Raw genomic sequence first — 57,671 nt, forward strand, 5'->3', positions numbered from 1 at the left:
GGCTACGCGAAGATCACCCGCGAGAACGAGAACCGTATAGAACTCGGCGAATGGATCGAAAACTCTGGCACTGTGCCCGATGGCCGTTTGGTCGCTGTTGTGCTCCTCCCGACCGGGATGCCGCACGAGTATCCCAAGTCGGTCTCCGGGCTTCTCGACGAGTTGATTGCCCGGGGTGTCCCGATCCAGGTCATCCGGCTGATGATTCAGCTGGGCGTGCTCAGAGGCGAAAGCGGTCAGCCGCTCATCTTCATTCTGGGCGCCGCCATGCGTGGGATCGCTGGCGGCCAGCGTCTTCAACATTTGGCTGCATGGCGGATCGATGTGCAGCGTGTCGATGAAATGCGCGCGGCTATTAGGGCCTCTACCGACGATAATCCCAGTGACGTCACCGAATTCTATGAGTGGGCTGCGAAGGCAACAATTGAATGGTGCGGTGTTCTTGAGGACCGACCTGAAATCGTCACCAGACGAGACGCCGAAAGCGCTTCAGCCTGGTGGGCGGGCCGTCATGTCGTTCTTCTCGGATGCGGGGCGATTGGCAGCGCGGTCGCCATGCTGCTTGCTCGGGCCGGCGTGGCCAAACTGCAGCTCTACGACAAGGACGTCGTCAAGCCGGGTGTTCTGGTCAGGCAGCTGTTCGACCGATATCAGATCGGCGCCAATAAAGCGAAGGCAACGGCCCAGAACGTCCGTTATGCCAACTATGGCGTCGAGGCGCTCTCGTCACCCGCAGATATCGTGATATTGCTTGAAGTCCCGGAGCGCCGCGCGGACATCCTGGCCGCTGACGTGATCATCAACGCGACCGCTTCGACAATGGTCGGGACTTCGCTGGAGAAGCAGTTCAGGACCTGGCCAAAGATCCATCCGCCGATCATCTCAATGGCTCTGGGCCACAAGGCGGACCAGGGTCTGATGACGATGGCTGTGCAAGCGGTGCCGGGCATCACGCTGGACCTCGACCGACGCGCCAAGATAGCGCTGTCGAATCTTGCCAAGGGAAAGCACGTGCTCGACGAGTTCTGGCCGGTGAGCCCCGACCGGACCCGTCTGTTTCAGCCCGAGCCAGGCTGTTCCAGTCCGACGTTCCGCGGCTCTGCCGCTGACGTGATGGCGCTCACCGCTCTGATGACGAACGTCGCGAGCAGATGGCTGGCAAATCCCTCGCATGTGGCTGCGCGAGCCCGGTCCTTCGACCTGACAGGTCAGCGTACCGGCGCGCTCAACGAGTTTGAGTTCGAGTGGCCTATGGACATTGTTCTCGTCGATGGCCGGAACGGTTACCAGATTCGTGTCACGCAGGCCGCGCTTGCAGGAATGCGAGCATGGATGCGCAGGTCAGAGCGGGTTAACGGCCGACGCGTGGAGACCGGTGGAATCCTGTTTGGCCACGCGGACGAATTCCTGAAAATCCTCTGGGTCGATGAAATCAGCGGGCCGCCGCCGGACAGCCTTCAATCTCCCACCGCATTTGTCTGCGGCACCGCGGGCGTTTCTGAAATGAACGCCGAAAAGACCAAGAGGACACGAAAATCCGTCGCATTCGTCGGCATGTGGCACACGCACCCGGGAGGAATCCCCCTCCCCAGCGACACCGACTACAGCGCGATGGCAAATCTTCTCACGAGCGAGGAATTCCAGGCCAAGCGCTTCTTGATGATCATCGTCGGGGCAGACTCATCGCGGCCCCTTATTTCGGGAACGGTCTTTGAGCGAGCCGATTACCAACAGTAGTCCGCTGCCGAAGCGGCCGTTTATCGGACTCGCCATGTCCGGCGGCGGCGCACGGGCAATCGCGTTCCATCTCGGCTGTTTGCGGGCGCTCCATGACAGAGGTCTGCTGGACGAGGTGAAGGTTCTCTCCACGGTGTCGGGAGGCAGCGTGATCGGCGCCTGTTACGCCTACAGTGCTGATGATTTCGTGACCTTCGACCGGAAGCTCACCGGGCTGCTCCGGAGCGGCATCCAGCGGAAAATCCTGGGAAAGCTGCTGACCAGTACGCAATGGGCGAAGATCCTCTTCACGCTGGTCGTAAGCGGACTGCCAACCGCTCTTCTTTGGTGCCTTTCAACAATGCTGGCCGTGTTGCGAACCCTCACCGGCATTCCTACGCGGCGCATCGAGTATAGCCTTGCGGTCCTGTGGCAATCGCTACCGGTCTGGGGCAGCCTGACGACGGCGTTCGAGCTAGCCTTAACCGAGCTCTTTGGGTCCAAGACCGTCCGCGACGTCGCGCGCCCAGGTTTGAGCGTCGTCATCAATGCCTGTGACCTGAAGACAGGAACCGCATTCCGTTTTGGCTCGCAACGGTCGGGAGGTTGGCGTTACGGGAAGATTGTTGGACCGGCTCCAACCGTCGCAAAGGCCGTGGCGGCATCGGCCGCCTTCCCCATCATCCTGCCGCCGCTTATCGAGTCTTTCCAGTTCAGCAAAGCCGGCAGCACTCAAACCCAGACAGTCGTCCTGACCGATGGCGGCGTGTTCGACAATCTGGGAGTTTCCGTCCTGGAGCCTGGACGAGACGGCGATATCACCGACACATATCCGGTGACGCACATTATCAGTCTCAATGCCGGACCGGGCCAGCTCGACGGAGGCGATCATCCCTTCTGGTGGATCGGCCGCGTTGCAAAATCCTTTGAAGCGGTGCATCGCAAATCGCAAGACCACGTTTACTCCCGGCTTCATCGTCACGTGGAAACAGGCGAGCTGGACGGTTTTGGAATGGTCTACCTTGGTCAGCAGGATCACCGACTTCCGTACCGTCCGCCCGACCTGGTCACTCGCGACGAAGTCCGCGAGTATCCAACAGACTTCGCGCCCATCTCAGCAAAAGACCTTGCGTTGTTGAGCAGAAGAGGCGAACAGCTCACGCACATCATCATCGATCGATATCTGCCGCAGCTGTAGATGGCGAGCTCCATCCTGGTGTTGTTCTTGTTTGCCCTGGCTCGACACGAGCCCGGTGCGTTCGGCGCGCTTCCGGCCGGGTCTTTCACCCCTTTTTCTCGGTAGTCGGAAGATGTGGCGCGACCCGGGTGCGTTCGGACCCCTCAAGGAATAATCTACAGCTGCGTTCTTTGGACGAGCGTTCCGCAGTCCTTGTTGCAAGACTGGAACGCTTGCGTTCGTGGCCAGCGGGCGATAGCCGGTGCCGACGGCCAGGCATCGAAGCTGCGGCCACTACAATGTCAAGGTAGGCCGAGACACCAATTCTCGTGTGAAATCAAAACGAAGAGGCCGGTAGAAGTGCGAATCTGAGCGTGAACGGAGCTGGAACAGAGCGGATTTGCTGTTGACGTGCTGTTGACCGGTCGGCGAGTCAACTCTGGCCGTTCTGATTGTTGCTTTGAGGTAATCACCACGCGAGTTTGTGGGTTTGCCCTCCGTCGTCGCCGGCCGCGTCAACGCGCCGTCATTCTGGAACACCTGACCGCCGCTGATGTGATCGGCGTGCGCGTGAGACGACGTACTGCACCGGCACGTTGAAGCGGCGCTTGATTTCGTCCTTCAACCAGGTCGCGGTGCAGGTCATCGCCAGATCGATGACCAGTGCGCCCTCGTTGGCCACCAGCACAAGGCCGCTATGCACGGCGAGCCCCACGCCTGTGGTGTGGCGATAGAGATTGCCCTTGATTTGCTCCAGCCCGCGCGGGTTGTCCGGGCAATCCGCGCCGGTGAAATCCGGCAACAGCGGCCGGTTGGCGTACTGCGCGCGATCGAGCGCAATGCCGTCATCAGCGGCGAACGCGTTGGCGTGCCACATCGCGCCCGCCGCGATGACCAGCGCGGCGACGATAGAATTGGAGACGCTCATGATGTCCTCCGTAAGGGCAGAACAATGCAGGCTCTGTCGGCTCAGATCTTGTAGAAGCCTCCGCCGGTCGCGACAAAGCCGCCGCTCACGCGCAACGAGTCGATCGCGCCGTGTTGCTCAATCGGAGCGACACCGGCGCCGTTGGTCTTCACGCCACCCGTGATTTCAATTTCGCGGGCCGATCCGCCGGGCTTGATGCTCAGTGCGATGGCAGAGAGGCTGATAACGACGCCCTTGACCAGCGACGGGCCGGTGCCGCCGAACGTCTCGATGCCGCGATGCACGACAAGTTTGCCGATCGGCTGGCCGATCTGGATGCCAACGGCGCCGTCCGCATGCGTGATGACACGATCGAACTCCGCAAGGTTCACCGTGCCGGTATAAACATTGAAGCCGCGCGCGCCCTGGCCGAAGGTCTCTATCGGCGCGTTGACCTTCAGTTCATGCACGATGCCGAAATTCACGAAGCCGATGCCGCTCGGGCCATGCGAGGTGATCTTCGCCTCGGCGGTCCAGCGATCGACCACGCCCCAGTTGTCGAGCACCATGTTGTTGACGCCATAGGTCACGACCGGACCGCGATTGCGCACGACATCGACGTAAGCGCCGTAGACCGTGAAGACACCGCCGGTGATCTGGTCCGCCGTGCCGGGCGCGATGCCGCCGTCGCTGTAGACCGCATTGGTCTCCAGCCGCCGCACGTTGAGCCGGCCGGCCTTGTCGCCGCCGCCGCTGACGAAGATGCCGCTGCCGCGAACCGGCGCGCCGTCGCGGCCAGCTGACAGGCCGACGAGGTCGGCGCTGACAATTACGCCGGTGTCCTGCTGCATGTTCCACAGCGTGAAGGCGCCGTTGATGACATGGACGCCGTAACCGTGCGGGCGTTCTTTCTCGCCGCGGGCGTCGGCGGCGATGATGTCGAGGCCGTTGACGTCGACATGCCGCGCACCTTGTCGCGCGCCAAGATCTGAACGCAGCCGGTCGTCGTGACGCTGCGCAATTCGATCCGCCCAAGGCTCTCGACCGAAGTGTCGTTAAAGATCGCGCGCTTGTTCACGGTGGCGTCGAGCCGGATGTTGTGGAGCCTGTTGTCGGATGACAATTGCAGCCCGTCGGTCCCGGCCGCGAAGGTAATGGCCGCGGCGTCACCGTCGCCGCGCAATGACTGGCCAGGCGCAAGCCGGATCGATGGCGCATTGGTCAAGCCGCCGCGGAGCACGACGTGATGGGCCGCCTTGTCCTTGGTCGCCGCAATCAGCTCATCCACCGTGGTAACGGTTTTCTCTTGGCTATTCATGTTGTCGCCCTCCCTTGCATTGCTATCTTACTTGAAATTGTATCGACGCGTGTGTGCCATCGCAAAAAATGGCTTGTTCTTCGACTCTCCGCACCGGCACAGCGTAGCGCGGTTACGTATCTCGTATTCAAAGCCATCCGCCGAAACGACAGCTATTCCGCCGCGTAACCAGAGCGGCCCGCTGCAGCCTTCCGGGGATCTTCGACAAGCCCTATTGAAACGGGCAGATGGGGCTCCAGGGCCCTTCGGGTTGCTTTGTCCCAGGCCACCAGTCGACCGGCCGGACAATTTCCCGCCTGCCGGATAAACATAGCCCGTACATGTGGATCATCGGTGTGCCCGACTTGATTCCACACCTTGCCGTGCGGGTCGCAAAAGCGCCCGAAGGCGCAGAGCTGCTCGGCATCCATGAGCGCCATGGTGGGGCCATCAAAAACCTTCGCCTGATCGACGTAAGGCTCACGGCTGGCGGTTTCCGTGCCATCAAAACCGACCTTGGCATGCGTGCCATCGCAGAAGGGCTTTTTCTTCGACTAACCGCATCGGCATAGCGAGTATTTCTCCTGCGCCCGGATCGGTTCGCCCTGTTTCCAGAGTTCAGAACCAGCATCGCGATCGGTGACGATCGTCTGGGTAGCGAGCGGCACATTGCCGGTGACGACGTACGGGCCATCTTTCGAAATGACCAGGCGAGCCTCAGCCTTTGCCCGGACATAAGCGCCTCATATTGAAATATTACGAAACAACTGCAGAAGATCGACAGGGATCAGCCGAGCGGCTGCCGCTTTGGAAGTTTTCGTCCTCCCTTGTTTGGGCAATACCGGCTGAACAAAAGGATGCGATCCGCTGATTTCCAAGGGGTGCTCGATTTTCGACTTTTACAACAGTATCCGGGCTAAAGCGGACATCGTTCTGGATCGCGACCAAGTCCGGAAGTGACCCCAACTGCGACATTGACCGCGCGTTGCGGATCGATACCATGATAGAAGAATATTTTGCGCCTCCGAAGCACGTTGAGAAAATAAATCTATCGCTCCGAAGTGAAATAATAATACGGTACTATCGTCTCGCTGAGTGAAACGCCCTATTTGACTGAGCAAGAGAAAGCCAAACCGCGGGTTACCATTCAGGCAATTCTCGGATGGCTATTTCGACGACTGATCCGGTTCAATCGACAAAGGATGGGAGTGTGATATGAAGATCAAAACGTTGGTGCTAGCGTTTGCCGTGGCCCTGTCGGGCTTGGGCCTGACAACTCAGGCGATGTCGCAGAGCCAGCAGCAGGTCATGAGTGACTGCGCCAAGGAATGGGATGCCTTAAAAGCGGCAAACAAGACGGGTGGAAAGAGCTATCAGGATTTCAACAAGGATTGTTTAAGCAAGGGTAAGGCTGCCGAAAAGCCTGCCGCAGTCACGACGCCTGCAACGGCGGCACCAGCCGCGGCCACTGCCTCGAAGACTCCTGCGCCTGCGGCGGCCACCAAGAAAGTGAACTTGAACACAGCCACCGCGGCGGATCTGGACGGTCTTCCCCAGATCGGCGTAGCACGTTCAAAGGCTATCATCGAAGCTCGCGCGAAAGGACCATTCAAGAACTGGGATGATTTTGTGGCGCGAAAAGTGGTTCCTTCGAACGCTGAAGCGGCAATCAAGGATCTCGTTAGCTTTTGAACCTAATTCAGATCGATTCCATGGAATTGGAGATGCATAATGGGAATCTTCGATAGTCTCGGCAGTGCCGTAAAAGGACTTGCTGGTGCAGCAGAGGCGACGGCTCTTCCAGGTCTGTTGTCTGCGGCTCTCGCGCATACGAGCTTGGGAAATATGCAGGGTCTGCTGGATAAGCTTCAGCAGACCGGGCTTGGACCGCAAGTATCGTCGTGGCTCGGGGAGGGCAGCAATTTGCCGATCACGGTTGACCAGCTTAAGGCGGCATTGGGTAACGAGCAAATCCAACAGCTAGCCGCGCATTTTGGTTTGCCGCTGGACAAGGTTTTGGAGACCGTTGCCGAAAATCTTCCAACCATCGTGGACAGGTTGAGCCCGAACGGCAAATTGGAGGCAGCTTAGGTTATCGCTGTCGAGCCTCCGACGAATTGTGACCTCAGCGGCCCCTCACGCTGAGGTCATTTTTTGGTGGTACCGGTCTTCTCTATTATTTTTTCAGCAAGTCGCGAATTTCCGCGAGCAACTTTTCAGTCACTGTTGGTGCAGGAGGTACGAAGGTACGGCGGGTTGGGTTTCCTCCTTCTTCTTCAATCTGTCGATGTCCTGAATCACGATAAACAGAACGAACGCGATAATCAGAAAGTTCAACGTCGCTGTAATGAAACTGCCGTAAGCGAGGACTGCACCAGCTTTCTTCGCGTCAACGAGCGGCAACCCAGTTTTAACTGCGGCGCGGAGCGGCGGTAGTAGTTAGAAAAATCTAGAACTCCATGATAGCGCCGATCACGGTCGTTGTGATGTCACCTACAACAGATGATACAATCGCACCGAAGTGCAGCGCCGATTATGACACGCCGACCGCAAGATCGACGACATTGCCGCGCAACGCAACTTTTTTGAATTCTTCAAGCATCTGTCCCCCTTCTAAGTTTGCGCATTGCCCAGAAAAATCATGGTGGTTAGGACGAATCGAGCCATCTCGTTCAATCCAAACTTTTTTATGTTGTCTATTGCAGGACCCTCACGGTGGTCAGGTTGGGTTCGCGCGTGGCATGTTTACACAAAGGTCGGGTTTTTCTCTTGGTTCAATATTTTAGCGATCCGGCGCAGATAACGATCGCAACGATGGCAGAACGTTGGCCCGCTGCACCACCAAACGCCGACAATCAAGACGCGATCGCATGTCGATCACTGCGGGCAAGCGCATCGAGAGCGGCGAGGACGGCACCGAGATGCGAGCGTGTGCGTGCAGCGACATCGGGCAGATAGTCCCAAGGCGACGCCTCCCGCATATAAGAAAGTTGCGCGAGTTCCATCTGAATCGCATGCACGCCGTTCTTCGGATGTCCGTAATGGCGCGTTGTCCACCCGCCACGGAACCTGCCGTTGACGATGCTCGTGAAGCCGTCTGCCCTCACGCAAACGTCGCGAACCGCAGCTTCGATCACGGGATGGCAAGACGTCGTGTTGTTGGTGCCTATATTGAAGTCGGGCAGTAACCCATCGAACAGGAAAGGGATGCGACTGCGGATCGAGTGGCAATCGTAGAGAATAGCGACGCCGTGGCGCGCCTTTACCCGCGCGATTTCGGCGGCCAGCGCCGCATGGTAAGGCGCATGGTATTTCAATCTGCGGCGCTCTATCTCTTCCGGGCCCGGCTCCACACCCGCCCGATAAATCGGACGGCCGTCAAAATCGGTAAGCGGACAAAGCCCAGTCGTATTCTGACCTGGGTAAAGGCTCGCACCCGAGGGATCGCGGTTTGCGTCGATCACGTAGCGATGGAATGTAGCCCGCACGATAGTTACGCCGGGAAGGAGGCCCTCGTAGAGGCGCGGCACGTGCCAGTCCGTATCTGTGATCCCAAGACCGGTTTTGTTAAGATGGCGCGCGACCTCGTCTTCGATGAACGTGCCGGGATGCGGCATGCCAAGGATAATTGGACCATCGCCTTGATGAACCTCAACGGGTGTCACGACACAGCCTCCATTGCTTCATGAATGACGCCTTCTTGCGACGCGTGCCCGATGCAGGGCGGATACCTTGGCGGCTGCATCCAAAATCTCAAAAATGTCTACGCACTGCGTGCGCCATTCTCGTTTGCCGGTTCTCGTGTTCGGACACAGCAATTCGGCTGTAAGCCTAGATCCGCGCTCTCAGTTTCGTCATTGTCGTTCGGTAGCGCCCGACGATGTCCTCGCGACGAATATGGCGGCCGCCCTTCACCAGATGCCGGCCTGCCGACCAAACGTCACAGATCATTCTGTCATCACCCGCAAAGACGAAGCTGTCCAACACTTCGTCGCCGGTCTTGCCTGCCAGGTCCAGCGCCTCGCCATCCAGCGCCAAAAGATCACCAAGCGCGCCAGGACGTATGGCGCCTGACCGGCGTCCGGCAGCTTTGGCACCTCCACCAACGGCCCTCTCGAACAACGCACGACCGGTCGAGTACTCAGCCGTTCCCAACATTGCCCGTCCGCGATCACGCAACCGTTGTGAGTATTCAAGCGTTCGCAACTCCTCCGACAAAGCGATGCGGACATTTGAATCGGAGCCGATACCGAAGTGACCGCCTGCGCCTAGATAATTCACGCCATCGAAAATGCCGTCGCCGAGGTTCGACTCCGTGATAGGACAAAGGCCAACTACCGCGCCGCTCGCGGCGAGGCGTTGGGTTTCGTCCGGAAGGAGCTGGGTGCAATGAATGAGGCACCAGCGCTCGTCGACGGCGTGATTGGTCAGCAGCCACTCTGCAGGTCGAGCGCCTAGATACGCCCTGACCTCTTCGACCTCAGCAACCTGTTCGGCAAGGTGAATGTGAAGTGGGGAGTCTGGCGCAAGCGACGCGGCAAACGCGAGATCCTCTGGTCCCACTGCCCTGAGGGAGTGGGGTGCTACGCCGATCCGGCAATCCGCAGGTAGTTCGGCAAGGGAGGATCGCGCCCCGTCGAGCAATTTGACGAACTGCTCCGGCGAGCAACCAAAGCGGATCTGCCCGGCTCCTAGCGGTCGGCGATCACAACCTCCATAGCGGTAAAGTACTGGCAACAACGTCAAACCGATGCCGGTCTCGGCAGCCGCCGCCGCAATTCTGCAGGACAGCTCGGCGAGATTGGCGTAGGGCGTGCCACCCGGCTGGTGATGAATGTAGTGGAATTCGGCCACCGCGGCATATCCCGCCTCCAGCATTTCCATCTGGACGCAGCCTGTGATGGCTTCGATGTCGTCTGGCGTTAGATGATCCAGGAACCGATACATCAGCTTTCGCCATGTCCAGAACGTGTCGCGCGGGTCTGGTCCGCGCCGTTCGGTCATCCCTGCCGCCGCCCGCTGGAACGCATGGCTGTGCAAATTCACTGGCGCCGGCAGCAGAATCGCTATTCGTTGGCCTTCGGGCGGAGAGTCAGGCACGACGGCGTCTATCGTGCCACTTGTGCCGATCTCGACACGCACGCCCGTCCGCCAGCCGTCGGCCAACAACGCCTGCCGAGCCCAAAGAACAGTCATCTACCCGGCCTTTCTATTCGGACGGACGTCTCGCGCGCGTCCGGAGTCTCGATCTGTCATAGCTGCAAGCGTGGGTGCCGAGGCGAGCCGGCGTTGACGACCTCGGTACATGGATTGTATCCCAAGGCATACGAGAGATCGGCAGGACGATCGATCGCCCAGAGTGCGAAATCGGCGCGCTTGCCGACGGTGAGCGTTCCGATCTCCCTGGCAAGGCCAAGCGCGGCGGCGGCGTTGCGCGTAGCCCCGGCCAACGCCTCCTTGGGGGTGAGCCGGAACAGCGTGCATGCCATGTTCATGGCTGCCAGAAGCGATGGCATCGGCGACGTGCCGGGGTTGCAGTCGGTCGAGACGGCCATTCGTACCCCGGCGTCTCGCATGGCCTTGATGGGCGGTATGCGCGTCTCGCGTAGAAAATAAAACGCGCCCGGCAACAACACCGCAACTGTGCCCGCCTCAGCCATGGCGCGCACGCCGGCTACCGAAAGCCATTCGAGATGATCGGCCGACAGACCGCCGTAACGCGCCACCAGCGCCGCCCCGCCCTGGTCCGAAAGCTGCTCGGCGTGTAGCTTGACGGGCAGGCCCAGCGCTGTCGCTGCATCGAACACGCGTGCGGTCTCAGCCGGAGAGAAGGCGATCGTCTCGCAGAACGCATCGACGGCATCGACCAGTCCGTCCCGCGCCAGCGCCGGCAACATCTCGTTGCACACCAGGGTGACGTAGTCCTGTGCGCGGCCGTCGTATTCCGCCGGCACCGCGTGTGCGCCAAGGAAAGTCGAGCGCACCCGTACCGGCAACGACTCGCCGAGTGAACGCGCGGCGCGGAGCATGCGTGCTTCGGCTCCGAGCTCAAGGCCATAGCCAGACTTGATCTCGATCGTCGTGACGCCTTCCGCGAGCAGGCTTGTCACGCGCGGCAGACTGGCGATCCGCAACTCGTCCTCGTCAGCGGCGCGCGTAGCGCGCACGGTCGACAGTATCCCGCCGCCACGCCGGGCGATCTCCTCGTAAGGCACTCCGTTGAGCCGCGCCTCGAACTCGTCGCTGCGATTGCCCGCATAAACGATATGCGTGTGGCAATCGATGAGGCCTGGTGTCAGCCAATGGCCGCACCCGTCGTGCTCGACCGCCGCACGCTGCCGGACCGGCAGCGTCGCCCGCGCCCCGAACCAGGCGATCCGGCCATCGCGAACCGCAATGGCGCCGTCTCGGATCTCGCCGTAGCCAGTTCCTTCCATCGTCGCGAGATTGACGTTGACCCACAGCGCATCCCAGTCCGATGCCGCTCCTTGCCTTTCGATCTCATCCATGGAGCAGACTCCCGGCATTGAGTTTAACAACCAGCAGCTGGGCCGGTGTCGCGTCTTGGCATTGGACGCTTACCGCCACCGAGCCGCTTCGGCTCGTATCGGGTCCCAGCGTCACCAGCGCCTCACCTGCCGACAGCGGCACACGCGCCGCAGCCGGTTTATTGTCATCCCGGCAATCGACCCGGCCGGAGATGCAGAACAATACGACAATATCGGACGCAACCAACGCCTTGCCCGACACGCTCATCTTACGAAGCGTGTGCGAAAACCGCCCTCTCCGCGTCATGACGTTGAAGTCGACGACCGGCTCTCCTTCAAGCAAGTCAGCATCCACCGACACGTCGCCGGCGAACCGGTACGGCTCGCTGTCTGGGCCGAGCACCACCTCCCGCACCTCGCCGGGCTGTCGTGTCACGAGCCGCAAGCCGCGTCCGGAAAGCACGACCAGCGTACGGTCGATGCCTGCGAAGGCCGAGAACGGTCCCGGCGCAGCGACGCGCGCGGTACTGATCCTCCAGTCGAACGTGCCGACCGTCGCACCGGGCGGGCCAATGGCGATCTCGGCCGTTTCGCCGCCGCCGTTCTTCCATGCCATGCGCCGGAAGGAGAATGGTTCAAGCTTGTGCATCGCTGCAAGATCCAGCCGCTGTCGCAACATATGTTAACGGGAACACGTCAATCCTCATCGCTTCACTTCAACATTGGCATGCGGAGACCGCGTTCCTTGGCGCACCTGATCGCGAGTTCATAGCCGGCATCGGCATGACGCATGACGCCCGAACCGCAATCGTTGAACAGAACGCGTTCCAGGCGTCTTGCAGCGGCGTCAGTCCCGTCGGCGACGATGACCACGCCCGAGTGTTGCGAATAACCCATGCCGACACCACCTCCGTGATGCAGCGAGACCCAGGTAGCCCCGCCGGCCGTATTCAACAGAGCGTTGAGCAGCGGCCAGTCCGAGACTGCGTCTGTGCCGTCCTTCATCGCTTCCGTCTCGCGATTCGGGCTGGCCACCGATCCGGTGTCGAGATGGTCGCGGCCGATAACGATGGGCGCCTTGAGCTCGCCGGTCCGAACCATCTCGTTGAAAGCCAGCCCCGCGCGATGTCTTTCACCGAGCCCGAGCCAACAGATGCGGGCCGGCAACCCTTGGAACGCGATCCGCTCGCGCGCCATATCAAGCCAGCGATGTACGTGCGTGTTATCGGGAAACAGCTGCTTGACCTTGCGATCGGTCTTGTAGATGTCCTCGGGATCGCCGGACAGCGCCACCCAACGGAAGGGGCCCTTGCCCTCGCAAAACAGCGGGCGGATATAGGCCGGCACGAAGCCAGGGAAATCGAACGCGTTCCTGACGCCATGTTCGAGGGCCACCTGTCGGATGTTGTTACCGTAGTCGACAACCGGGATCCCCATCTTGAGAAAGTCAAGCATGGCCTGGACGTGAATCGCGCACGACTTGGCCGCTTCCGCCGTCAGCCGCGGATGCTCGTCGGGAAGACGCTGCGCGCTTTTCCACTGCTCGACCGTCCAGCCGATCGGGAGATACCCGTTGATGAGATCATGCGCGGATGTCTGGTCGGTGACGAGATCCGGGCGCGGGCCACCGGTGCGGGCACGCCGCGCAAGTTCGGAGAATACCTCGGCCGCATTGCCCAGCAGGCCGATCGATACAGCCTCCTTGCGCTCGCAGTGATGCTTGACCAACGCGAGGGCGTCGTCGAGGTCCTTCGCCTGTTTGTCGAGGTACCTCGTGCGAATGCGAAAATCGAGACTCGATTGCTGACATTCGACGGTGAGCGAGCAAGCACCAGCCAGCGTTGCTGCAAGCGGCTGTGCGCCGCCCATGCCCCCGAGGCCCGCGGTGAGAATCCATCGCCCAGCGAGGCTGCCTCCGAAATGCTGACGTCCAGCCTCGGCGAAGGTCTCGTAAGTGCCCTGAACAATGCCCTGACTACCGATGTAGATCCAGCTACCGGCCGTCATTTGGCCGTACATGAAGAGGCCCTTGCGATCGAGCTCTCTATGGGAAAGACTTGGTACGGTGAAACGCGACAGTCGTCCACCGCTTCTCCAAACTCTCCAAACTGTTTCCATTCCGGCCGACGAGCAGGGCATCTCCGCGGGCACTGAATTTGTCGTGTTTGACGTCGAGGGTGCCGGTCGGGCATCTCAATATGCTACGATATGTGGTTCCCGGAAACGACCCGGTAGACGGCGGCGATGGCCGCGGAGGTGATCCTGCACCCGACGATGACGGACACAATCGATGGGGTGCCGAGCTGTCAATCGCAAGGGTCTCCGCAGCATGAACCGGTGGTACTTCTTCGGCATGACGGTTGTGGCGAGCCGAGGCGCACCTGTTCTCCGGCCCGAGCGAGCCGGACCCGCAGGCTTCGTACCACTACCCCATCAGTCACAAGTCCATGGAGGTTCCCATGGCTCGCAGGCAACGGCGCAATCACGAAACCTCGCTCAATCGAGGACACAGCGTCTGGGAACTGCGAGGCGATAGTTGGATATCTCTCGCGGACGACCTGAGCCGGATGAGCGAGTTGCCGCGTGACGGCGCCGAGTTCGCCGAGCGCAAGGAACGGGTCCACAAAACCCTTTCGATCCTGCGGCCGATTGAAAGCTATTGGGCCTTCCCCGGCAGGAAGCTTTTCGAGGAGGTCGTGCAGTGGTTCGAGACGGGAGATCTGCACCGCACGCACACGGCGGTGCGTCACATCAACAGGATGCTTGCCAATCGCTCCTACCGTCACCAGTCGCTGTCCCTCAATTCCGACTCGGAAGGCCCGTCGGCGATCGAGACAGATGAGGAAGCACAGGCCCAGATCAGCAAGCCCTATTTCGAGGTCCTGATTGTCGACGAGATGTCGGACGAGGAAGAGGAGGCCCTACGACGGCGGGTGCAGCGCAAGCAGCGACCGGACGACGCCTTCATCTTCGACATCGTCATCGTGCCCAGCTTCGAGGACGCGCTGATCGCGACGCTGTTTAACTTCAATCTGCAGGCCTGCGTCATCCGCCACGGCTTTCCGTTCCGTTCCGAATACGAGCTCGACCTCTTGTGGAAGTTCCTCGATGATCTTGACGAGCATATCGAGCGCAAACCGGAATCGGAGCGCGGGCCGCTTCTCGGCCGCAAGATATCCGAGCTTCGTCCCGAGCTCGATCTCTATCTCGTCACCGACCTCAAGGCCGAGGAGGTCGCGGTCAAGGTCGGCGGCGTGTTCCGGCGCGTGTTTTTCCGCGAGGAGGACCACACCGAGCTCTATATGTCGATCATGCGCGGGGTCCAACAACGCTATCGTACTCCGTTCTTCTCGGCGTTGAAGGAATACTCCAAACAGCCGACTGGTGTCTTCCACGCTCTGCCGATCGCGCGCGCGAAATCGATCCTCAACTCCAACTGGATTCAGGACGTCGCCCAGTTCTACGGAACGAACCTTTTCATGGCCGAGACATCGGCTACCGCAGGCGGGCTCGATTCGCTGCTCGAACCCGTCGGCCCGCTAAAAAGCGCCCAGGAAGCGGCGGCACGCGCCTTTGGCGCCAAGCGGACGTACTTCGTCACCAACGGCACCTCGACCGCCAACAAAGTGGTCGTCCAGGCGCTGGTGAAGCCTGGCGATATCGTGCTGATCGACCGCAACTGCCACAAATCCCACCATTACGGGATGGTGCTCAGCGGGGCCCAGGTTGCCTATCTCGACTCATATCCGCTCGACAGCTGCTCGATGTATGGTGCCGTGCCGATTACCGAGCTCAAGCGCGTCTTGCTCGCCTATCGTCGCGCCGGTTATCTGGCGCGCGTGAAGATGGTGCTCCTGACGAACTGCACCTTCGACGGCATCGTTTACGATGTCGAGAGGGTGATGGAAGAGTGCTTGGCCATTAAGCCCGACTTGATCTTCCTCTGGGACGAAGCCTGGTTCGCATTCGCCCGGTTCCATCCCACCTATCGCCGGCGCACCGCGATGGCTGCGGCGTCCCGACTGTTCGAGCGGTTCACGGATCCCGCCTACGCGAGGAAATACGCCGATTTCGCGAAGGACCTGGATATTGAGCAGTGCGACGATGACACGAAGTTGCTCGAGAGCAGACTGCTCCCCGATCCGGCCAGGGCGCATGTGCGCGTCTATGCTACTCATTCGACCCACAAGACGCTGACCGCTCTGCGCCAGGGCTCGATGATCCACGTCTGGGACCAAGATTTCCGAGACAAGACGGAAGAGGCCTTCCACGAGGCCTACATGACCCATACCTCGACCTCGCCAAACTATCAAATCCTCGCCTCGCTCGATTTCGGCCGCAGACAGGTGGAGCTCGAAGGTTACGAACTGGTTCAGCGGCAGATTGAACTCGCCATGACATTGCGCGAGCAGATCGCGACCCACCCTCTCCTCAAAAAGCACTTCCATTTCCAGAACGTGGACGAACTCGTCCCGGCGGCTTATCGCGCTTCCGGAATCGAGAGCAACTACGAGCCGGCAACAGGCTGGGCCAATATGGAGACCGCGTGGCGGACTGACGAGTTCGCGCTCGACCCTACCCGTCTGACGCTCTTCATCGGCAAGACCGGCATCGACGGAGACACCTTCAAGAACAAGTACTTGATGGACAAGTACGGTATTCAGATCAACAAGACGTCGCGAAACACCGTGCTTTTCATCACCAATATCGGCACTACCAGATCGTCCGTCGCCTATCTCATCGAAGCTCTGGTGCAAATTGCTAGGGAGATCGAAAGCAGTATAGCCGATCTCAGTGCGATCGAGCGGAAAATCCACGAGAAGCGCGTGCGCTCGCTGACGGAAGATCTTCCGCCGCTCCCTGACTTCTCGCATTTCCATCCCGCGTTCCGCCAGAGCGCCGCCGGCAACTTCGCCGCAACACCCGACGGCAACATCCGCAGGGCGTTCTTCCTCTCCTATGACGAAGAGAATTGCGAATATCTAACCCTCGCCGAAGTGCGGCGAGCCCTCGCCGCAGGACGGGAACTCGTCTCGGCGCTCTTCGTCATCCCGTACCCTCCGGGCTTTCCGATCCTCGTTCCGGGACAGGCGATTAGCGCGGACATCCTGACGTTTGTGGAAGCTCTCGACGTCCGCGAAATCCACGGATACCGACCCGAGATCGGCCTCCGGATATTCGCTGAGAAAGTGCTGCTGGCCGTCATCCAGCCCGGCGCCCCCGAAAACGTGAACGAGCAGCCCGCCATCCAAGTCGACGCCTAACTCAAGCCCACATGTCACATCCAAGGGGGACACATGGACATCATCAGAAACATCTCGGATCTTCGGCTGTTCTTCCACCGGAATGAGCGACCGATCTATTTCATCAGCGCCACCAACTTTAACCTTCTCGGCATCGATCACTGGGTCAACAGGTTCCAATACATAAATTACATCGACTGCTTCGACGGCCGCCACCCGAACGTATTCGTCCCGTCGGAGACGCCGCACCCGGAGTTTGAATCAATTGAGGACATCAACAACTACCTCCTCCAGCACAAAGAGGTCACCGACCTGATCAACCGGCGCGGCGGCAAGCCGGTGGCCACGTTCCTGATGTTCGACGAGAAGACCGAAGAATTGGCCCAGGAACTGGGCCTCGAGGTCTGGTTCCCGTCGGCGAAACTGCGTCAGCGCTGCGACAACAAGATGGAGACCGTCCGCATCGGCAACAAGGCGGGCGTGCCCTCGGTGCCGAATGCTCTCGAGAAGGTGTCCAGCTGGCAGAACCTGATGAAGATCGCCAATCGGGCGGGTCTCGGCCACGACCTGGTCATCCAAACCGCCTTCGGCGATTCGGGACATACAACGTTCTTCATCGCCAACGAGGACGACTTCAACAAGCACAAGGACGAGATCGTCGGCGAAGCCGAAGTCAAGATCATGAAGCGGATCAACTGCCGGGGCGCGACACTCGAGGCCTGCGCCACGCAGTCGGGAACGCTGGTCGGACCGCTGCTGACCGAGGTCGTCGGCGCCCGCGAACTCACGCCCTACAAGGGCGGCTGGTGCGGGAACGAGGTGTTCCTGGGAGCCTTCCCTGACGGCGTGCGTGAGAAGGCTCGCGACATGGCGTTCCGTTTCGGTACCCAGCTCCTGGAGGAAGGATATCGGGGCTATTTCGACCTCGACTTTCTCATCGATCAGGACACGGGCGAGGTCTATCTGGGCGAGCTCAACCCACGTATCTGCGGCGCGAGCTCGATGACCAACCATGCGGCCTTCGCCTATGCGGACGCCCCGCTCTTCCTCTTCCATCTCCTTGAATTTTCGGGCGTTCCCTTCGAACTGAACGTTGCGGAGCTGAACGAGCGCTGGGCTAGGCCGGAATTCATCGATTCGTGGTCGCAGGTCGTCCTCAAATACACGGCGACCAATGTCGACCATGTGACCCACGCGCCGCCTTCCGGCATGTACCGCATCAATGAGGATGGCTCGGCGGTCTCGTATCATCGCTTCGACACCAACCGACGTGCGATCGATTCCGAGCGCGAGGGCTTCTTCCTGCGGATCACCGGCGCCGGGGATTATCGCTACGAGGGCGCGGATCTCGGTATCCTAATCCTGCGCGGGCGAGCGATGGACGACCAGTTTCGCCTCAATGAAAGAGTCCATAACTGGATCCGCGGCATCAGGCAGTACTACGGCGCTGCGCCTCTGGTCGCAGCTCAAATTGAAACGGCCCCGCAGGCGGGCTCCTTCAAGATCCTTTGAGCGATTGTTAGCCGTGCAGTGCACATTCTCAGCGATCGTCGAAGACCACGCTGGCCCGAAGTGGCAAGGGCTCTTCAAGCACCATTGGAGCGGTTACCGCAGCTGGTTTCTCAGAAGCGCGGTCACCGAGCGTCCGAGCTATCTCGCCTGCCGGCGAGCGGTCGCTCAGCACATGCCCGAATGGCTGCCCGTCTGGGAAGCCTTGAGTGAATTGGCAGGCGGCGGCGACATCGAGGCCCGCTTCCTGTCCATGTGGAGTCCGCCGGCCTATATCGCTGGCTGTACGCAGACTATATGGGCGAGGAACGGTGTTTCCTCACTTGTTCGCAACTACGATTATCCTCCGAGCCTCTTGGAGGGAGCATGGCTCGCCACGCGCTGGACCGGACAGCGCGTCGTCGCGCTGAGCGATTGCCTTTGCGGGGTTCTCGACGGGATGAACGAATCCGGCCTCGCCGTCTCGCTTAGTTTCGGAGGGCGGCAGAACACGGGACCGGGCTTCGGAATTCCGGTCGTCTTGCGTTACATCCTCGAGGTCTGTCGCACGACGAAGGAAGCGGCAGCCGTGCTCGCGCGCGTCCCGATCCATATGACCTACAGCGTCACGCTACTCGATCGTCAGGGAGGGTCTGTGATGGTTTTCGTCGCTCCCGACCGGGAGGCGGAGATTCTGCCGGCGCGGCCGGTCGCCAACCATCAGCACTCAATCGAATGGCCCGAGCACGCCAAGGCCACCCGCTCCCAAGAGCGGGAACGACAACTCTGCAAAGTCATGAGCGAGGCGAAGTCGATGGAAGATCTGCTTCAGTCCATGTTGCGTCCGCCGCTATACCAGACGGCCTACCAGCGCGGCTTCGGTACGCTCTACACGGCCGTCTACACGCCGATGGAAGATGCGGTCCAACTCATCTGGCCGTCATACCGCTGGCGCCAGACGATCGACGATTTTCAGGAGGGCTCCCACACGGTCTCGTTTGCCGCCCGCCCTCCCGAAGCCGGCGTGCGGCGCGCGGTGGTCCCCAAATGAAACCGGAGCATCGAACGTGAATGCCGTCGTTCAACCGAGGAAAAATCGATCACAGTTAACGTCCTTGTTGAAATGACGGGTTTTGTGACGCTTGCTCCGTTTACCTTCGTACGTATTCGGATCAAGTTACGATGGACGTGTCGGCCTCTATGCGAGCGTCGCCGCCCAGTTGTTCATTACGTCTGGCCGCGTGTATTCTTTCGCTCCTGCTTGGTGGAGGCGGCATGGTTGATATCGTTTCCCTTTGCGCCCCATCCGTTGTTGCTGCCGGACTCCGGGTACTCCGTTCGCCGGCTGTTCAATGCGGCCTGTCGCGTTGCCGATGTCGAACCCAATATTCTGCTCGAGATCCCGCCGCACGCATTGCTTGGCGCTCGCAGAGGCCGGGCAAGGGGGTGGCCATCATTCCGTCCGTACTGCGGACCGATCTGCACAGGCTGAAAATCGTTCGCGTCGTGCACCGGCGAAAAACCCTGCGGGACCGCCATGTCATCCAATGGGACAAGCGGCGTCCTATGCCCAGCTATGCTCAAGACTTTTGCGCGTCGCTCGCCGCCTATATGCGTGAGGCGTCCTTCGTCGCGGTAGCGGGCCAACCATCCCGTCTGCTTAGAGCCGATTGTCAAGGGCAACAGCATGGTTTTGAGCGTTGTACGACGTCGTCGGGTGCCTGTGTTCTCTGGGTGCTCATGCGGCACTTGATGGGGTCAGCTGGGTGCGGAGCGGCTCGGTTGAAATCGCAGTCGGTCGAAGGATCGGCCGCGCTACAGAATCGGCGCCATCATCCACTCCCTCCGTCGGGCGCCGCTCCCGCCTGGGAGCTCGTTTCGGCCTCCTGTCTAGTAGTATCTGCGGCAGCGCCAGCCGGAAAGGCCGGTTCTGGCCCGCGGGCGACCAACGGGACGTCGAGGCTACGACAGGACATCAGCGCTTCGCGGCGGGTCATGGCGTCGCGAGTACGATGTGCAGGTATTTTGGCCCGTGCGCACCCAGCACCAGGCTGCCCTCGATGTCGGTGGTGCCGCTGGCGCCGGTGATGATGTTCACGTTGCGCGGCGCCCTCTCGCCGGCGGCTGCTGCGGCGTAGTCTTCGAGGTGGGCGACGATCGTCCTTGCGTGCAGCAGCACCAAGTGGTGCAAGGGCAGAAAGTTGGCCAGGATCGGCGTCTCGGCACCCGAGTGAAAGACCAGCGACCCGGTTTCTGCGATGCCCCAGCACGCGACGCCCACCACCACCGCTTCGTCAGACGCGACCGACGGGTGCAGTTCGAAGCCGGTCCAGTCCAGCGCCCTCAACTCCGCGGCGGGCTGCAGTGCGATGGCCGGCCGCAGGCCGCAGGCGTCGAGGTAGCGGCGCACGGCGCCGGGCAGATCGACCGCGCTGCCGATCCGGTCGACGGTAGCGGCCACCTTCGGTGTCGTGGCCCGCGCGGCGAAGACCGCAGGCAGATCGGCCGATGCGAGGATCGGCCGTATCGAGGGCAGGTCAGCCAGCAGCGCCGCGGCGTCGCGCCCCACCTGGGCGGCATCGACACTGCGCGTGCCCAACCCGGCACGCACGGCTTCCAGGATGTTGTCGCGAACGCTCATGGCCGCCCCCGCGCGCCGTCGCGCATCATCGCCATGAAGGTGCGCTTCGCCGGCGCCGGGAAGTCGCGGTACGCCGTCCAGGCGCCGATGCCCGGCATGCCGCGGATCCAGCCACCGCGCTTGAACAGCCGCATCGCCCGCACCGCGATGGAAGCGCCCAGGTGGTACAGCCACGGCCGCGACGCGACGAAGGTGAAGACGCCGAGCCCGAAGCGCATCGTGGCCGGCTCCAGTCCTTCGCGCCACGAGCGGTCGCGCCAGCCGCGCAGCAGTGTCGGCAGCGGAATGTCCACCGGGCACACCTCCTGGCACTTGCCGTTCAGCGTGCAGGCGTGCACGGGCTCGCGCGAACTCTCCAGGCCGTCGAAGACCGGTGTCAGCACCGCGCCCATCGGGCCCGGGTAGGTCCCACCGTAAGCGTGGCCGCCGAGTTGGCGGAACACGACGCAGTGGTTCATGCAGGCGCCGCAACGGATGCAGCGCAGCATGTCTTTGAGGCCCTCCTTCAGCATGCGCGTGCGGCCGTTGTCGACGAGCACGATGTGGAACTCCTCGGGCCCGTCACGGTCGCCCGGCTGCTTCGGGCCGCAGTGGAAGGTGGTGTATTGCGTGATGTCGGCGCCGGTGGCCGAGCGCACCAGCAGCCGCAGCATCGCGAATGCGTGCGCCATCGTCGGCACCAGCTTTTCGATGCCGGCGGTGACGATGTGCACGCGCGGCGGCGTCGTCGATAATTCGGCGTTGCCTTCGTTGGTGACGGTGCAGGTGGAGCCGGTGTCGGCGACGAGGAAGTTCGCGCCCGAGATAGAGACGTCGGCCGACAGGAACTTGTCGCGCAGCTCGCGCCGAGCGCTGTCGACCATCGCCTCGATGGTCTCGTCGGTGTGCGGCGCGCGATGCAGCTTCTTGAACATCTCGGACACCTGCTCGCGCGTGCGGTGCATCGCCGGCCAGACGATGTGGGAGGGCGTGTCGCCACCAAGCTGGACGATGTGCTCTGCGAGGTCGGTTTCGATGCGCTCGATGCCGGCTTCATCGAGCGCATGCGGCAGCCCGATCTCCTCGCCGAGCATCGACTTCACGCGCGTTACCCGTCGGGCCCCGGCCTGGCGGCACAGCTCGACGACGATGCGCGAGGCATCGCCGGCGGTCGCCGCCCAGTGCACGGTGGCTCCTGACGCGATGGCGTTGCGTTCGAACTCGACCAGGTAGTGGTCCATGTGATCGATGACGTGGCTCTTGATGCGCTTGCCGCGCTCGCGCGCCGCTTCGAACTGCGGGAAGTCGACCAGCGCCGCCGCACGCTTGCGTTCGGCGGTGCCGGTGGTGCGACCGATGGCGACCTTCAGCGTCGGGTCGGCGAGCGCGGCGTCAACGCGGGCCTTGAACGTCATGGGGGCTGTAGGCATCGGATCACCTCTCCTCGCCGATGGCGGGCAACTCGGTCATTCCGGCCAGCACCTCGATGGCGTGGAACACACGCACCTTCGACCCGTTGCGGCTCAGCTTGCCGGCCATGTTCATCAGGCAGCCGAGGTCACCGCCGAGCAAAAGCTGCGCGCCGGTGTGTTCGATGGCCGCCGCCTTCTCGCTGACCACCGCGTTGGAGATTGCAGAGTACTTGACGCAGAACGTGCCGCCGAAGCCGCAGCAGACATCGTTGCCTTCCAGTGGCCTCATTTCGAGACCGCCGACCGCGCCGAGCAACGCGCGCGGCTGGTCGTGCACACCCAGTTCACGCAGGCCGGAGCAGCTGTCGTGATAGGTCGCCGTGGCCGGCAACGTCACGCCAGTCGGCCGGTAGTGCATCACATCGACGAGAAAGCTCATCAGCTCGAAGGTGCGCGCGCCGAGCCGGTGCGCGCGCTCGGCCCAGGCCGGATCGTCGGCCAGGGCCTCGGGGTAGTGTGCACGCGTCATCCCGACGCAGGAGCCCGAAGGCGCGACCACGTAGTCGTAGGGCTCGAAGAGTTCGATGAAGCGGCGCGCGAGTGCGGCGGCGTCCTTCGTGTCTCCGCTGTTGAACGCCGGCTGCCCACAACAGGTCTGCTGCATGGGTACCTCGACCTTGCAACCGGCGTCCTGCAGCAACTTCAGCGCCGCGAATCCCACGCTCGGCCGCATCGCGTCCGCCAGGCAGGTGACGAACAGTGCCACACGAGGCATCGATGACGGGGCCGACGAAATCAGGGTATTGCTCATGGGCACATTTCCGTTCGAGCTATGCTGATCCACCGCTTCGACCATCTCCTGGACGATCTTCGTCGCCTTCCGGAAGGCGACGGGTGTACGACAGTCGTTGGCACCGCGGATGACCGCCACATCGGCCGGGCCGGTTTCGCCGTCGAAGTCCTCCGGCGCTGCAGCGTCAGCGCGGCATCGTCGCCTTGACGCAACGCGCTGCCGCGCCGGATGATCCACGGATCGGTCCGGGGGCGGCGACCGCGTGCGTGCGAGCGCTCTCGGCTTTGTCGTGTCAAAGTACCCTCCGGCTCAGCCCATCAGGGCCGCCAACACCTCGTCGAGCATCTTCTTCGCATCGCCGAAGAGCATGCGGTTGTTCTCTTTGTAGAACAGCGGGTTGTCGATGCCCGCGTAGCCTGAAGCCATGCTGCGCTTCATCACGATGGAGGTCTTGGCCTTCCACACCTCGAGCACAGGCATGCCGGCGATGGGGCTTGCGGGATCTTCCGCGGCCGGGTTCACGATGTCGTTGGCACCGATGACCATGGAGACGTCGGTGCTCGGAAAGTCCTCGTTGATCTCGTCCATCTCCAGCACGATGTCGTATGGCACCTTGGCCTCGGCCAGCAGCACGTTCATGTGGCCTGGCATGCGGCCGGCCACCGGGTGGATGCCGAAGCGCACGTTGACGCCCTTCCCGCGCAGGATGTTGGTGATCTCGCAGACCATGTGCTGGGCCTGCGCCACCGCCATGCCGTAGCCGGGCACGATGATCACGTTCTTCGCCTCGCGCAGCAACTCGGCGGTTTCCACCGCGCTCACCGGCGACACCTCACCTTCCGGCTGGGCCGCACCCGAACCCGCGCCCTTGGCCGCCGGCGCGCCGCCGCCGAAACCGCCGGCGATGACGCTGATGAAGTTGCGGTTCATCGCCCGGCACATGATGTACGACAGGATGGCGCCGGAGGAGCCGACCAGCGCGCCGACGACGATCAGCAGGTCGTTGCTGAGCATGAAGCCGGTGGCCGCCGCGGCCCAGCCCGAGTAGCTGTTGAGCATCGACACCACCACCGGCATGTCGGCGCCGCCGATGGCCATCACCATGTGAATGCCGAACAGCAGGGCGATCACGGTCATCACCAGCAGCGGCGTCATGCCGGCCTGGATGTCGTGCGCCTGCAGGAAGGCGCGGCCGAACCAGATCACCACCAGCAGGCCGGCCAGGTTGAGCAGGTGCCGTCCGGGCAGCAGCAGCGGCTTGCCGCCGATGTTGCCCGAGAGCTTGCCGAACGCGATGAGCGAACCCGAGAACGTGACGGCGCCGATGAGGATGCCGACGTAGATCTCCACCTCGTGGATGGCCTTCTCGGCCTCGGTCGGGAACACCGTGGAGGTGTCCACGTAGCTGGCGAAGCCCACCAGGCAGGCGGCCAGGCCCACCAGGCTGTGCATCAGCGCCACCAACTCGGGCATCTGCGTCATCTGTACCTTCTTCGCCGCGAAGAGGCCGATGGCCGCGCCGACGACGAGAGCGCCGATGATCCAGGCAATGCCGGCCGGCGTGACACGCGGGCCGAACACGGTGGCCAGCACCGCGACGGTCATGCCGATGATGCCGAAGAGGTTGCCGCGGCGTGCGGTCTCGGGGCTCGCGAGACCGCCCAGGCTGAGGATGAAGAGGATGGTGGCGCCCATATAGGAGACGGTGGCCAGGCTTGCGGTCATTGTCGCCTCCCGATCACTTGCGGAACATCGCCAGCATGCGACGCGTGACCGCGAAGCCGCCGAACATGTTCACGGCCGTGAGCGCCAGCGCGAACACGGCCAGGCCCAGGATCAGCGCATTCGGCCGGTCCATCGCACCGCTGGCGAGCGGCGGCGCAACCTGCACCAGCGCGCCGATGGCGATGATCGACGAGATGGCGTTGGTCACGCTCATCAGCGGCGTGTGCAGCGAAGGCGTGACGTTCCAGACCACCATGTAGCCGACGAAGCAGGCCAGTACGAACACGGTGAAGTGCGAGAGGAAGCTGGCCGGCGCGTACAGTCCCACCAGCCCGAAGGCCAGAGCGCCGATACCGAACACCGTGGCCAGCGACTTGCCCGACATCGGCTCGCCGGCGCCATGGCCATGTCCCTTGGGTACGGCGGCCGGCGCCGCAGCCGACTTGGGCTTGGGCGCCACAGCCGGGAGTTTGGGCAGCGGTGGCGGCCAGGTGATGTTGCCCTCCTTGATGACGGTCAGGCCGCGGATGGCGTCGTCGTCCATGTTGACGTCGATGACGCCGTCCTTGGTCTTGCACAGGTCCTCGGTCAGGCGCAGCAGGTTGGTCGAATACAGCGTCGACGACTGCCTGGCCATCCGGCTGACCAGATCGGTGTAGCCGATGATCGTCACGCCGTGCCGCACCACGGCCTCGCCGGGAACCGTCAGCTCGCAGTTGCCGCCCTGCTCGGCGGCCATGTCGACGATGACGCTGCCCGGCTTCATGCTCCGCACCATCTCGGCGGTGATGAGTCTCGGCGCCGGCTTGCCGGGAATCAGCGCGGTGGTGATGATGATGTCGGCGTCCTTCGCCTGCTTGGCGTACATCGCGCGCTGGGCCTGCTGGAAGCCCTCGCTCATCACCTTGGCGTAGCCGCCGCCACCGGAGCCTTCTTCCTCGTAGTCGACTTTGACGAACTCGCCGCCCAGCGACACCACCTGGTCGGCGACCTCGGCGCGCGTGTCGTTGGCGCGCACGATCGCGCTCAGGCTAGACGCTGTCCCGATCGCCGCCAGACCAGCTACGCCGACACCGGCGATGAACACCTTGGCCGGCGGGATCTTGCCGGCGGCGGTGACCTGGCCGTTGAACACGCGGCCGAAGGCGCTGGCCGCCTCGATCACTGCGCGGTAGCCGCTGACACCGGCCATCGAGGTGAGTGCGTCCATCTTCTGCGCGCGCGAGAGTTGCCGCGGCAGGGAGTCGATGGCCAGCACCGTCGCCTTCCTCGCCGTGAGCGCCTCCATCAGCTCGGGGTTCTGTGCCGGCCAGACGAAGCCGATCAGCATCGCACCCTCGCGCAGCAAGGCCGCTTCGTCGAGCGTGGGCGGGCGCACCTTGAAGACGATGTCGGACTTCGCCCACAACTCGGCGGCCGTGGGCACCACCTCGGCACCAGCGGTACGGTAGGTGTCGTCGGGAAAGTTCGACGCGTCGCCCGCGCCGCTCTGCACCGCCACTCGGAAGCCGAGCTTGACGAGCTTTTCCACCACGTCGGGCACGGTGGCGACGCGCTTTTCGCCGGCCGCCGTTTCCTTCGGTACTCCCACAACCAAACCCATGAACTCGACTCCTCGGGTGTCTCAGTGGAGCGTGAGCCTCAGTAGACGAGCTTGGTGAACGGCCGCACGTAGGCCATCAGCGTCACGAGGCCGCCGACGAGCACGGCCAACGCGATGGAGTGGAAGAACACGTAGCGCAGGATGTCGCCCTCGTGGTTGAACCAACGCGTGGCGGTGCTCGCGACGACGATCGACTGCGCATCGATCATCTTGCCCATCACGCCGCCGGAGCTGTTGGCAGCCGCCATCAGCACCGGGTCGAGGCCGAGCTGCTGCGCGGTGATCTTCTGCAGGCCTCCGAACAGCACGTTCGACGCGGTATCGGAACCGGTGATTGCCACCCCCAGCCAGCCCAGAAGCGTGCCGAACATCGGATAGAGCGGCCCGGTCAGCGCGAACGCCAGGCCGAGCGTCGCGTCGAGTCCGGAGTAACGCGTCAGGTAGCCGAGCGCCAGCATCAACACGATGGTCAGCAGCGAATAGCGCACGCGGTAGATCGTGCGCAAGTAGATGCGAACCAGATCGGGTAGCGAGTACTTCATCAACAGGCCGGCAATGACGGCAGCCAGCAGGATGCCCGAGCCGGTGGCCGACAGATAGTTGAAGTTGTAGATCGCCGCCTCCTTGTGCGGCGTGGACACGACCGGCGGCACCTTCTCGATCACGTTGTGCAGACCGTCGAAGGGGATCTTCATCACCGAGATGCCGTCTAGCGCCGTCTTGAAGGCAGGGATGCCCCAGACGAAGACGAACACCGACAGGATCGCCCACGGCATCCAGGCCAGCAAGACGGCGCGCCTGTCCTGCTTGGCGAAGATCGCGGCGCCGGCGTCGGCTTCGTGGCCGTGCGGCTTCTCGCTTTGGAGGTCGACCTCGCCCGAGTCCGCCTCGTGCCCTTTCAGCGTGGTCGAGGTCCAGATATTCCTCGGCTTCCAGAGCTTGAGGAACAGAACCAGAGAAACCAGCGACACGATGGCGGCGACGACATCGACCAGCCACGGGCCGTGGAAATTCGAGACCAGGAACTGCGTGACGGCGAACGACAAGCCCGTCACGAGGATCGCCGGCCAGATCTCCAGCATGGCCTTCCATCCGGCAAAGGCCCAGATCAGCCAGAACGGCACCAGCAGCGAGAAGAACGGGAGCTGGCGGCCGATCATTCCGGACAGTTGCAGCAGGTCCAGCCCGGTCACGGCGGACAAGGCGATGACCGGCGTGCCCAGGGCGCCGTACGCCACCGGCGCGGTATTGGCGATCAGAGACAGGCCGGAGGCCGCCAGCGGCTTGAACCCCAAGCCGATCAGCATCGCGGCGGTGACGGCCACCGGCGTGCCGAAACCCGCTGCGCCCTCGAAGAATGCACCCAACGCGAACGCGATCAACAGCAGTTGCAGTCGCCGGTCGTCGGTGATGTTCATCATGCTGTCCTGCAGCGCTTTGAACGAGCCGTTCTCCTCGGTCAGCTGGTGCAGGAAGATGATGTTCAGCACGATCCAGCCGATCGGCAGCAGCCCGAACGCCATGCCGTAACCGGCGGCCAGCCCGGCCACCCGCGCGGGCATTCCGAACACGAAGATCGAGATCAGCAACGCCGAAATCAGGCCCAATGCCGCAGCGTAGTGCGCCCTCATGTGCCAGAAGCCCAGCAGGGCCATCATGACGATCACGGGGATCGACGCGACCAGGCACGACAGGACGATGTTGTTGAAGGGGTCGTAGTTTTGCTGCCAGATCATCCGCGTCTCCTCAGTCGTGGTTGTCGAACAATCGCATCGCCGTCACGCCGATCCGGGCCTGGCGGCCCAAATCGTCAATGGATCAGCGCTCTGCCAGAGGCACTTCGACTGGCGTTGTTGAATCGGTCATCCATTCTTTTCTCCGGGCGCTGCGGACACGTTGGCGAGACCCTCGCTGATTTCGCGCCACCGGTCGCTCGGTGACACGCGCGGTGCCGCTTTGGACTTCTGCGATGGTTGGTCCGGTTGGTAAGACCGGCTTGACCACTCAATTTTTAACGTTTGTCACTGCCTTGTCAATCCGGATCCGCTGTCACTGGAACGCAAGCCGCCGCGCGTGGCTGCTCCGCTGGGTGAGCCTCCGCTCATGCAGCTGCGCACGCCTTCCCGCGCGCCCCCGTTCGCAGGCGTTTGCACGCGCGCAGTCGCCTCTCGTCCGGCTCACGCGTACTTCAACTCCCCTATCTTGCCCCGAAACACCCGATACGAAAAAACCGTGTAGCCCGTGATCGCCGGCACCGAGATGCACACGCCGATCAGGATCACCTTCAGCGCTGCCGGGCTGCTGGCGGCCTGCCAGATCGTCATCCGGTCGATCACGACGAACGGGTAGATGCTGTAGGCCAGGCCGAGGAAGCTGAGCACGAACACCACGATCAGCAGCGCGAGCGGCAGCCAGCAGAGCGGCCCGCGCACCACGCTGGAGGCGAGCACGCTGCGCAGCGCGAGCAGCGTCACCCCGGTCATCAGCGGGATCGCCATCAGCGCGATGATCTCGGGCAGCGCGAACCAGCGCCCGCGCACGGTTTCGCTGATCCAGGGCGTGGCCATCGAGATCAGCACCAGCCCGCCGACCATTGGCGCCCAGGCGATCCGGGCCCAGCCGATCGCCCGTTCCTGCAGCTCGCCTTCGGTCTTCATGATCAGCCAGGCCGCGCCCATCAGCACATAGGCCATCGGCAGCGCGATCGCGATCGCGGCGGCGAAAACCGGGTAGTTCCAGCCGCTGCCGAAGCCGCTGACATAGCGACCCAGCATCCAGCCCTGCGACACCGACGCGAGCAGCGAGCCGGTGAAGAACAGGCGATCCCAGGTCTGCTTGTGCGTGTCCTTGGCTTTGACGCGAAAGTCGAACGCGACGCCGCGCAAGGTCAGGCCGATCAGCATCAGCGCGACCGGCAGGTAGAGCTCGCCCAAGACCAGGCCGTGGGCCTTCGGGAACGCGACCAGCAGGATGCCCACGCCGAGCACCAGCCAGGTCTCGTTGGCGTCCCAGAACGGGCCGATCGAGGCGACCATCACGTCCTTCTCGGCGTCGGTGGCCCGGTGCATCAGCATGCCCACGCCGAGGTCGTAGCCGTCGCTGATCCCGTAGACCAACATCGAGAGGCCCATCAGCGCCATGAAGATAATGGGTAGCGCGGTGTCGAAGCTCATGAAATTCATGCGACACCTCCGGCAGTCACGACCGGCGTCGCCGTCTGCTCCCTAGCCTCGGCGGCCAGCACCTCCTCGGGCTTCTCGGCCATGTACTTCAGCACGGTCACATAGGCGATGATCAACGCGAGGTAGAGCAGGATGTACAGCGCCAGGGTCAGCCCGATCATCGACGCCGGCACCTTCGACACCACATCGGCGGTGCGCAGCAAGCCGTAGACGATGAACGGCTGGCGACCGATTTCGGTCACGTACCAGCCCGCAACCGTCGCGACCCAGCCCGAGAACGTCATGCCCGCGAACAGCCACAGCAGCGCGCGCGGCAGCGCGTCGGAGCGCCACTGCGCGCGCCGATACAGCCACCAGCCGAGCCAGCTGGTCGCCAGCATCAGCACGCCGATGCCGACCATCGCGCGAAACGCGAAGAACAGCGGCAGCGGCGGCGGGTGTGAGTCGCGAAACTCGCTCATGCCCTTGATCTCGCCGTCCGGCTCGTGGGTGAGGATCAGGCTCGCGAGCTTCGGAATCTTGATCTCGAAGTGGTTGCTGCGCGTTTCCTGGTCGGGGACCGCGAATAGCAGCAGCGGCGCGCCGCGCTCGGTCTCCCACACACCTTCCATCGCGGCGATCTTCGCCGGCTGGTGTTCGAGCGTGTTCAGGCCGTGCTGGTCGCCGACAAAGATCTGCACCGGAATCACGAACGCGGCGAGCGTCAGCCCGACGCGCAGCACGCGCGGCGCCGAACGCTGGCCGACGCCGCGCAGCAGCTGCCAGGCCGACAGCCCCGCAATCAGGAACGCGCAGGTCAGTACCGAGGCCAGCACCATGTGCGTCAAGCGGAACGGGAACGATGGGTTGAAGATCACCTCGACCCAGCTCTTCACGTGGTAGACGCCGTCGACGATCTCGTAGCCGGCGGGCGTCTGCATCCACGAGTTCAGCGCCAGGATCCAGAACGCGCTCAGCGTGGTGCCGAACGCCACGAGCGCGGTCGCCATCAGATGCACGCGTTCGCTGACCCTGCCGTGACCAAACAGCATGATGCCGAGGAAGCCGGCTTCGAGAAAGAATGCCGTCAGCACCTCGAAACCCAGCAGCGGCCCGGCGACATTGCCGACACGCTCCATGAAGCCCGGCCAGTTGGTGCCGAACTGAAAGCTCATCGTGATGCCGCTGACCACGCCGAGCGCGAAGCTCAGCGCGAACACCTTGGTCCAGAAGCGGTAGGCGTCAAGCCAGCCGTGCGCCAGCGCCTTGTCGGGACCGTGGCGTGCCTTCAGCCAGCGCAGGCGGAAGAACAGCAGCAACCAGCCCAGGCCGATGCTGATGGTAGGAAACAGGATGTGGAACGTGATGTTGGCCGCGAACTGCATGCGAGCCAGTAGCAGGGCGTCCATCCTCAGCCTCCTCGTCCTCAGCGTTTGCTTGATCGGGCCGCGGCCTCCTTCGCCGGCGCCGCGGCGCCGGGTTCGAGGCCCTCGGACAGGCCGATCAGCACGCCGCGGGCCAACGCGGTGTGGTGCTCGATCCAGGCGTCGACGCTACGCTGCGCCAGGGCGCGGCCTTCACGCGACGCGGCTTGGGCGCGGCTGGTGAGCTGCTCTAGCGCGGCTATGGCGCTGGCGCCGGTGGCACTGCCCTTGGCCTTGAACCCCTCGAGCACCGAAGCCCACGGTGCCTGCACTGCCTGCACCGCGTCGACAACGGCCCTGTTGACGCTGCTGAACAGGACGTCCTCCATCTTCTCGATGTCGGCGAGGGCCTTCTTCACCTGGGTCTGGCGCAGCTCTGCACCCTGGTCGACGAACTGCTGCAAGGCGCGGCGGTTGGCTTCGACGGCCTTCACCAGCGCGGCATCCATGCCCTCCACAGCGCGCGTCAACAGCGCCTCGACATCGGTGCGGCCGAGACCGCTCTTCGCGGCCCCGGCGGACGCCGCGTGCGTCGCTGACTTCAGCACCTCTCGGATGCTCTTGAGCGTGAGTTCGCGGCCCTGCAGCGCCTGCAGCGTGGCTTGCTGCACGGTCTTGCGCAGCGCCTCACCCTGCTTGGCGGTGGCTTGCGAGAACTGCTGCACCAGGGCGTCGTGGTCGATTCCGTTCCTGCTCATTGCGTCTCCTGTGGGTCAATTGGACTTGGACGGTCACTGCATGTGCTGACCGCCGTTGATCGCGATGTTTGCGCCCGTCAGGAAGGCGGCTTCTTCGGAGGCGAGATAGATGATCAGGCCGGCCACTTCTTCCGGCTTGCCAAGGCGGCCGACCGGGATGTGGGGCAGGATCTTGGAGTCCAGCACTTCTTTCGGGATGGCAGTGACCATCTTTGTGCCGATGTAACCCGGCGAGATCGTGTTGACGGTCACACCCTTCTTCGCCACCTCGAGCGCCAGCGCCTTGGTGAAGCCGTGCACACCGGCCTTGGCCGCCGAGTAGTTGGTCTGGCCGAAAGCACCCTTGCTGCCGTTCACCGACGAGACGTTGATGACGCGGCCCCAGCCGCGGTCGGCCATGCCGTCGGCGACCTGCTTGGTCATGTTGAACAGGCTGTCGAGGTTGGTGCGCATCACCGCGTCCCAGTTGACCTTGTCCATCTTCTTGAAGGTCATGTCGCGGGTAATGCCGGCGTTGTTGACGAGAACATCGATCGGGCCGAGCCGGGCCTGCGCCTCGGCGACGGCCTTGCTGCACGAGTCGTAGTCGGCCACGTCGCAGGCCACGGCCAGCACGTCGTAGCCGCGGGTCTTCATGTTGGCGACCCATTCGCCGTGCTTGGTGTTGCCGGGCGAGTAGGTTACGACGACCTTGTAGCCGGCGTCTGCCATCTTGGTCGAGATCGTCTCGCCCAGGCCACCCATGCCGCCGGTGACCAGGACCACGCGTTGTTGAGCCATGTTCATCTCCTTCGTCTGAAGTTGGTTGCTTACCGTTCCACCGTCAACGCCACACCCATGCCGCCGCCGATGCACAGCGAGGCGATGCCCTTCTTCGCATTGCGGCGCTGCATCTCGTGCAGCAGAGTCACCAGGATGCGCGCGCCCGAGGCACCGATCGGGTGCCCGATGGCGATGGCGCCGCCGTTGACGTTGATCTTGCTGGTGTCCCAGCCCATCTCGTTGTTGACCGCGCAGGCCTGCGCCGCGAAGGCTTCGTTGATCTCCAACAGGTCCAGGTCTTGCGGCTTCCAGCCGGCGCGTTCCAGCGCCTTCTGCGACGCGGGCACCGGGCCCATGCCCATGATCGACGGATCGAGCCCCGCGGTGGCGTAGCTGGCGATGCGCGCCAGCGGTGTCAGGCCGAGCTGCGCGGCCTTCTTGGCGCTCATCACCACCACGGCGGCCGCCCCGTCGTTCAGGCCCGAGGCGTTGCCGGCGGTCACGCTGCCGGCCTTGTCGAACGCCGGGCGCAGCCCGGCCAGCGCGTCGGCGCTGGTCTTCTTGTTGATGAACTCGTCGTTGGCAAACAGGATCGGGTCGCCCTTCTTCTGGGCAATGCTGAAGGGCACGATCTCGTCCTTGAACTTGCCGGCTTCCTGCGCGGCGGCGGCCTTCTGCTGCGATCCGAGCGCGAGCGCGTCCTGCTTGTCGCGGCTGATCTGGTACTTCTCGGCCACGTTCTCGGCCGTGATGCCCATGTGGTACTTGTTGTAAACGTCGAGCAGGCCGTCGACGATCATCGAGTCGACGAGCTTCCACTCGCCCATGCGCTGGCCGTCGCGCGAGCCGGGCAGCACGTGGGGCGCTAGGCTCATGCTCTCCTGGCCGCCGGCGATGACGATCTCGGAGTCGCCGTCGCGCACCGCCTGGGCCGCGAGCATGACCGCCTTCAGCCCGGAGCCGCAAACGGCGTTGATGGTGAGCGCCGGCACGGTCTGCGGTAGGCCGCTCTTGATGACGGTCTGGCGCGCCGGGTTCTGGCCGGCCCCGGCGGTGAGCACCTGGCCGAAGATGAGCTCGCCGATTTGCTCGCCGGAGAGCCGGGCGCGTTTGAGCAGCTCGACCACTACCGCCGCCCCCAAGTCGGGCGCCGGGGTCTTGGCGAGAGTGCCTCCGAACTTGCCCACCGCGGTGCGGGTGGCGGCGACGATGACGATGTCTTCCATGACGTTCTCCTTGGATGCGAGGGACAGATGTTCGGGACTCACGCGGCCTTGGCCTTGACGTAGCGTCCCGGGGCGGGTTCGATGACCGGGAACTCGCGGTTACCGGCGCTCTCGGGGGCAGCAACGAGCGCGCCGGCATGCTTCTCGAGCCAGCCGGCCCACAGCGGCCACCAGCTTCCCGGTTCGCTGCGCGCATGTTCGAGCCAGGCGTCGGCGTCGGGCGCGATCGCGCCGACCCAGTAGTTGCGCTTCTTCCTCGCCGGCGGGTTGATCACGCCGGCGATGTGGCCGCTGGCGCCGAGCACGAACGTGATTTCGCCGCCGAGCAGCTCGGTGCTCTTGTAGGCGGTCTGCCAGGGCACGATGTGGTCCTCGCGCGACGAGAACAGGAACGCCGGCACCTCGACCACTCCCAGGTCGACCGGCACGCCGCATTGCACCGTCGCGCCCGGCTTGCGCAGCTTGTTCTCGAGGTAGGTGTTGCGCAGGTACCAGCAGAACATCGGCCCGGGAAGGTTGGTGTCGTCACCGTTCCAGAACAGCAGGTCGAACGCCGGCGGCGCCTTGCCCTTCAGGTAGCCCGACACGACATACGGCCAGATCAGGTCGTTGGCGCGCAGCGCAGCGAACACTTGCGCCAGCTCGGTGCCTTTGAGCAGCCCGTCCTGGCCGATCGTTGCTTCACGCGCCACGGTGGACTGTTCGTCGACGAGCAGCCCGATCTCGCCGGCGTCCGAGAAGTCGAGCATCGTCGTCAGCAGGGTCAGGCTCGCGACCTTGTCGTCGCCGCGCGCCGTCATCACCGCGAGCGCGCTGGCGAGCAGTGTGCCGCCGACGCAGAAGCCCAGCGTGTTGACCCGGTCGGCGCGGCTGATCGCGAGCGCCACGTCCACCGCCTGCATCACGCCCTGCTCGAGGTAGTCGTCCCAGGTCAGCTGGCCCTGCTCGGGCCCGGCGTTGCGCCACGACACCAGGAACACCGTGTGGCCCTGCGCCACCGCATGGCCGACGAAGGAGTTGTCGGGCTGCAGGTCGAGGATGTAGAACTTGTTGATGCACGGCGGCACGATCAGCAGCGGGCGCTCGTGCACCTTGGTCGTGCTCGGCGTGTACTGGACGAGCTGGATCAGCTCGTTTTCGAACACCACGCTGCCCGGGCTGGTGGCGACGTTGCGGCCGACCTCGAAAGCCTTGTCGTCGGTCATCGACACCCGGCCCTTGGCGAAGTCCTGCATGAACAGGCGCGTGCCCTCGACCAGGCTGGCGCCTCCGCTGTCGAGCGCCGCCTGCAAGGCCTCGGGGTTGGTCGCGAGGCAGTTGGCCGGGCTCAGCGCATCGACCACCTGGCGCAGCACGAAGCTCCATTGGGCCTTGCTGCGTTCGTCGAGCGGCGCGGCGTCGAGCGCCTTGCGCAGCATTTCCGACTGGTTCAGGTAGGCCTTGGCGATGCCGTCGAAGCGCGGATCCTGGCGCCAGGGGTCGGCGGCGAACCGGCGGTCGACCGCCCGCGTCGCAGCGCCGGCGGTCGCCGCGGCCGTCCACCTCGACGTCATCTGCTGCAGCGCCTGGTGCTGCCATTGCGTGAAGGCGGTCGCGGCCTGCATCCAGGGCCCGAGGGCGTTGGCCGGATCGGCCGCCGCCCGCGCGGCGGGCGGCGCGAGCGCCTTCAGCAAGTCCTGTTGCGTCGCCATCAGATCGGCGAGCCAGCGGGTCGGGTCGGGTGTGGGGGTTGGCATGGTGAACCCTCCTCAATGCAGTTTCACGTGCGGTTCAGTGCGGCGCACGATGAGCCGGGCCAGCGTGTCGAGCGCGACCTTGGCGACGCCGTGCAGCGCCAGTTCGTGCATCTTGTAGAGCGACAGGTACATGCCGCGCGCGAACAGGCCCTCGACCATCAGTCCGCCCAACATGTTGCCGACCGTGCTGTGCTCGCCCAGCGAGACCAGCGAGCCGAAGTCGCGATAGCGATAGCCGGCGAGCGGCTTGCCAGCGAGCCGGCGCTTGATCTGGCCGAAGATGTGCGTGGCCTGCTGATGCGCCGCCTGTGCGCGCGGCGGGACCAAGCCGCCCTCGCCCTGATTGGCCTCGGGCCAGTGGCAGGCGGCGCAGTCGCCGATGGCGAACACGCTGTCGTCACGCGTGGTCTGCAGCGTCGGTCGCACGACGAGCTGGTTGATGTGGTTGGTCTCGAGCCCCGCAATGTCCTTCAGGAAGTCGGGCGCCTTGACGCCGGCCGCCCACACCACCAGCTCGGCTGCGATCACGCGGCCATCGCCCAGCCGCACCCCGTCGCGCAGCACCTCGGCGACCTTGGCCTTCGTATAAACCTCGACGCCGAGCTTGCGCAGCAGCGCTTCCGTTGCCTGCGACAGGCGCGGCGGCAGCGCGGGCAGCACGCGGTCCGCCGCCTCGATGACTCGCACCTTGATGTCCTTGTCGGGGTCAACGCGGTCGAGCCCGAACGCGACGACCTCGCGCGCCGTGCGGTGCAGCTCGGCAGCCAGCTCGACGCCGGTGGCGCCGGCGCCAATGATCGCGACCTTGAGCTGCTCGGGCCGCAGCGGCGTCGCCTGCGCATGGGCGCGGATGCAGGCGTTGACCATGCGCGCGTGGAAGCGCCGCGCATCAGCCAGCGACTCGAGTTTCATCGAATACTCGCCGACGCCGGGCGTGCCGAAGTCGTTGCTCTGGCTGCCCACGGCGATGACGAGGGTGTCGTAGCCAAAGGCGCGCTGCGGCGTGACCTCTCGACCGTCGTCGTCGAGCGACGGCGCGACGTGCACCTCGCGACGTGTGCGATCGAGCCCGATCATCTCGCCGATCCGGTAGCGGAAGCGGTGCCAGTGCGACTGCGCGAGGTAATCGACCTCGTGCGCCGAGAGGTCCATGCTGCCGGCCGCGATCTCGTGCAGCTTGGGTTTCCAGACATGCGTTCGATTGCAGTCGATCAGCGTGACGTCGGCGCTGCCCTTGCGTCCGAGCCGATCGCCGAGCTTCGTCGCGAGTTCGAGCCCGCCCGCGCCGCCGCCGACGATGACCACGCGGTGTCTCGCGGCACCATTGGTTTTCATCGACGCTTGTGAATGTGCGCCATGCCTCGAACCCGACCCCTGTATCCGCTCGGACCGCTGGTGCTCGCTGCGAGGCGTGGACGCTTGCGCGCACCAAGGTCGGCCTGGTGATCCGACGTGCAGGACAGCGAGACGATCGAACCGCTCGGCTACTGCATCCGCCGCGCAGGTCAACGTGCTGATCTTCATCGTCTTCATCGCCTTCATCGTCGTCACCATCGGCGGGCTCGGCATCAACAACAGCGCATGCCGCCGCCCGGCTTGCTGTAGCGCCGGTCGATGGCGAAGCGGAAGAACGCCTCCTCGCTCATCACAGGCACATCGGGATGGGCCGCCTTGCAGTGGGCGAGATACGCCTCGTAGTCCGGTGCACCGAGCACTCCCTTGAGCGCGTGCCCGATGCACGCCATCCTGTGGGCGAGCGCCTTCACGCGGCCCGGGCGCTTGCCGCCGGCGCCAGGCGCGAAGGGGTCGTCGTCGCCGGTTGGCCGGTCAGTGAGCAACGGCATAAGACACTCCGAGCGGGGCTTCGCGGTACTCCGTTTCCGCCGAGGTCGGCGCCGGTTGGCGCCATCCGCGCAACGCCATCCTGACGGTGAAGTAGGCCATGGCGACCACCAGGAGGGCGAACAAGATCGTGAGGCCCCCGCACAGGTAGTTGTTGAACGCGACCCGCTGCATGTCGGCGATGGTCTTCGCGGGAGCGATCAGGGTGCCGGCCGCCGCCGCCTCGCTGTACCTGTTGGCGAGTGCGAGGAAACCGATTTTCGGATCGCTCGAGAGCACCTTCTGCCACGCCGCCGAAAGCGTGCACACCAGCAGCCACGCCGTCGGCACGAGGGCGACCCAGGTGTACTTCTCGCGCTTCATCTTGATGAGCACCACGGTGACCAGCAGCAGTGCGATGCCGGCGAGCATCTGGTTGCCGATGCCGAACAGCGGCCAGATCGTGTTCACGCCGCCCAGCGGATCGATCGTGCCCTGGTACACGAAGTAGCCCCATCCGAACACGCACAGGATGGTGGCGACGATATTGGCTGGAATCGACTCGATGCGGCCGAGCGGCGCGTACACGTGGCCGAGCAGATCCTGGATCATGAAGCGCCCGGCACGCGTGCCCGCGTCGACCGCGGTGAGGATGAAAAGCGCCTCGAACAGGATCGCGAAGTGGTACCACAGCGCCTCCGTCGCCTTGCCGCCGAACACCTGCGCCATGATCTGCGCGATGCCGACCGCCAACGTCGGCGCGCCGCCCGCGCGATGCAGGATGGTGTGCTCGCCGACGTCCTTCGCGGTCTGGGTGATGAGCTCGGGCGTAATGGTCCAGCCCCATTCACTAATGACCCTGGCCGCCGTATCGACCGTCGGCCCGATCACCGCTGCCGGCACGTTCATCGCGAAGTAGATGCCCGGGTCGAGCACGCTCGCGGCGACGAGCGCCATGATGGCGACGAAGGACTCGGTCAGCATTCCGCCGTAGCCGATGAAGCGGGCCTGGCCCTCGCGCTCGATCATCTTCGGTGTCGTGCCGGAGGAGATCAGGGCGTGGAAGCCCGACACGGCACCGCAGGCGATGGTGATGAACAGGAACGGGAACAGCGAACCCGACACCACCGGCCCGGTACCGTCGATGAAGCGCGTCGTCGCCGGCATCCTCAGCTCTGGCTGCACGACGTAGATGCCGATGGCGAGCGCTGCGATGACTCCGATCTTCAGGAAGGTGGACAGGTAGTCGCGCGGCGCGAGCAGCAGCCACACCGGCAGCATGGAGGCGATCGCGCCGTACGCGATCACAGCCCAGGCGAGCTGCGGCGCGGAGTAGGTGAACAGCGGCCCCAGGGTCGCGCTCTCCGACACGTACTGGCCATACCAGATGGTGAGCAGCAGCACGATGACGCCGAAGGCGGACGCCTCCAGAATCTTGCCCGGACGGATGAACCGCATGTAGATTCCCATCGCCATGGCGAGCGGAATCGTCACCGCGACGGTGAACGAGCCCCACGGGCTCTCGCCGAGGGCCTTCACGACGATCAGTCCGAGCGCCGCCAGGATGATGATCATGATGGCGAGCGTGCCGACCGACGCGATGGCCCCGGCGACGGGCCCCATCTCCATCTTGACCATCTCGCCGAGCGAGCGACCGTCGCGCCGAATCGAGCAGAACAGGACCAGAAAGTCCTGCACCGCGCCCGCCAGCACGACACCGGCCAGCAACCAGATCGTTCCGGGCAGGTAGCCCCACTGCGCGGCGAGCACCGGGCCCACCAGTGGGCCGGCGCCCGCGATGGCCGCGAAGTGGTGCCCATAGAGCACGTACTTGTTGGTGGCGACGAAGTCGACCCCGTCGTGATGCCGCACCGCCGGCGTCATGCGCGTGTCGTCGAGCTGCAGCACCTTCTCGGCGATGAACTTGCTGTAGAACCGGTAGGCGATGAAAAACACGCACAACGCGGCCGTCACCAGCCAGGCGGCGCTGACCGATTCGCCGCGGTTGAGCGCGATGGCCGCAAACGAGAATGCGCCGAGGATGGCGAGCGCCGGCCAAATGAGAATCTGAAGCATCTTGTTCATGCTGGTCTCCAGGGGAACATCAGGGCGCTGCGCTGCACGTCAGCGGGCGGCGGCGCGTGTGCTCGCGCCGCGATGGCTGGCACCAGCCCCAGCGCAGCCAGAAACGCGGCCGGCTGATCGGCGTGGACCCAATGGCCTGCGCCATCAATCTCGACGGTCCGGGCCTGGGGAAACTGCTCGACAAATGCCGCGCTGTCGGCCGGCGTCACGTAGTCGGACAGCGATCCGGTGATCAGCGTCGCCGGCCCGTCGAATCGGCGTGCTGCCAACTCGGGCGGAAAGGCAGACAGCTCGGGGATCGCGGCGCCGATGGCCGGCAGGTTGAGTTGCCAATCAAAATGATCGTTCGTGACCACAAGGTTTTGCATCAGGAATCCGACGGTGGCGGCGTCGGGAATCCTCTCGATCATCTGGCGCACGACATCGGCGCGGTCGGCTGCCGCCCGAGGGTTGAGGCTCAGCATGGCCTGGACATAGGGCGTCAGGCGGTCCGCGTACAATACCGGCGCGATATCGACCACGATGAGGCGCCCGACCGACTCGGGGCTTTCGAGCGCCAGGGTCATCGCTGTTTTGCCGCCCATGCTGTGCCCGATGACGACCGGACGATCGAGTCTCTCACTGCGGATCAGTGCACGCACATCGGCCGCCATCTCGGAGTAGGTCATCGAATCGATCCACGGTGATCGGCCGTGGTTGCGCAGGTCAGCGCAAATGACCCGGTGTTCGGCCGACAGCGCACGGGCTATGCCGCGCCAGTTGCGGCTCGAACCGAAAAGCCCGTGCAGAACGACGACGGGCGGTCCGTCGCCCAAGGATTCGAACGCGAGTTGCAGCGGCATCGCTTTACCTGCTACTTCTTCTTCTGCGGCGGCAGATCGGTGCACACGCCTTCGAACAGTTCGGCCGCCATGCCGATCGATTCGCCGAGCGTCGGGTGCGGGTGGATGGTCTTGCCGATGTCGGTCGGCTCGCAGCCCATCTCGACGGCTAGGCAGACCTCGCTGATCAGGTCGCCTGCATGCGTACCGACGATTCCGCCGCCGATCACGCGATGTGTGGCCTCATCGAAGATCAACTTGGTAAAACCTTCGTCGCGACCGTTGGCGATGGCGCGGCCCGACGCGGCCCAGGGGAACACCGCCTTGCCAATCTTGATGCCCTCGGCCTTGCACTGCTCCTCGGTCTTGCCGGCCCAGGCGACCTCTGGATCGGTATAGGCCACCGACGGAATCTGCCGCGCGTCGAAGAACGCCGCCTCGCCGTGCGCGGCTTCGGCCGCCACATGCGCCTCGTGCACCGCCTTGTGCGCCAGCATCGGCTCGCCGACGATGTCGCCGATCGCGTAGATGTGCGGCACGTTGGTCCGCATCTGCTTGTCGACGTTGATGAAGCCGCGGTCGGTCACCGCCACGCCGGCCTTCTCGGCGCCGATCTTCCTGCCGTTGGAGCTGCGCCCCACGGCCACCAGCACGAGGTCGTAGAGCTGTGGCTCCTTCGGCGCCCTGTCGCCCTCGAACGCGACCTCGATGCCGGCCTTGGTCGCCTTGGCGCTCACGGCCTTGGTCTTCAGCATCACCTTGTCGAAGCGGTGGGTGTTCATCTTGTCCCACACCTTGACGAGGTCGCGGTCGGCGCCCTGCATCAGGCCGTCGAGCATCTCGACCACGTCGATGCGCGTGCCGAGCGTCGAATACACCGTGGCCATCTCCAGTCCGATGATGCCGCCGCCGACCACCAGCATGCGCTTGGGGATGACCTTGAGCAGCAGCGCGCCGGTGGAGTCGACGATGCGCTCGTCCTCGGGCATGAACGGCAGCTTCACCGCCTGGCTGCCCGCGGCAATGATCGCCTTGGCGAATTTGACGACCTTCTTGCCGCCGTCGGCCGCGACAACTTCGACATGGTGCGGATCGAGGAAGCTGCCGACGCCCGTGATCACTTCGACCTTGCGCGCCTTGGCCATACCGGCCAAGCCACTGGTCAGCTTCTTGATTACGCCGTCCTTGAAGGCGCGCAGCTTTTCGATGTCGATCTCGGGTGCGCCGTACTTGATGCCGTGGTCGGGCAGGTGCTTGACCTCGTCCATCACCGAGGCGGTGTGCAGCAGCGCCTTCGACGGGATGCAGCCAACGTTCAGGCAGACGCCGCCGAGCGTTGCATAGCGCTCGACGAGCACGGTCTTCATGCCGATGTCGGCACTGCGGAAGGCCGCCGAGTAACCGCCGGGCCCGGCGCCGAGCACGACCATCTCGCATTCGACGTCGGCCTTGCCGCTGTAGGTGGCGGCGCCCGGAATCGGCGCCACCGGCGCAGCGGGGGCCGCTGCCTTGGCCGGTGCGGCCGGCGCAGGGGCCGGCGCAGCGGTTGCGGCGGCCGCTGCCTCGACGACCAGGATCACCGAGCCCTCGCTGACCTTGTCGTTGACCTTGACCTTCAGCTCTTTGACCACGCCGGCGTGCGACGACGGAATCTCCATCGAAGCCTTGTCCGACTCGACCATGATCAGCCCGGTGTCGACGGCGATCGTCTCGCCGACCTTGACCATCACCTCGATGACCGCGACATCCTTGAAATCGCCGATGTCCGGGACGTTGACTTCCACGAATTGAGCCATGACCGCAGGTCCTTAGAACATGGTGCGCCGCATGTCGGCGAGCAGGTTGGCGAAATGGACATTGAAGCGCGCCGCGGCAGCGCCGTCGATCACGCGGTGGTCCCAGGACAGCGACAGCGGCAAGGTGAGCCGCCAGCTTGAGGTTTTGCCGTCGCTCGAATGCTGCTTCCAGTAGCTCTTGCACACGCCCATGATCGAAACCTCGGGCGCGTTGATGATCGGCGTGAAGTAGATGCCGCCGATGCCGCCCAGCGACGAGATGGTGAATGTGCCGCCGGACATCTGGTCGGGCTTCAACTTGCCATCGCGCGCCAGCTTGGCCAGTTCGCCCATCTCCTTGGTGATCTCGACGATGTTCTTCTTGTCGACGTCGCGGATCACCGGCACCATCAGGCCGTTCGGTGTATCGGCGGCGAAGCCGATGTGCCAGTAGTTCTTCAACACCAGCCCGTCACCATCGAGGCTAGCGTTGAACTCAGGGAACTTCTTCAGCGTCGCCACGGCCGCCTTCATCATGAAGGGCAGCATGCTGACCTTGACGCCGGACTTCTCGAGCTCCTTGTTCATTTGCACGCGGAACGCTTCGAGGTCGGTGATGTCGGCCTCGTCGTGTGTCGTCACATGCGGGATGACGACCCAGTTGCGGTGCAGGTTCGCGCCGGAGATCTTCTTGATGCGCGACAGTTCCTTGCGCTCTACCGGTCCGAACTTGGCAAAGTCGACCTTCGGCCAGGGCAGCAGGTCGACGCCACCGACACCGCCACCGGCAGGTGCGGCTCCGGCCTTCGGCGCGGGCGCCGCGGCGGCGCCGCCCTTGGCGAAGGCCTCGACATCGGTGCGCACAATCCGGCCATGCGCACCGGTGCCCTTGACCTTGCCGAGGTCGACCGAAAGTTCGCGCGCCAGCTTGCGCACCGCCGGGCCGGCGTAGGCGAGCGCGAGCGCCGCTTCATCGATGCCGCCGGATGCCGCGGCCGCAGCAGCCGGAGCCGCGGCCTGCCCAGCCGCCGCGGACACGGCCGGTGCGGCTGCCGCCGCCGACGCGCTGCCGGTGGCCAACGCCATGATGATGCTGCCCTCGTTGACTTTGTCGCCGACCTTGACGCGAATCTCCTGGACCACTCCGCCCAAGGGCGCCGGCACTTCCATCGTCGCCTTGTCGGATTCAAGCGAGACCAGCGGGTCTTCGGCCTTGACCGTGTCACCCACTTTCACGAACACCTCGATCACCGGCACGTCCTTGAAGTCGCCGATGTCGGGAATGCGCACTTCGGCCAGGCCTGCCGGCGCGCTCACCGGCGACGGCGGCGCGCTGACGCTTGGCTTGGCCGCCTCGGCCGGCGCAGCGGCAGCGCCTTCGCCCTCGAACTGCAAGATGACGCTGCCTTCGCTGACCTTGTCGCCGATCTTGACGCCGATAGCCTTGACCACGCCGCCCAAGGGCGCCGGCACGTCCATCGTCGCCTTGTCGGATTCGAGCGATATCAACGGGTCTTCGGCCTTGACCGTGTCGCCCACTTTCACGAACACCTCGATCACCGGCACGTCCTTGAAGTCGCCGATGTCGGGCACCTTGATGTCGATTGCCTGGCTCATGTTGTGTTGTCCTTGGCGTGTTAGACGGTCCAGGGCGCTGCGCGCTCGGTGTCGAGCCCGTACTTGGCGATCGCCGCGGCTACCACCGCGGGCTTGATTGTCCCCTCGTCGGCAAGCGCCTTCAGCGCGGCCACCGCCACGTAGTAGCGGTCGACCTCGAAGAAACGTCGCAGCTTGGCGCGGTAGTCGCTGCGGCCGAAGCCGTCGGTGCCCAATACCACGTAGCGCCGGCCGGCGGCCTGCACGTACTCGCGCACTTGGTCTGCGTAGTTACGCATGTAGTCGGTCGAGGAGATCACCGGACCCTCGTGGCCGTCGAGGCAGGCCTCGACCCAGCTCTTGCGCCGGACCTCGGTGGGGTGCAGCAGGTTCCAGCGCTCGGCGGCCATGCCGTCGCGGCGCAACTCGTTGTAGCTGGTGGCGCTCCAGAGATCGGCGGTGACACCGAAGTCGGCCTTCAGAAGATCGGCCGCGGCGATCACCTCGCGCAGGATCGTGCCGCTGCCCATCAATTGCACCCGCAAGCCCTTCTTCGCCGTCGGGCCGCCGTCCTTGAGCTTGTACAGGCCCTTCAGAATGCCTTGCTCGGCGCCTTCGCCCGCGACCTTGGGAACATCCGCCAGGCCGGGGTGCGGGTAGTTCTCGTTCATCAGGGTGACGTAGTAATAGACGTCCTCCTGCGCCTCGTACATGCGGCGCATGCCCTCGCGGATGATCGTCACCACCTCGTAGGCGAAGGTAGGGTCGTAGGAGATGCAATTCGGAATGGTGCCGGCGAGGATGTGGCTGTGGCCGTCCTCGTGCTGCAGGCCCTCGCCGTTGAGCGTGGTGCGTCCCGCGGTGCCGCCGAGCAGGAAGCCGCGCGCGCGGATGTCGCCGGCCAGCCAGGCCAGGTCGCCTACCCGCTGCAGCCCGAACATCGAGTAGTAGATGTAGAACGGGATCATCGGCACGTTGTTCGTGCTGTACGAGGTAGCCGCGACGATCCAGCTCGACATCGCGCCGCCTTCGTTGATGCCCTCCTGCAGCACCTGGCCGTCCTTCGACTCGCGGTAGTACATCAGCTGGTCGGCGTCCTGGGGCTTGTAGAGCTGGCCGACCGACGAGTAGATGCCGAGCTGCCTGAACATGCCCTCCATGCCGAAGGTGCGCGACTCGTCGGGCACGATCGGCACCACGTGCTTGCCGATGTTCTTGTCGCGCACCAGGGTGCCGAGCATCTGCACGAAGGCCATCGTGGTCGAGATCTCGCGCTCACCCGTGCTGTCGAGCAGGCGCTGGAAGGTGGCCAGCGGCGGGATCGTCAGCGACGCCGACTTGCGCCGGCGCTGCGGCAGGTAGCCGCCGAGCGCGGCGCGGCGCTCGTGCAGGTACTTCATTTCCGGGCTGTCGGCCGCCGGCTTGATGAAGGGCACCTTGGCCAAGTCGTCATCAGACACCGGAATCTGGAAGCGGTCGCGGAAGCCGCGCAGTGCATCGGCCGTCATCTTCTTGGCCTGGTGCGAGATCATCTGGCCTTCGCCCGATTCGCCCATGCCGTAACCCTTGACCGTCTTGGGCAGGATCAGGGTCGGCTGGCCGGTGTGTCTGACCGCTGCCGCGTAGGCCGCGAAGACCTTCTCGGGGTCGTGCCCGCCGCGCGTCAGGCTCCAGATCTCGTCGTCGCTCATGTCGGCGACCAGTGCCTTCAGTTCGTCGTACTTGCCGAAGAAATGTTCGCGCACGTAGGCGCCGCTTTTGCTCTTGAAGTCCTGGTACTCGCCGTCGACGCACTCTTCCATGCGCTTGAGCAGGATGCCGCTCTTGTCCTTGGCGAGCAGCTTGTCCCAGCCGCTGCCCCAGAGCACCTTGATGACGTTCCAGCCGGCGCCGCGGAACACCGATTCGAGTTCCTGGACGATCTTGCCGTTGCCGCGCACCGGGCCGTCCAGCCGTTGCAGGTTGCAGTTGATGACGAAGATCAGGTTGTCCAGGTTCTCGCGGCCGGCCAGGGAGATTGCGCCGAGCGACTCGGGCTCGTCCATCTCGCCGTCGCCCATGAATGCCCAGACCTTGCGCTGCGAGGTCTCGGCCAGGCCGCGACCTTGCAGGTATTTGAGGAAGCGCGCCTGGTAGATCGCCAGCAGCGGCCCGAGTCCCATCGAGACCGTGGGGAACTGCCAGAAATCGGGCATCAGCCAGGGGTGCGAGTACGACGACAGGCCCTTGCCGCCAGTCTCCTGCCGGTAGCTGAGCAGTTGGTCCTCGCTCAACCGGCCCTCGACGAAGGCGCGGGCGTAGATGCCGGGCGAACAGTGACCCTGGATGAAGAGAAGGTCGCCGCCGTGCTGCTCGGTCGGCGCGTGCCAGAAATGGCTGAAGCCGATGTCGTACAGCGTCTCCGCAGACTGGAAGCTGGCGATATGGCCGCCGAGCTCGGAGCTTTCCTTGTTGGCGCGCAGGATGATCGCCAGCGCGTTCCAGCGGATGATCGAACGCAACCGATGCTCGATCGCGCGGTCGCCGGACGACTTCTGTTCATGTTCGGGCGCAATGGTGTTCTTGTACGCCGTCGTCAGCGAGCGCGGCACGTACACGCCGACGCGCCCCGCCTCATCGACCAGTCGGTTGACGACGTAGTTAGTGCGCGCGCCCCCCCGATGCGCCTGCAGGGCTTTGAGAGCGTCGAGCCACTCGCTGGTCTCGCCGAGGTCGATGTCGTCGTCTGGGTTCATGGGTGTCTCCGACTTCAGTCTGAAGCGGGCCAATCCCCAACCGTGTTTGCCTGATCACGGAGTCGGCCCCTACATGCTGGTAATTCTGGTATTGCCGGTAATTCTGGTCAGACCACGATCGGTTGATTACATACAGGTGTTTTGCTATCCTCGTCAATACCGGTGCCTCAGGACGATTCGAAACGCAGCGATTCATGCAAAAAGCAGTTCCCCTCAGTGCCGTGGCGCATCCCCGGCGGCAGCGCCTTTCGGACACAATCACCTCGCAGATCGAGCAACTGATCGTCCACGGAACGCTCAAGCCGGGCGATGCCCTGCCCTCGGAACGCGATCTCTCCAAGCAGCTCGGCGTTTCACGACCGTCCTTGCGCGAGGCACTGCTAATCCTGGAAAGCCACGGCCTGCTGCAGGCCCGGCGCGGCGGTGGCTTCGGCGTCACCGACGTGACGGCATCGACCCTGACCGACCCGCTGGTGCACCTGCTGCAGCGGTATCCGTCGGCGGTCGACGACGTGCTCGAGTTGCGCCACGGCCTGGAGTGCACGGCCGCGTACTTCGCGGCGCAGCGCGCTACGGATGCCGACGTCAAGCGCCTGCGCGACCTCATGACGGCCATGAAACGGCGGCGCTCTAAGCGCGAACCACTCGAGGACGCCGATCTCGACGTCGATTTCCACATGACCATTGCCGATGCGTCGCACAATCTGGCGCTGGTGCATGTAATGCGCGGCATCTTCAACCTCATGCGCATCAACATGCTGCGCGCGCGCGAAGCGCTGCACCACCACCACGATAACGTGATCCTGCTCGACGACCAGCATGAGGCGATCGTCAAGGCCATCGTCGCCCGAGACCCGGCCGCGGCCCGCGACGCAGCCAACCTTCATCTCAGCTTCGTCCAGACCAGCCTGCGCGAGGACGCCGCTCCGCCCGTGCGCAAGCGGGCAGCTGCCGTTAGCAAGGCGAAGCGCCGATGAACTGGTAGACTGACGCAAAGCGTTCGTTTGCACGTACCTGAATGCATCAAGCTTCAAGGTTTCGAACCATTGCGAAACAACAACCGTTGCACGTTACGGACATCCCATGGTCGTCATCGTCGATACCGTTTCAGCCACGCCGCTGCGCCCGCGCCACCCCGAAAAGGTGAACCGGCCGGACGCGCTATCGCCGCCGAAGCCCGACTGGATCAGGGTACGCGCGCCGAGCACGCGCGGCTATGCCGACACCCGCAAGATCGTCAAGGAAAACGGCCTCGTCACGGTGTGCGAGGAGGCGGGCTGCCCGAATATCGGAGAGTGCTGGGACAAGAAGCACGCCACCTTCATGATCATGGGGGACACCTGCACCCGCGCCTGCGCGTTCTGCAACGTCAAGACCGGCATGCCAGGCGCGCTCGATGCGCTGGAGCCGGAACACGTCGCCGAGGCCACCCTCAAGCTCGGGCTTGCCCATATCGTGATCACTTCCGTCGATCGCGACGATCTCGCCGACGGCGGCGCCGCGCATTTCGCGCAGACCATCCGGGCGATCCGCGCACGTTGCCCGACCACGACCATCGAGGTCCTGACTCCGGATTTCCTGCGCAAGGACGGCGCGCTTGAAGTCGTGGTGGCGGCGAAGCCCGACGTGTTCAACCACAATCTGGAAACAGTGCCATCGCATTATCTCACCGTGCGCCCCGGCGCGCGCTATTTTTATTCGATCCGGCTATTGCAGCGGGTGAAGGAAATCGACCCTAGCATGTTTACCAAGTCAGGAATTATGGTCGGGCTCGGCGAAGAACGGCACGAGGTGTTGCAAGTGATGGACGACATGCGCTCGGCGGATGTCGATTTCCTCACTATCGGTCAGTATCTGCAGCCGACCCGCAAACATCACGCCGTGATGCGATACGTGCCGCCGGATGAATTCTCCGGCTATGAGAAGATCGCCTACACCAAGGGCTTCCTGATGGTGTCGGCGAGCCCGCTAACCCGCTCGTCGCATCATGCCGGCGATGATTTTGCGAAACTCAGGGCAGCGCGGGCGGCTATCTTCGGCTGAGCGATGATGGATGCCGAAATTCTCCAGCAAGCGCCGGGTTCGCCACACCGCGCCGCAGATGTTCGACCTGGTGGCCGACGTCGAGCGCTACGCCGAAGTCGAAGCCCTTGCGGCGCAGGTTACCCTCTCGGCACCGAAGCTATGGCTCGGCCACAACTTACGCTTTCGTCCCAGACTGACAGCCCCGCCTTGAAAAAGGACGAGGCTTTTTCGTACCACGCGATTGGCGGTGGCGTCCGATTTATGGTCAGCCATCAGCTTTTCCTTCCATCGTGTGTAAGACATCGCGGGTCTTTGTTCGGTGAAATCGAAGATAGTTGGCTACTTCAGTCTATCCGTGTTCCAGGACTCACGAGTCGCAGCGTGAAGACGCATGGGAGCAACGAAATCCAGACCATCGAGAGAGGTCCCGCTTTCGTCCAAAGCCCCATAGAGGTGATTGGCCGACAGCGCTGCGGCCATCGCATGCGGGCTCTCGATGCCTGGCTGGCGGTGGGGAAGGAATGCGCAGGAGCCTTGGCAGCAATGGCCATAACAGGATTGCCGTCCCGATGGAAGCAAGCGCGGTGATGGCCTTAACCACCCCTTCGATTCCGTAGATCGGCACCCAGAGTGTGTAAATCGATAATACATGGGTCAAGCCGCAGGCGAGAATAAACGCGGCAAACGCCCAGAAGAGCCAGCCGAAGCGAATATCAGACCTTTTCGATACGAAGATCGCAAGGGCGAAAGGAATGGAAAAGTACGAAAGTGCGATGATGGCATCGGAGACTACGTGAACGATCAGGACCTCCGGATCCCACAACAGGCAAAACCCATGAGGAGAAAACATGGTCGTATCAAAGAATTTTTTGATGCCTTCCAACATTTATTGCCTCGTTAGATTTTTGCTCCTGACCGAGCCGTGTTCCTTAGGCTGGGTACCCAGCGACCTTCGTGTAAACCTTTCAGATTTCGGCTTGCGTGTCGAACGCATACGTATTGCGACTCCTGAAGAGGTAAAGGCTGTGGTGCGGGCGGTGGTCGAACAGGTGAATGTGATCTGGAATCCCTCGCGTTGGCCGATCAGCGCGGCTTCAGGAGCGGAGCGGTTAGGCCCCGACGGCGTTTTGCATGGCAAGCACCAGCCCGAACTGAACCCTTGTAAAAAGGTTGAGCTCAGCTTCCATGAGCGACCGCAACCGGAATCAGCCACGCCGTCAAGGAGTTTGAGAGGGGTACCCATAACCACTCTCGGGAAAAGCCTGTTCCTCTTGCATATTTATCCAACACCTGAAAACGTTCAATCTTCCAAGATATGAGAACGGCGGACTCTGCTTACAATGATCCAGATGCCGAGCGCAGCGAGCGGTACGAAGAGCGCCGTCGCATAGGCGGGATCGAAATGCAAATAGCCGGCGCGATGCGCGGCCTCAGCCAATTCTTTGAAGAGAGACGTAGCATAATAAGTTATCGCTGCAACGGACAAGCCTTCTACCGTGGTTTGCAGCCGCAACTGCAACCGCGTGCGAGCATTCATCGACTTGAGAAGCTCTTGGTTTTGTTGCTCGAGCTCAACGTCAACCCTGGTGCGCAAGAGATTAGCCGCGCGTGTGAGCCTAAGCGAAAGATTGGCCTGCCGCGCCTCCGTAGAAGCGCAGGTCCTCATCGCGGGCGCCATGCGGCGAGCCAAAAACGACGTCCATGTGGGAAATCCAGCGACCTTGCGCTCACCAACAATCTGTAGCCGCTGAGTGACGATCTCTTCATAAGCTTTACTTGCGCCAAACCGAAATTGGCTTGCTGCTGCTCCCGCTTCAACGTCAGCAGCGAGCGCTGTGAGCTCATCCAGCATCTGGTGATTGTCGGTCAAATCTTTTGCATTGCGCATACGCTCGGTAACTTCGGCTAAGCGTTTTTCAGCCAATGCAATGGAGGGCGCGAGTCGTTGGGCTTCTGGCAACCCCAGCAAAGCCAAAGTCCGGTAAGTTTCGATATCGAGCAGATGCTGAACGATTGCCCCGGTCGATTCGCTGCCAAGGCCGCGGTCGACCAAAAGAATGCGGACGAAGCCTTCAGGTGTGAGCTGGAAATCCGTGGCATACATTGCTGTCCCGTCAGAATTTTCCGCGACCGCAAGACTGGAATGGTCGAACATGGCGTACAACGCTGCCACGTCTTCCGTTTGAGCGACCACGTTAAGGTCTACTGCAACCAGATGTGGACCAGGTTGGGCGACCAGTCGCATTGGAGATGCCAGCGAAGCCGCTGCGGGGTGGAATGCACCAGTCTTGGGATCGACCGGTACCTCCCACGTGTAAGTCGTGAACTCCGAGTGCTGCTCCCAACGCAGGTTCGTACCACCGAGCGACAGGCGGAAGTGTTTGTCTTCCGGCAGAGGCGTCTGAAGGCCGCGAGATCGGCATAGCTCAACCAATTGCTTGCGATCTGCCACCGCTCTCACGCCTGCCGTTTCAAAGGCAAAATGAAGAATGCGGGTCGCGATCGCCAATGCGTTGAACGGTCGGGCGTGCACTTCCCCCAAAACCGTCGTGCGCAGGGGATGCGGCACAAGCCGGGCAATTTCGCTCTCGCCGATCAGGACCCCGTTGTCCATGCACGTTCCTCCCGCTTAAAGACCCCCTCGCGCATTGGCGGAGCCTGCGCGGCGCGGGCGCCACAACTCACTCAGCGTTTCACAGCACGCGCATCAAGCCTACTGCACCGCGGACGTGGCGCGCGCAAACAAACGAGACCGCTATTGTAGTAACTCTGCAAGCAGCTTATTGGGAAAGCGGCGCTTTTGAACGATGGCATAAAAGCGCTCGGAAACTTCCCCTATTCGACAATACTCGACAAGAATCTTGTTTTCCAGCTCGTCCTGAACGACGATTGGCGGCACTACTGTCAGAGCCTGGCGTTCCCGGGCCAAAAGTCGCAACATGGCCATGTCATCAACCTCCGCCAGGATAAGCGGGTGTATTCCTGCCCGTTCGAGCACCCGATCAAATGCTAGCCGGATATCGCTCTCCATACTGGGAAGTAGTAAAGGCCATGTTTGGAGATCCTCAGGAAAAAGGAATTTTTTTCGACCACGCTTGGGATGACCAACCAAACTGACCGGCTGCTCATCTATGAGGTGATTGCGCAAGATCGAATGTGAATCGCGCGGAGCTGGGGTGTTCGCCAATACGATGTCGAGAGTATGCGCGTCGAGCTGTGCCAGCAGCTCCCGCATTGCTCCGGAGCGGACAACAATTTCAACGTCCGGTCTGGCAAGTATCGGCCGCAAAAATTCGAGCTGAAAATTCCGGGAAAGAGTGGGCAATGCCCCTACGCGCAAGATCTGGCGGTTTGTGAGAAAGTTTCCCTTCAGCGTGCCCAATAGTTCATCGCCGGCCTTGAAAACCGTATCGGCATAGTCGAGGGCAATTTTGCCCGCTTCGGTCAAAATGAGGGCTTTGCCACTTCTTTCAAATAGTTTGTGGCCAATCTGCCGCTCAAGCTTTTGCAGCTGCACGGACACCGCCGACTGGGACAAATGTAGCTGCTCAGCCGCGCGCGTCAGATTTCCCAATCGCGCAACCGCCCAAAAGTACCGCAAGTGGTTGTAGTTCAAGGTCGCCATATCGTTCTATATAAACGAACGATATCACATAAACAATGAATTTTTAAGCCGTCGTTTTTCACGCTATTCCGTTCAAGTGACGACGACGACTCTGAACTGGGAAACTTCCGCGTGGACATTCATCTTTTGCCATTGCTTGCCCCTATTTTGCTTCTGGTGACCGCACTTTTTGGTTGGTTGTGGCCGGGCGTTCGACCGAGATACTTTGCCGGCCTTGCCGAAATATCCACGATTGCAGTCGCCGCTATCGCGATGCTTTCTGCGGCGATTACTTACAGCCAGGGCTCGGCGACTAGCGCAGTAATTGGGCTTTATGGCCTGGGCTTATCCGTCAGGCTCGACAGCATAAGTATCGTTATGCTTCTTCTGGTCTCTTTTGTCGGCTGGGTCGTAACGCGATACTCCAGAACATATCTAGACGGAGAAGCCCGGCAAGCAGTGTTCACTGCCTGGCTTTGTGCGACCTTGGCTTCAGTTCTTCTTTTGGTCATCGCAGGCAATCTCTTTCAACTGTTCTTTGCCTGGATCGCAACGAGCCTTTCACTGCATCGGTTATTGCTATTCTATCCCGAGCGTTCCGGCGCTCAGCGGGCCGCTCGCAAGAAGTTCATTATAGCGCGGATCGCCGACGTCGCGCTGCTCGGAGGGCTCATATGCCTGATACTGCGCTACGGCAGTGCTGATATCGCAGCGATTTCAAACGCCGCAAAGCTTGACGCGGGAGGCCCGGTGGCAACGCTGGCGGTCGGCCTGCTCGCTGTAGCAGCCATCCTGAAGTCCGCTCAATTTCCGACCCATGGCTGGCTTACGGAGGTTATGGAGACGCCCACGCCGGTATCTGCCCTGCTACATGCCGGTGTGATCAACGCCGGCGGATTTTTGCTGATCCGGTTTGCGGACTTCATGGTGCTGGCACCAGGCATTCTCGCCATGCTCGTCATTATCGGAGGTTTCACGGCGATCTTTGGCGCCTTGGTGATGTTGACTCAATCTGCGGTGAAGACCTCCCTTGCCTGGTCAACCGTGTCACAAATGGGCTTCATGATATTTGAATGCGGCCTTGGCTTATTTTCGCTTGCGCTCCTGCATATCGTTGCCCACTCACTCTACAAGGCGCACTCGTTTCTGGCTTCCGGCGGCGCTGTGGGCCGCGTTGCCACCATACAGCGGCCGGGGCCCGTCGCCATTCCAAGCGTCAAAGCGGTAGCGCGGGCCTTTGGCCTCTCCCTGGTGATTTATCTCGCCATAGCTCTGGCGCTTGGATTTTTTCATAAGTCGCCGCAAAGTATAGCGCTAGGGGTCATACTGGTCCTTGGGGTCGCCTACTTGTTCGCACAAGGTTTTGCGGACGCGGCCCCAAAGCAGTTGACTAGGCTTACAGCCGTGTATGCCGTTGCTACTTCGGTCAGCTATTTCGCGCTTCAATCTGTCGCACAGTGGCTTACTGCTTCAGCTCTTCCGCCTGTTCCCACGCCCGGTGCGCTCGAATGGACGTTGATCGTTCTGGCGCTCGTCAGCTTTGGTCTCGTCGCCTTTGCGCAGTCGATATTTCCTTTATGGGCATACCATCCCGCGGCTGCGGGAGTGCGCGTCCATCTTTCCAACGGCTTGTACGCCAACGCCCTCTTCGATCGTCTAATCGGCGGCTGGTCGGGTCGTAAAACTTTCAAAACCTTGCAGCAGGGCTAAATGAAGTCACGCAACAACCTGGATCATCAAATAATTCATCAAGCCGCAGCCAGAGCGGCGAGATCCATACCTCCGCTGTGGCCGCTCGCTTCGAGCGTCGCGGTCAATCCCTTTCTTGGCCAGACAGACGAAAGTCTTGCCCAAACAAGTTCGCGCCTACAAAGAGTTGTCGGGACTTCCGCCACGATGCCGCGAAGCTGGTATGCAAACCAGCTTGCAGCCGGTTTCGTGACGGACGGGGATCTCATGGAAGCCTTGGCGAACGCTCCGGAGGAATTCCGGCCGGCCGATCTCGTTTCACTAAGGGCCGTCGCGGCCGAGGCGGGCGCGCCCGGCGATGACAAACTTCCAAACCTTGCTGACCTCGCCTCCAACGTCTCGGGGATCGATTGGTGTGGCATCATTGCCGATCGCTTCGGTGCCTGGGCTGGAGGATATTTCGACCAGGGTCAAGCTCTCTGGTCCGCGCCACATTCGGCCAACACTTATGCTGACTGGCGCGCCTTCGCTGTTCACGACCTCACGCCGGAAATCATGGGGCTCGCTGGCTTTGCATCCCATGTCTCACAAGCGCCACCGTCAGCCGCAGATGCAATCGTCCGAGCGACCAAGCAACTGGGCTTAAGCAGTGAGGCGTTGGACACCTACTTCCATCAGCTTTTGATGACACTCGGCGGATGGTCCCAGTACGCTCGGTATAAGTTGTGGCAGGCCGAATTGGCCGGCTCCTCCGACGAAACGATCATCGGCATGCTGGCGATTCGGCTGATCTGGGAAGAAGCGTTTCAGGCTCATTATGCGGAAAGTATCGCCCAAGAATGGAAAATTGTTCGACGCAAGCATGAATTGCCGGTGTCGGCGAACGAAAACACAGTACTTGACGCCATACTACAGGAATCTTGCGAGCGGGCATTCCAGCGTCGCTTATCGGCCGTGTTAGGATCGAAAGGTGACACCACGACCGTCCGGCCGATCCTGCAAATCGCCTTCTGCATCGACGTTCGTTCCGAAGTATTCAGACGAGCGCTTGAGTCCACTAGCCCCGATATCCAGACGCTTGGCTTTGCAGGCTTTTTTGGGCTGACAATCTCGCATCGCTCATTTGCTTCTGACGTTCCGGAACTCCGCCTGCCAGTTCTCCTGAATCCCAATGTTACGACCTCCGCAGGCGGTTTTTCAGATAATTCCAGCGATGTGGCGGCAAGGATCAGAGCGCGGGCTAAGCGGGCATGGGGACGATTCAAGCTTGCCGCGGTGTCTTCGTTTGCGTTTGTAGAAGCGACGGGACCTGTCTATCTCGGAAAACTTCTCGGCGATGCTCTTGGCTTATCTTCTTCCGCGGCGCAAATCGAACCCCAGCCTCGCTTTGATCCGGAAATTGATCTCACGGTAAAGGTCGATACAGCCGAGACTATTTTGCGTGCAATGTCTCTGACCCGAGATTTTGCACGATTTGTCTGCCTGGCGGGCCATGCCGCTACCGTCGTCAATAACCCGCACGCGAGCGCGCTTAACTGCGGCGCCTGCGGCGGATACGGTGGTGACGTTAATGCACGTTCGCTGGCATCCCTCCTAAATGATTCAGATGTGAGATGCGGACTTGTCGCCAAGGGTATCGAGATTCCCGCGGACACCAGGTTTGTCGGCGCCCTTCACGACACCACAACGGACCGGGTTGTCTTGTACGCAAGTGACCATCCGAGAGCAGATCATCTTGATGATCTTAAGAAGGTCAAAGGCTGGCTCTCTCAGGCGGGTAAACTTGCTCGCCTTGAGCGGGCCAGTCGTCTTCCCGGCGCCAGCGGCCAGCGCAGCGTCATTCAGAGAAGCCGCAACTGGGCGGAAGTCAGACCGGAATGGGGGCTTGCCGGATGTGCTGCATTCATTGCGGCACCGCGGGCACGAACGCTGGAAAGCAGGTTGGATGGACGAGCATTCCTGCACGACTATGTCTGGACCAAAGACAAGAACTTTTCTGTTTTGGAATTGATCATGACTGCTCCGGTCGTGGTCGCAAGCTGGATCAGCCTGCAGTATTATGGGTCAACGGTTGCGCCTGACGTATTCGGCGCGGGAAACAAGCTCCTGCACAATGTCACCGGAGGGATCGGGGTTATTGAAGGCAATAGTGGATCGATTCGGACCGGCCTGCCCTGGCAGTCGATACATGATGGGCAAAAATACATGCACGATCCCCTGCGTCTTTCAGTGTGTATCGAGGCCCCGCGCGAAGCCATGAACGATGTCCTATCGCGTCACAAGGAAGTGCGCGCGTTGTTTGACAATGGATGGCTCCATCTTTTCGCGCTCGACGATCAGGGACGAATGGCGTGGCGCTATGCCGGCGATTTGAATTGGACGTCTGTTGCCTCTGTGCAAAGCGAATCCCCTGAAATGGAAATTGCCGTCTGATGGTCAAGCTGCAAGGTACTCGTAGGTCCTCGTAAGAATAAAGCCGAATATGAATCGAGAACGTCCATCGTCCGACACTTTACCGGACCAGCGCGCACGGGAAAACGCAGACTCCCCTCGCCGCCTCGTTCTTCGGCGACCGGATGATTTTCACGTTCATCTGCGGGATGGTTTAATGCTGAACGCCTTGGTGAATGCAACCGCCAGGCAGTTTGGGCGAGCCATCGTGATGCCCAATCTGGATCCGCCGGTCACGACCGCCGCCGGAGCAGAAGCCTATCGGTCACGCATCCTTGCGGCTCTGGGCGAGCAGGACGATTTCAAGCCGTTGATGACGGTCTATCTGACCGACAATACGAAAACTCCCGATTTGGAGGCCGGCTTCAAGGCTGGTGTTCTGACGGCCGCTAAATTTTATCCGGCGCACGCCACGACCAATTCGGCTCTTGGTGTCACAGACCTGCGCAATCTCTACGGTGTTTTCAACGCTATGGAGCGCCTCAAAATGCCATTGCTTGTTCATGGCGAGGTGTCGGATCCCGATGTCGATGTTTTTGATCGGGAGAAGGCGTTCATCGATCGCTATCTCGCCAAATTGGTCAACGCATTTCCTGCCCTCAAAATTGTCCTGGAGCATATTACGACTGAGGAGGCCGTAGACTTCGTGGTTGCCGCCGGTCCTAATGTGGGGGCAACAATCACGCCGCATCACCTTTCGATCAACCGCAACTCCATGTTCCATGGCGGATTACGTCCTCACTTCTATTGTTTGCCAATCCTCAAGCGTGAGCATCATAGGCTTGCGCTTCGTCGCGCCGCCACTTCAGGCAATCCCAAGTTCTTCCTCGGTACAGATTCGGCGCCGCATGATATTTCAACCAAACAAAACGGTTGCGCCTGTGCCGGCATTTTTAATGCCGACGTCGCCATGCAGGTCTATGCACAAGTCTTTGAAGAAGAGGCATCGCTCGACCGTCTCGAAACGTTTGCCGCCGAACATGGCGCTCGTTTCTACGGCCTGCCGCTCAATCAGGGCAGGATCGCGCTTGAAAAAACCGGATCGATTGTCTCGGCCGAGTTCCCCGCCGGCAAGTCGAGGATCGTGCCTTTTAAAGCAGGCTCCGCCATCTCTTGGTCTTTTGTTGGCAAGGTTGCTGATGAACATCACTCCTAGCAAAAAGAACAACTTCCTTCCTTATGCGGGCCGGAAAGCAGTTCTGGCGACCATGCACAGCAAGCATACTGCGGTTGCGCCCGCGCTGCGAGCCGGCGTAGGCCTTGAAATCGTGACGGCAACGGGGATTGACACTGATCAACTCGGTACGTTCTCAGGCGAGATCCCTCGAAACGGAACAATGCTCGAAGTTGCGATTAGCAAGACGCGGCTGGGTATGAAAGCAAGCGGCCTTTCTTTGGGGTTGGCCACAGAAGGCACGTTTGGTCCTCATCCAGCTTTACCATTCTTGGCTGCAGGCATCGAGCTCATGACGTTTGTCGACGACGAACGAAAGATCGTTGTGAGCGAAAGCTTTGTTGCTCCACACACTAATTTTGACTATCTGGTTGTTGCTCCCGGAGAGGATCTCAAAGGCTTTCTTGATCGTGTCGGCT

The 57,671-nt window shown here is 62.6% G+C and carries 44 protein-coding genes and 3 pseudogenes (2 of these 47 only partly in view); 16 read left to right on the forward strand and 31 right to left on the reverse strand.

The window, feature by feature from the left end; translation table 11 throughout:
* A protein-coding gene (locus M2427_RS06925; RefSeq protein WP_280705464.1) for a ThiF family adenylyltransferase crosses the window boundary here: on the forward strand, nucleotides 1-1,737 show its 3' portion. The gene continues 507 nt to the left of window position 1, outside the view; 1,737 of the gene's 2,244 nt are visible here — the last part of the coding sequence; the start codon falls outside the window, past its left edge; the stop codon is at nucleotides 1,735-1,737.
* The gene (locus M2427_RS06930) at nucleotides 1,712-2,914 is read left to right on the forward strand and encodes a patatin-like phospholipase family protein (RefSeq protein ID WP_280705465.1); all 1,203 of its coding nucleotides are present in this window, start codon (nucleotides 1,712-1,714) and stop codon (nucleotides 2,912-2,914) included. Before M2427_RS06925 ends, M2427_RS06930 begins: the two co-directional genes overlap by 26 nt.
* 505 nt (nucleotides 2,915-3,419) lie before the next feature.
* Here the strand turns inward: M2427_RS06930 and M2427_RS06935 are convergent.
* Genes M2427_RS06935 through M2427_RS06945 form a run of 3 tightly spaced genes read right to left on the reverse strand, consistent with a single transcriptional unit; the run spans nucleotide 3,420 to nucleotide 5,118 of the window.
* Complete coding sequence (locus M2427_RS06935) at nucleotides 3,420-3,821, reverse strand: hypothetical protein (protein WP_280705466.1); 402 nt, start codon at nucleotides 3,819-3,821, stop codon at nucleotides 3,420-3,422.
* Between the two features lie 41 nt (nucleotides 3,822-3,862).
* Nucleotides 3,863-4,651 (reverse strand): hypothetical protein, encoded by a 789-nt coding sequence (locus M2427_RS06940; RefSeq protein ID WP_280705467.1) that lies wholly within the window; start codon nucleotides 4,649-4,651, stop codon nucleotides 3,863-3,865.
* Nucleotides 4,630-5,118 carry a hypothetical protein gene (locus M2427_RS06945; protein WP_280705468.1) on the reverse strand — a complete coding sequence of 163 codons (489 nt, stop codon included), beginning with the start codon at nucleotides 5,116-5,118 and terminating at the stop codon, nucleotides 4,630-4,632. The genes M2427_RS06940 and M2427_RS06945 overlap by 22 nt, the downstream gene beginning before the upstream one ends.
* 320 nt (nucleotides 5,119-5,438) lie before the next feature.
* On the opposite strand from M2427_RS06945, the gene M2427_RS06950 reads away from it, so the two are divergent.
* The 3 genes from M2427_RS06950 (at nucleotide 5,439) to M2427_RS06960 (ending at nucleotide 7,188) form a co-directional block, all read left to right on the forward strand.
* Nucleotides 5,439-5,669, forward strand: a complete 231-nt coding sequence (locus M2427_RS06950; protein WP_280705469.1) for a hypothetical protein — start codon at nucleotides 5,439-5,441, stop codon at nucleotides 5,667-5,669.
* A 643-nt stretch (nucleotides 5,670-6,312) separates the two neighbouring features.
* The gene (locus M2427_RS06955; protein WP_280705470.1) at nucleotides 6,313-6,789 is read left to right on the forward strand and encodes a helix-hairpin-helix domain-containing protein; all 477 of its coding nucleotides are present in this window, start codon (nucleotides 6,313-6,315) and stop codon (nucleotides 6,787-6,789) included.
* Between the two features lie 39 nt (nucleotides 6,790-6,828).
* Nucleotides 6,829-7,188: a YidB family protein gene (locus M2427_RS06960; RefSeq protein ID WP_280705471.1), complete on the forward strand. Its 360-nt coding sequence runs from the start codon at nucleotides 6,829-6,831 to the stop codon at nucleotides 7,186-7,188.
* An 85-nt stretch (nucleotides 7,189-7,273) separates the two neighbouring features.
* Here M2427_RS06960 and mscL read toward each other — a convergent pair.
* The 6 genes and pseudogenes from mscL to hutU all read right to left on the reverse strand — a co-directional run.
* Nucleotides 7,274-7,699 (reverse strand): annotated as a pseudogene (mscL, locus tag M2427_RS06965) (large conductance mechanosensitive channel protein MscL).
* Nucleotides 7,700-7,952: 253 nt separating this feature from the next.
* On the reverse strand, nucleotides 7,953-8,762 hold the full coding sequence (gene hutG, locus M2427_RS06970; protein ID WP_280705472.1) for an N-formylglutamate deformylase: 810 nt from the start codon (nucleotides 8,760-8,762) through the stop codon (nucleotides 7,953-7,955).
* A gap of 166 nt (nucleotides 8,763-8,928) precedes the next feature.
* Nucleotides 8,929-10,293: a formimidoylglutamate deiminase gene (locus tag M2427_RS06975; RefSeq protein WP_280705473.1), complete on the reverse strand. Its 1,365-nt coding sequence runs from the start codon at nucleotides 10,291-10,293 to the stop codon at nucleotides 8,929-8,931.
* Between the two features lie 56 nt (nucleotides 10,294-10,349).
* Nucleotides 10,350-11,606 carry an imidazolonepropionase gene (gene hutI / locus M2427_RS06980; RefSeq protein WP_280705474.1) on the reverse strand — a complete coding sequence of 419 codons (1,257 nt, stop codon included), beginning with the start codon at nucleotides 11,604-11,606 and terminating at the stop codon, nucleotides 10,350-10,352.
* Nucleotides 11,599-12,234 (reverse strand): HutD family protein, encoded by a 636-nt coding sequence (locus M2427_RS06985; protein WP_280705475.1) that lies wholly within the window; start codon nucleotides 12,232-12,234, stop codon nucleotides 11,599-11,601. Before M2427_RS06985 ends, hutI begins: the two co-directional genes overlap by 8 nt.
* A 62-nt stretch (nucleotides 12,235-12,296) precedes the next feature.
* Nucleotides 12,297-13,628: pseudogene (hutU, locus tag M2427_RS06990) on the reverse strand (urocanate hydratase); the annotation flags it as partial.
* A 524-nt stretch (nucleotides 13,629-14,152) separates the two neighbouring features.
* Here hutU and M2427_RS06995 point away from each other — a divergent pair.
* Genes M2427_RS06995 through M2427_RS07005 form a run of 3 tightly spaced genes read left to right on the forward strand, consistent with a single transcriptional unit; the run spans nucleotide 14,153 to nucleotide 19,367 of the window.
* Nucleotides 14,153-16,849 (forward strand): aminotransferase class I/II-fold pyridoxal phosphate-dependent enzyme, encoded by a 2,697-nt coding sequence (locus M2427_RS06995; RefSeq protein ID WP_280705476.1) that lies wholly within the window; start codon nucleotides 14,153-14,155, stop codon nucleotides 16,847-16,849.
* A 33-nt stretch (nucleotides 16,850-16,882) separates the two neighbouring features.
* A complete protein-coding gene (locus tag M2427_RS07000; RefSeq protein WP_280705477.1) occupies nucleotides 16,883-18,340 on the forward strand; it encodes a biotin carboxylase in 1,458 nt (485 codons plus the stop codon).
* Nucleotides 18,341-18,353: 13 nt separating this feature from the next.
* Entirely contained in the window at nucleotides 18,354-19,367 is a 1,014-nt protein-coding gene (locus tag M2427_RS07005) for a C45 family autoproteolytic acyltransferase/hydolase (RefSeq protein WP_280705478.1), read from the forward strand.
* A gap of 942 nt (nucleotides 19,368-20,309) precedes the next feature.
* On the opposite strand, the gene M2427_RS07010 is transcribed toward M2427_RS07005, so the two are convergent.
* The 19 genes from M2427_RS07010 to aceE form a co-directional block, all read right to left on the reverse strand.
* Nucleotides 20,310-20,957, reverse strand: a complete 648-nt coding sequence (locus M2427_RS07010) for an LUD domain-containing protein (protein WP_280705479.1) — start codon at nucleotides 20,955-20,957, stop codon at nucleotides 20,310-20,312.
* Nucleotides 20,954-22,351 carry a lactate utilization protein B gene (locus tag M2427_RS07015; protein WP_280705480.1) on the reverse strand — a complete coding sequence of 466 codons (1,398 nt, stop codon included), beginning with the start codon at nucleotides 22,349-22,351 and terminating at the stop codon, nucleotides 20,954-20,956. Before M2427_RS07015 ends, M2427_RS07010 begins: the two co-directional genes overlap by 4 nt.
* Nucleotides 22,352-22,370: 19 nt before the next feature.
* A complete protein-coding gene (locus tag M2427_RS07020; RefSeq protein WP_280705610.1) occupies nucleotides 22,371-23,123 on the reverse strand; it encodes a (Fe-S)-binding protein in 753 nt (250 codons plus the stop codon).
* 327 nt (nucleotides 23,124-23,450) lie between these two features.
* A complete protein-coding gene (pntB, locus tag M2427_RS07025) occupies nucleotides 23,451-24,866 on the reverse strand; it encodes a Re/Si-specific NAD(P)(+) transhydrogenase subunit beta (protein ID WP_280705481.1) in 1,416 nt (471 codons plus the stop codon).
* Between the two features lie 13 nt (nucleotides 24,867-24,879).
* Nucleotides 24,880-26,469, reverse strand: a complete 1,590-nt coding sequence (locus M2427_RS07030) for a Re/Si-specific NAD(P)(+) transhydrogenase subunit alpha (RefSeq protein ID WP_280705482.1) — start codon at nucleotides 26,467-26,469, stop codon at nucleotides 24,880-24,882.
* A 38-nt stretch (nucleotides 26,470-26,507) separates the two neighbouring features.
* Nucleotides 26,508-28,205 (reverse strand): L-lactate permease, encoded by a 1,698-nt coding sequence (locus tag M2427_RS07035; RefSeq protein ID WP_280705483.1) that lies wholly within the window; start codon nucleotides 28,203-28,205, stop codon nucleotides 26,508-26,510.
* A gap of 441 nt (nucleotides 28,206-28,646) precedes the next feature.
* On the reverse strand, nucleotides 28,647-29,651 hold the full coding sequence (locus M2427_RS07040; protein ID WP_280705484.1) for a cytochrome d ubiquinol oxidase subunit II: 1,005 nt from the start codon (nucleotides 29,649-29,651) through the stop codon (nucleotides 28,647-28,649).
* On the reverse strand, nucleotides 29,648-31,039 hold the full coding sequence (locus tag M2427_RS07045) for a cytochrome ubiquinol oxidase subunit I (protein ID WP_280705485.1): 1,392 nt from the start codon (nucleotides 31,037-31,039) through the stop codon (nucleotides 29,648-29,650). The genes M2427_RS07040 and M2427_RS07045 overlap by 4 nt, the downstream gene beginning before the upstream one ends.
* A gap of 17 nt (nucleotides 31,040-31,056) precedes the next feature.
* Nucleotides 31,057-31,752: a DUF6781 family protein gene (locus tag M2427_RS07050; RefSeq protein WP_280705486.1), complete on the reverse strand. Its 696-nt coding sequence runs from the start codon at nucleotides 31,750-31,752 to the stop codon at nucleotides 31,057-31,059.
* Between the two features lie 33 nt (nucleotides 31,753-31,785).
* A complete protein-coding gene (gene phbB / locus M2427_RS07055; RefSeq protein WP_348521910.1) occupies nucleotides 31,786-32,532 on the reverse strand; it encodes an acetoacetyl-CoA reductase in 747 nt (248 codons plus the stop codon).
* A 29-nt stretch (nucleotides 32,533-32,561) separates the two neighbouring features.
* Nucleotides 32,562-33,740: an acetyl-CoA C-acetyltransferase gene (locus M2427_RS07060; protein WP_280705488.1), complete on the reverse strand. Its 1,179-nt coding sequence runs from the start codon at nucleotides 33,738-33,740 to the stop codon at nucleotides 32,562-32,564.
* Nucleotides 33,741-33,778: 38 nt separating this feature from the next.
* Complete coding sequence (gene phaC / locus M2427_RS07065) at nucleotides 33,779-35,476, reverse strand: class I poly(R)-hydroxyalkanoic acid synthase (RefSeq protein ID WP_280705489.1); 1,698 nt, start codon at nucleotides 35,474-35,476, stop codon at nucleotides 33,779-33,781.
* Nucleotides 35,477-35,488: 12 nt separating this feature from the next.
* The gene (locus tag M2427_RS07070) at nucleotides 35,489-36,811 is read right to left on the reverse strand and encodes an NAD(P)/FAD-dependent oxidoreductase (protein ID WP_280705611.1); all 1,323 of its coding nucleotides are present in this window, start codon (nucleotides 36,809-36,811) and stop codon (nucleotides 35,489-35,491) included.
* Nucleotides 36,812-37,044: 233 nt separating this feature from the next.
* Entirely contained in the window at nucleotides 37,045-37,221 is a 177-nt protein-coding gene (locus M2427_RS42105; protein WP_348521915.1) for a YbdD/YjiX family protein, read from the reverse strand.
* Nucleotides 37,222-37,303: 82 nt separating this feature from the next.
* Nucleotides 37,304-39,382, reverse strand: a complete 2,079-nt coding sequence (locus tag M2427_RS07080) for a carbon starvation CstA family protein (RefSeq protein WP_280705492.1) — start codon at nucleotides 39,380-39,382, stop codon at nucleotides 37,304-37,306.
* On the reverse strand, nucleotides 39,379-40,224 hold the full coding sequence (locus M2427_RS07085) for an alpha/beta fold hydrolase (RefSeq protein ID WP_280705493.1): 846 nt from the start codon (nucleotides 40,222-40,224) through the stop codon (nucleotides 39,379-39,381). Before M2427_RS07085 ends, M2427_RS07080 begins: the two co-directional genes overlap by 4 nt.
* Before the next feature lie 11 nt (nucleotides 40,225-40,235).
* Entirely contained in the window at nucleotides 40,236-41,999 is a 1,764-nt protein-coding gene (gene lpdA, locus M2427_RS07090) for a dihydrolipoyl dehydrogenase (protein ID WP_280705494.1), read from the reverse strand.
* Between the two features lie 12 nt (nucleotides 42,000-42,011).
* Nucleotides 42,012-43,595 (reverse strand): dihydrolipoyllysine-residue acetyltransferase, encoded by a 1,584-nt coding sequence (gene aceF / locus M2427_RS07095; RefSeq protein ID WP_280705495.1) that lies wholly within the window; start codon nucleotides 43,593-43,595, stop codon nucleotides 42,012-42,014.
* A 20-nt stretch (nucleotides 43,596-43,615) separates the two neighbouring features.
* Complete coding sequence (gene aceE / locus M2427_RS07100) at nucleotides 43,616-46,309, reverse strand: pyruvate dehydrogenase (acetyl-transferring), homodimeric type (protein WP_280705496.1); 2,694 nt, start codon at nucleotides 46,307-46,309, stop codon at nucleotides 43,616-43,618.
* Between the two features lie 194 nt (nucleotides 46,310-46,503).
* Here aceE and M2427_RS07105 point away from each other — a divergent pair, with 194 nt between their 5' ends.
* The 3 genes and pseudogenes from M2427_RS07105 to M2427_RS07115 form a co-directional block, all read left to right on the forward strand.
* A complete protein-coding gene (locus M2427_RS07105) occupies nucleotides 46,504-47,286 on the forward strand; it encodes an FCD domain-containing protein (protein ID WP_280705497.1) in 783 nt (260 codons plus the stop codon).
* 106 nt (nucleotides 47,287-47,392) lie between these two features.
* Entirely contained in the window at nucleotides 47,393-48,352 is a 960-nt protein-coding gene (gene lipA, locus M2427_RS07110) for a lipoyl synthase (protein ID WP_280705498.1), read from the forward strand.
* Between the two features lie 10 nt (nucleotides 48,353-48,362).
* Nucleotides 48,363-48,449 (forward strand): annotated as a pseudogene (locus M2427_RS07115) (type II toxin-antitoxin system RatA family toxin); the annotation flags it as partial.
* Nucleotides 48,450-48,701: 252 nt separating this feature from the next.
* On the opposite strand, the gene M2427_RS07120 reads toward M2427_RS07115, so the two are convergent.
* Complete coding sequence (locus M2427_RS07120) at nucleotides 48,702-49,220, reverse strand: hypothetical protein (RefSeq protein ID WP_348521911.1); 519 nt, start codon at nucleotides 49,218-49,220, stop codon at nucleotides 48,702-48,704.
* Between M2427_RS07120 and M2427_RS07125 the strand changes: the two genes are divergently transcribed.
* Nucleotides 49,207-49,653: a hypothetical protein gene (locus M2427_RS07125; RefSeq protein WP_280705500.1), complete on the forward strand. Its 447-nt coding sequence runs from the start codon at nucleotides 49,207-49,209 to the stop codon at nucleotides 49,651-49,653. The genes M2427_RS07120 and M2427_RS07125 overlap by 14 nt on opposite strands.
* Here the strand turns inward: M2427_RS07125 and M2427_RS07130 are convergent.
* Both M2427_RS07130 and M2427_RS07135 read right to left on the reverse strand, forming a co-directional pair.
* Nucleotides 49,635-50,948, reverse strand: coding sequence for a DUF3422 domain-containing protein (locus tag M2427_RS07130; protein WP_280705501.1), 1,314 nt, complete (start codon nucleotides 50,946-50,948; stop codon nucleotides 49,635-49,637). The two genes, M2427_RS07125 and M2427_RS07130, sit on opposite strands and share 19 nt — an antisense overlap.
* A 141-nt stretch (nucleotides 50,949-51,089) precedes the next feature.
* Nucleotides 51,090-51,959 (reverse strand): LysR family transcriptional regulator, encoded by an 870-nt coding sequence (locus M2427_RS07135; RefSeq protein WP_280705502.1) that lies wholly within the window; start codon nucleotides 51,957-51,959, stop codon nucleotides 51,090-51,092.
* A gap of 111 nt (nucleotides 51,960-52,070) precedes the next feature.
* On the opposite strand from M2427_RS07135, the gene M2427_RS07140 reads away from it, so the two are divergent.
* The 4 genes in view from M2427_RS07140 to M2427_RS07155 are tightly spaced (at most 49 nt apart) and all read left to right on the forward strand, a layout consistent with a single transcriptional unit that may run on beyond the window.
* Entirely contained in the window at nucleotides 52,071-53,648 is a 1,578-nt protein-coding gene (locus M2427_RS07140; protein WP_280705503.1) for an NADH-quinone oxidoreductase subunit L, read from the forward strand.
* Nucleotides 53,649-56,060 (forward strand): DUF2309 domain-containing protein, encoded by a 2,412-nt coding sequence (locus M2427_RS07145; protein WP_280705504.1) that lies wholly within the window; start codon nucleotides 53,649-53,651, stop codon nucleotides 56,058-56,060.
* Between the two features lie 49 nt (nucleotides 56,061-56,109).
* Nucleotides 56,110-57,234, forward strand: a complete 1,125-nt coding sequence (gene pyrC / locus M2427_RS07150; RefSeq protein WP_280705506.1) for a dihydroorotase — start codon at nucleotides 56,110-56,112, stop codon at nucleotides 57,232-57,234.
* Nucleotides 57,218-57,671 carry the 5' portion of a DUF6671 family protein gene (locus M2427_RS07155; protein ID WP_280705507.1) on the forward strand. Its footprint extends 428 nt past the window's final position, so 454 of the gene's 882 nt are visible here — the first part of the coding sequence; it begins with the start codon at nucleotides 57,218-57,220; the stop codon falls past the right edge of the window. Before pyrC ends, M2427_RS07155 begins: the two co-directional genes overlap by 17 nt.

The sequence above is a fragment of the Bradyrhizobium sp. BR13661 genome, from assembly GCF_029892425.1.
In the GTDB taxonomy this organism is placed as follows: Bacteria; Pseudomonadota; Alphaproteobacteria; order Rhizobiales; family Xanthobacteraceae; genus Bradyrhizobium.

Excerpts from the sequence above, each read along its gene's own strand:
- M2427_RS06935 (WP_280705466.1), bottom strand. The coding sequence starts at position 3,821 with ATGAGCGTCTCCAATTCTATCGTCGCCGCGCTGGTCATCGCGGCGGGC.
- M2427_RS06940 (WP_280705467.1), bottom strand. The coding sequence starts at position 4,651 with ATGCAGCAGGACACCGGCGTAATTGTCAGCGCCGACCTCGTCGGCCTG.
- M2427_RS06945 (WP_280705468.1), bottom strand. The coding sequence starts at position 5,118 with ATGAATAGCCAAGAGAAAACCGTTACCACGGTGGATGAGCTGATTGCG.
- M2427_RS06950 (WP_280705469.1), top strand. The coding sequence starts at position 5,439 with ATGTGGATCATCGGTGTGCCCGACTTGATTCCACACCTTGCCGTGCGG.
- M2427_RS06955 (WP_280705470.1), top strand. The coding sequence starts at position 6,313 with ATGAAGATCAAAACGTTGGTGCTAGCGTTTGCCGTGGCCCTGTCGGGC.
- M2427_RS06960 (WP_280705471.1), top strand. The coding sequence starts at position 6,829 with ATGGGAATCTTCGATAGTCTCGGCAGTGCCGTAAAAGGACTTGCTGGT.
- M2427_RS06975 (WP_280705473.1), bottom strand. The coding sequence starts at position 10,293 with ATGACTGTTCTTTGGGCTCGGCAGGCGTTGTTGGCCGACGGCTGGCGG.
- hutI (WP_280705474.1), bottom strand. The coding sequence starts at position 11,606 with ATGGATGAGATCGAAAGGCAAGGAGCGGCATCGGACTGGGATGCGCTG.
- M2427_RS06985 (WP_280705475.1), bottom strand. The coding sequence starts at position 12,234 with ATGCACAAGCTTGAACCATTCTCCTTCCGGCGCATGGCATGGAAGAAC.
- M2427_RS06995 (WP_280705476.1), top strand. The coding sequence starts at position 14,153 with ATGAGCGAGTTGCCGCGTGACGGCGCCGAGTTCGCCGAGCGCAAGGAA.
- M2427_RS07000 (WP_280705477.1), top strand. The coding sequence starts at position 16,883 with ATGGACATCATCAGAAACATCTCGGATCTTCGGCTGTTCTTCCACCGG.
- M2427_RS07010 (WP_280705479.1), bottom strand. The coding sequence starts at position 20,957 with ATGAGCGTTCGCGACAACATCCTGGAAGCCGTGCGTGCCGGGTTGGGC.
- M2427_RS07015 (WP_280705480.1), bottom strand. The coding sequence starts at position 22,351 with ATGACGTTCAAGGCCCGCGTTGACGCCGCGCTCGCCGACCCGACGCTG.
- M2427_RS07020 (WP_280705610.1), bottom strand. The coding sequence starts at position 23,123 with ATGCCTCGTGTGGCACTGTTCGTCACCTGCCTGGCGGACGCGATGCGG.
- pntB (WP_280705481.1), bottom strand. The coding sequence starts at position 24,866 with ATGACCGCAAGCCTGGCCACCGTCTCCTATATGGGCGCCACCATCCTC.
- M2427_RS07030 (WP_280705482.1), bottom strand. The coding sequence starts at position 26,469 with ATGGGTTTGGTTGTGGGAGTACCGAAGGAAACGGCGGCCGGCGAAAAG.
- M2427_RS07035 (WP_280705483.1), bottom strand. The coding sequence starts at position 28,205 with ATGATCTGGCAGCAAAACTACGACCCCTTCAACAACATCGTCCTGTCG.
- M2427_RS07040 (WP_280705484.1), bottom strand. The coding sequence starts at position 29,651 with ATGAATTTCATGAGCTTCGACACCGCGCTACCCATTATCTTCATGGCG.
- M2427_RS07045 (WP_280705485.1), bottom strand. The coding sequence starts at position 31,039 with ATGGACGCCCTGCTACTGGCTCGCATGCAGTTCGCGGCCAACATCACG.
- M2427_RS07050 (WP_280705486.1), bottom strand. The coding sequence starts at position 31,752 with ATGAGCAGGAACGGAATCGACCACGACGCCCTGGTGCAGCAGTTCTCG.
- phbB (WP_348521910.1), bottom strand. The coding sequence starts at position 32,532 with ATGGCTCAACAACGCGTGGTCCTGGTCACCGGCGGCATGGGTGGCCTG.
- M2427_RS07060 (WP_280705488.1), bottom strand. The coding sequence starts at position 33,740 with ATGGAAGACATCGTCATCGTCGCCGCCACCCGCACCGCGGTGGGCAAG.
- phaC (WP_280705489.1), bottom strand. The coding sequence starts at position 35,476 with ATGCCAACCCCCACACCCGACCCGACCCGCTGGCTCGCCGATCTGATG.
- M2427_RS07070 (WP_280705611.1), bottom strand. The coding sequence starts at position 36,811 with ATGAAAACCAATGGTGCCGCGAGACACCGCGTGGTCATCGTCGGCGGC.
- M2427_RS42105 (WP_348521915.1), bottom strand. The coding sequence starts at position 37,221 with ATGGCGTGCATCGGGCACGCGCTCAAGGGAGTGCTCGGTGCACCGGAC.
- M2427_RS07080 (WP_280705492.1), bottom strand. The coding sequence starts at position 39,382 with ATGAACAAGATGCTTCAGATTCTCATTTGGCCGGCGCTCGCCATCCTC.
- M2427_RS07085 (WP_280705493.1), bottom strand. The coding sequence starts at position 40,224 with ATGCCGCTGCAACTCGCGTTCGAATCCTTGGGCGACGGACCGCCCGTC.
- lpdA (WP_280705494.1), bottom strand. The coding sequence starts at position 41,999 with ATGGCTCAATTCGTGGAAGTCAACGTCCCGGACATCGGCGATTTCAAG.
- aceF (WP_280705495.1), bottom strand. The coding sequence starts at position 43,595 with ATGAGCCAGGCAATCGACATCAAGGTGCCCGACATCGGCGACTTCAAG.
- aceE (WP_280705496.1), bottom strand. The coding sequence starts at position 46,309 with ATGAACCCAGACGACGACATCGACCTCGGCGAGACCAGCGAGTGGCTC.
- M2427_RS07105 (WP_280705497.1), top strand. The coding sequence starts at position 46,504 with ATGCAAAAAGCAGTTCCCCTCAGTGCCGTGGCGCATCCCCGGCGGCAG.
- lipA (WP_280705498.1), top strand. The coding sequence starts at position 47,393 with ATGGTCGTCATCGTCGATACCGTTTCAGCCACGCCGCTGCGCCCGCGC.
- M2427_RS07125 (WP_280705500.1), top strand. The coding sequence starts at position 49,207 with ATGCCTTCCAACATTTATTGCCTCGTTAGATTTTTGCTCCTGACCGAG.
- M2427_RS07120 (WP_348521911.1), bottom strand. The coding sequence starts at position 49,220 with ATGTTGGAAGGCATCAAAAAATTCTTTGATACGACCATGTTTTCTCCT.
- M2427_RS07130 (WP_280705501.1), bottom strand. The coding sequence starts at position 50,948 with ATGGACAACGGGGTCCTGATCGGCGAGAGCGAAATTGCCCGGCTTGTG.
- M2427_RS07135 (WP_280705502.1), bottom strand. The coding sequence starts at position 51,959 with ATGGCGACCTTGAACTACAACCACTTGCGGTACTTTTGGGCGGTTGCG.
- M2427_RS07145 (WP_280705504.1), top strand. The coding sequence starts at position 53,649 with ATGAAGTCACGCAACAACCTGGATCATCAAATAATTCATCAAGCCGCA.
- pyrC (WP_280705506.1), top strand. The coding sequence starts at position 56,110 with ATGAATCGAGAACGTCCATCGTCCGACACTTTACCGGACCAGCGCGCA.